The organism is Cupriavidus sp. GW823-FHT07B10 (assembly GCF_058794355.1).
The window spans coordinates 111,316-157,349 of record NZ_JBXAGS010000015.1 but is presented as its reverse complement, the minus strand read 5'-3'; the positions used below and the strand labels follow the sequence as shown (position 1 = coordinate 157,349).

The following is a 46,034-nucleotide window of genomic DNA, read 5'->3' as shown; positions in this document are numbered from 1 at the left end:
GGTTGTTTGGTTGTTAAAGAACTTCGCCGCCGGCTTTGCCGTCCAGCGCCGCTGCGTTGTCTGCAGCAGAGAAACGAAATTATGCAGAGCTTTCTTCGTTTCGTCAACCGTTTCAGCATCTTTTTTTGCTGCGGCCAGCGCTGCAAACTTCGCTGCGCCAACCATCCCGGTCGACCCCGCAACCCTTGCTGCGTCTGCTTTGCAGCGCTGCATTGTGTTGCGAGGGGGCGAATATTAAGGGACGCAGGACCGACTGGCAAGCGATTTCGCGAAATAATTCGAACCCCCCGTAAAAGCGGCGCACGAGGCTCAAATGTCGCGGTGGTGACAGCATCCAGCGGCGCCTCGGCTTAAGCTCAGACCGTGGGCGTCGGCTCAGACCGTGGGCGTCGGCCCAACCCGAGACGTCCTCTTTATATATAGACGTCGAATGCCAAGCAGAGCAGTTGAAGGAGACAAGATGACCCGACCCGTGACGCCCGGCCTCTCCGTGGTCGCCGGCAGCACCGACATCCCCCTGTCTGATGAGACGATTCCGGCATTGCTGGCGCGCACGGTCGCCGCAAACCCGGGCGCCCCGGCCGTGGTGTTCCGCGAGCATGGTGTGCGCTGGAGCTGGGCGGAGTTCAGCGACCAGGTCGATCGCCTGGCCAGCGGCCTGCTCCGGCGCGGGATCCAGCCGGGCGACCGGGTCGGCATCTGGGCGCCGAACCGGCCCGAGTGGCTGGTGACCCAGTTCGCCACCGCTCGTATCGGCGCCATCCTGGTCAATATCAATCCGGCCTACCGCCGGGCGGAGCTGGAATATGCGCTGAACAAGGCCGGCGTGCGCATGCTGATCACGGCCGCGCGTTTCAAGGCCAGCGACTACCTGGCCACCCTCCAGGCGCTGGCGCCGGAACTGGCCGAGGCCGAGCCGGGGGCGCTGCGCTCCGCCCGGCTGCCCCGGCTGCAGTGGGTGATCCGCATGGGAGGCGAGGCGACGCCCGGCATGCTCAATTACGATGCACTGCTGGCCGAACCCGATACTGTGCGCCTGGACGCGGTGACCGCGACGCTCTCCGCGCTCGACGCCATCAATATCCAGTTCACCAGCGGCACCACCGGCAACCCCAAGGGCGCCACCCTGACGCATCACAACGTGGTCAATAACGGCCGCTTTGTCGCCATAGCGATGCGACTTGGCGACAGTGACGTACTGTGCATCCCGGTGCCGCTCTATCACTGCTTCGGCATGGTGCTGTCGGTGCTGGCCTGCGTCTCGGTCGGCGCCTGCATGGTGTTCCCGGGCGAGGCCTTCGATCCGCTCGCGACCATGCAGGCGGCCAGCGAGGAACGCTGCACCGCCCTGCATGGCGTGCCGACCATGTTTATCGCCCATCTGGACCATCCGGAGTTCAGCCGCTTCGACTTCTCGGCCCTGCGCACCGGCATCATGGCCGGCGCCCCCTGCCCGATCGAGGTCATGAAACGCGTGGTGGCGGACATGCATATGTCGGAGGTCACCATTGCCTATGGCATGACCGAGACCAGCCCGGTCTCGTTCCAGAGCGCCACCGACGATCCGCTGGACAAGCGCGTCGCCACTGTCGGCCGGGTGCAGCCGCACCTGGAATGCAAGGTGGTCGACGCCCTCGGCGAGGTCGTGCCGACCGGCGCCACCGGCGAGCTTTGCACCCGCGGCTATTCCGTGATGCAAGGCTACTGGGAAGACGACGAGCGCACCCGCGAGGCCATCCGCGACGGCTGGATGCACACCGGCGACCTCGCCACCATTGACGACGAGGGCTACTGCAACATCGTCGGCCGGGTCAAGGACATGCTGATCCGCGGCGGCGAGAACATCTACCCGCGCGAGATCGAGGAATTCCTGTTCCGCCATCCCAAGGTGCAGGCGGTGCAGGTCTTTGGCGTGCCTGACCAGAAGTACGGCGAGGAGGTCTGCGCCTGGATCGTGCTCAAACCCGGCCAGAGCGCCACCGAGGAAGAGATCCGGAAGTTCTGCCGCGATCAGATCGCCCACTACAAGATTCCGCGCTATATCCGCTTTGTCTCGGAAATGCCGATGACTGTGACGGGCAAGGTGCAGAAGTTTGTCATGCGCGACACCATGATTCATGATCTGGGACTTTAGCCGGACGCACATGCGTCGGCAGACATGAGCGGGATCCCCCATGACCATCCGAATCGTAAGACTGGGCACGCCGCGCGCGGACGATGAAGGCCTGCGCATCGGCACTGTGCGCCGGCCGCCGCGGGGCGTGCCCAAATCCGAGTTTGCCAGCCGCGATTTCTACGATGTCTGGTATCCCGTGCTGTCGCCATCGCCCGAGCTGGTGGCCCAGGCGCTGCAGGCCACCGATGACAAGCAATGGCGGGCGTTCGTGCGGCACTTCCGCAAGGAAATGGCCGAGCCGGACGCCAGCCGCACGCTCGACCTGCTGGCGGCGCTGTCGCACCAGACCAATTTCTCGGTAGGCTGCTACTGCGAGAACGAAGCGCACTGCCACCGCTCGATCCTGCGCGAGCTGCTGGCCGAACGCGGGGCCGTGATCGGCTGAGCTGCACGCCGTGCCGGGAATCTCCCCGGCTTTGATTTCCCCGCTTCCCGCATTCCGATGGCCCTGAACGTTGTCTGGCTCGGTTTCTTCCTGATTTCCTTTGTCGCCGCCTGCGTCCGCCTGGCCAGCGGCGATCTCACCGTGTTCCCGGCGATGCTGGCGAGCCTGTTCGACAGCGCGCGCACGGCCTTCGAGATCGCGCTCGGCCTGGCCGGGGTGATGAGCCTGTGGCTCGGCATCATGCGCATCGGCGAGCGCGCCGGCGTGGTCGATGCCTTTGCCCGGCTGGTGAACCCGCTGCTGCGCCATTTCTTCCCCGGCGTGCCGCAGGGGCATCCGGCACAGGGGGCGATGATGATGAACGTGTCGGCCAACCTGCTCGGGCTGGACAATGCCGCCACGCCGCTCGGCCTGAATGCCATGCGCGAGCTGCAGACACTGAACCGGCGCCCAGACGTGGCCACCGATGCGCAGATCATGTTCATCGTGCTGAATACGGCCGGGCTGACGCTGATCCCGACCTCGGTGATCGCGATCCGGCAGGCCATTGCGGTCAAGCAAGGGCTGGCGGGTTTCAATGCGGCCGATATCTTCCTGCCGACGCTGCTGGCCACCGGCGGCTCATGCCTGGCCGGCCTGCTGGCGGTGGCGTGGGTGCAGCGGCTGAACCTGCTGCGCCCGGCCGTGCTGGTGGCATTCGGGCTGGTCGCTGCGCTGCTGGGCGGGATGTTCGCCTGGCTGCGGCACGCGCCGCCGGAGCAGGTCGGCAGCGTGACGGCACTGGCCGGCGCCGGCTTCATCCTGTCGCTGATCACGCTGTTCCTGCTCTGCGGCGCGCTGCGGCGGGTCAATGTCTATGAAGCCTTTATCGATGGTGCCAAGGAAGGCTTTGGCGTCGCCGTGCAGATTATTCCCTACCTGGTGGCAATCCTCGTAGCCATCGGCCTGTTCCGGGCCACCGGCTGCATGGACGTGCTGATGGGCTGGCTGACGCTGGGCTTTGCCCAGCTGGGCATGAATACGGACTTCGTGCCGGCGCTGCCGGTCGGGCTGATGAAGATCCTGTCCGGCGCCGGCGCGCGCGGGCTGATGGTGGATGTGATGACGACCTATGGCGTGGACTCGTTCCAGGGACGGCTGGCGGCGATCATCCAGGGCTCGACCGAGACCACTTTCTATGTACTGGCGGTCTACTTCGGCAGCATCAATGTGCGCAATACGCGCCACGCACTGGGTTGTGCACTGGTGGCCGATGCTGCCGGGATCATGTGTGCCGTAGGTGCCGCATATCTGTTCCGCTAGGACATGGATGCTGGAAACCGGATTTTGTCGCATCGATACAACGCCATTGTGCGCAATGTCGGACATTGACACATGACCACTTGGTGCGTCGCAACAAATCATGTATATTGGAGTCTGTCTCCTCCACCACCTCGGTGGATTCCAACCCACGCACAACCTGCGTGGGTTTTTTTTCGCCTTCGCGCCGAAGCGGTCACAACCCCTGTGCACGTTTGCGCCTGCTGGCGCAGCAATCGTGCTTGGATCCTCGCCACGGGGCTTGCTCGCGCCACCTTGGTGCGGCGACCTGATGCCGTGGCCGACAGGCCAGTTTTGTTGCAACGCAGCAAACGGTATCGTAGAGTGGTCTCACGACGGGCGCCCGACCGGGCAGGCCCGCGTGGATCCCGGCCCGCATGTTCGCCTCCGCCCTCCTTGCCCGCTACTGGCCTGACCCCGTCCTGCTCCGGCGCGGGATCATCTATGCACTGTCGTTCCTGGCCCTTGCCGGTATTGGCTGGCTGACCGGGGATGCAGGCTACCTGTGGTCGGCAACGGCCTCGATCTGGACCTTCCTGGCGGACCGGCAAGGCACGGCGTCGGCACGGCTATCCAGCCTGGGAGCGGTCGGCATTGGCGGGGCGGTAGCCAGCGCGCTGGGCGCGGCCGTCGCGCCTTCGCCCTGGCTGGCCGTACTGGTCGTGATGGCAGGAGGGCTTGCCGCAGGCCTGGCAGAGACGCGCGGCCCGGCCAGTGCGCTGGCGGCCAAGCTGCTCTATGTCGTGCTGGTGGCCGCGTGCCTGCAGCCTGCGGCCGGGCCTGAGCTCGCCGTGCAGGCCCTGCAAAGCGGGCTCGACTTCCTGCGCGGCGGCGTGTTCGCGTGCCTGGCTTGCCTGGCATTGATCCCGTCGACCCGCGACGACCGGCCACGCACCGAGATCGTGGCCGCATACGACGCGCTGGTCCGGCTCGCCACGGCACTCGCCGACACCCGCCACGGCAATGACCTCGCCACCTGCAAGCAGGACATCCGCAACCGCATCGAGGCTGCGCGCGGGGCCATCGAGGCCCGACGCAGCCTGCGCGACCCCAGCACGCTCCTGCACTATGGCTATGCCGTGGGTGTCGCCGACGCCCTGTTTGCGCTGCTGATCGTCGCGGGCGAGCTGCGCGAGCGCGCCGGCACCGCCCATGGCTTGCCGATGCAGCCGCCGTTGCGTCATATCGCACGCTGCATCGCCGACGCCCGCGAGCAAGTTGGCCAGGCCCTGGCGCGGCACGCCCCCGACCTGCCGGCATTGAGCGCGGCGCTGCGCCACGAACTGCGGCGCCTGACCGCGCCCGTGGCCAATGCCAGCGCCCCGCCCCCCTACCAGTCGGCACTATCCGCCCTGGCGCGCCATCCGGATTTCGACCGATGGCGCGCAAGCTTCCGCTGGCCGCGGCGCGGCATCGGGCACGGGCTGGCCCAGATGCTGCGCGGGCTGGCCGACCACGCCGCAGGCGATGCGCTGGCCACGCGCCACGCCCTGCGCCTGGCGCTGGCCGGCAGCCTCAGCCTGCTGCCGGCGCAGTGGTGGCGGCTGGACCATGGCTATTGGGTGGCGGTGACCGTGATCATGGTGCTCAGCCCCCAGTTGCAGACTACCCGGCAGGTTTCCGTGAAACGCTTTGCGGGCTCGCTGGCTGGCGCATTGTGCGCCTGTGTGATCGGCCTGCTCCATCCGGCGCCGGTGGTGGCGCTGGGCATCAGCGCGGCCTTCCTGGCCGGGGCCTATGCCAGCCGCCTTGCCGGGCAGCCCGGGGCGTTCGCGTTCTGCCTGACGCCGGCCGTGATCCTGTTCTCATGGGTGGGCGCGCCGGCCCTCGACAGCAGCCACTTTGCCGCGCTGCGCGGCATCGATACCGCGCTGGGCTGCCTGATCGCGCTGGCCACGTACTATGTGCTGGCACCGCGCGTGGAGATGTCGCGCGTGTTCCGCCATGCCGTCGACGCGGTGGCGGTCAACGCGGTCTACCTGCGAGCCGCCTTCGCGGCCAGCCGCGTGGCTGAGGCCGCGACGCCGCCTGCCGTGCCGCGGCTGGAAGCCTTGCGCATTGCCGCCGGACGGGCTTCCACCCGCGCCGAACTCACGCTGGCACAGACCGCCGGCGCGCTGGCGCCGGACTATACCGGGGCCTACCAGCGCGTGCATGCGAGCGCACGCCGCATGGCCGCGCTGGCCGGCGTGGTGCGAGCCGGGGTGGAGTCGGGCGTTTTCACGCTTCCCGCCGGGGCTGAAGCGCGCGCACTCCTGACGCAGCTGGAAGCCCAACTGGCCGAGCTGGCGATGCGGCCGGGCCTGGCAGACGCTGCCGGCGACACCGAGCGGCCCGCCCTGCCACCCGCTGGCGCGCTCGACGCCTTCCTGGCGGAACAGGCCGACTACGCCGCCGCGCATATCGCCGCCGCCCATGCCGCGGTGGCGGACCTGCGCACGCTGGGCGCGGCCGCGCGCAAGCCGCCGGTGCGCCGGCGGGCGCACAGCAGCTGAGAGGCATCAAGAAAGAAGCTTGCCGGCCCGGCCAGCGTACCGGCCGGGCTTTACGGAACGCGGCAATGGCCTATATTGATCTAATACGCTCGCCGCCAGCACGAGGCACGCCATGTCCGACATCACGTTCCCTCGCAGCCTCCCGACCTACTGCGCAGCCAGCCTCACGCTGTCCTGCCCCGCCACGGTCAACGGCAGTCCCACCCTGTATTCCGTCACCGCCGAGGCCCTCGAGGCCCATTTCGGCGCGCGTTCGCCGCGCGAGGAAGACCTGGTCGCAGCCTTCACCAGCAACCGCCAGCGCATCGAGCGCCTGGCCGAAAGCATGTTCGAGCTGACCGAGGCGCGCGAGATCGTGCTGCGCAGCGGCCATTTCCGCTTCGCCGGCTGAGTCCCGTCGGCTGCCCTGGCGTCCCCGATGGGGGCCACGATTTCATTCGGCCGTTCAGTCAGCCTTCGCCTCGCCGCGCACCAGCAGCACCGGCATGGTGGACTGGCGTATCACCGCCTCGGCCACGCTGCCCAGCACCAGACGGCGCACGCCGCGGCGTCCGTGCGTGCCGATCACCAGCAGGTCGGCGCCCCATTGGCACGCGGCCTCGTTGATCGAGGCCCCCATGTCGCCTGGCACCGGCGCTTCGGTCACCAGCCGGGTTTCATGCGCCACGCCGGCCGCGGCCAGCCGCTGCGAGGCGGCCTGCAGCGCGCGCTGCCCGCTTTCCTCGAACGCCTTCTGCAGCTGGCTCGGATCGTAGTACCCGGCATCGAACATGGGCGTGCCGGTGTCCACGACATAGAGCGCCAGCACGGTGGCGCCGCCCGGAGCCGCCACGCGTATGGCTTCGCCCAGCGCCAGGTCGGACGTGCTGCTGCCGTCCACCGCCACCACGATCTTGCTGTATGCCGCGCTAGTCATAGGAATTGCCTCCGTTGGAAAGGGATGGCGGCGGTAACGCCGCCTGACTTCGATACTACACGTGCGGCAGCCGCCACGAGGCGAGCGGGATCAAGCCACGGCCACGGTAGCGGCCTTCCCTTAAATTGACCGACCGGTCGGCATATATATAATAGGGCCAGCACTGCCCGCGATCCGGGCGGCATCCCGTCAGAGGAGACACCATGTACACGCAGAGTCTTGACCTGCCCGGCCAGCACGCCGATACGGCACCGGCCAGCGCGCCCCAGGACGAAGCCGCCCGCCAGGCCGCGTTCGACGCCTGCATGGCCGCCGACGGCAAGATCGAGCCGCAGGACTGGATGCCGCAGGCCTACCGCAAGACCCTGGTGCGCCAGATCTCGCAGCATGCGCACTCGGAGATCGTCGGCATGCTGCCGGAGGGCAACTGGATCAGCCGGGCCCCGTCGCTCAAGCGCAAGGCCATCCTGCTGGCCAAGGTGCAGGATGAAGGCGGCCATGGGCTCTACCTGTATTCCGCCGCCGAGACGCTCGACGCCTCGCGCGATGACCTGGTCGACGCGCTGCACAGCGGCAAGGCCAAGTATTCGTCGATCTTCAACTACCCGACGCTGACCTGGGCCGACGTGGGCGTGATCGGCTGGCTGGTCGACGGCGCGGCGATCATGAACCAGATCCCGCTGTGCCGCTGCTCGTACGGCCCGTATGCGCGCGCCATGATCCGCATCTGCAAGGAAGAGTCGTTCCACCAGCGCCAGGGCTTCGACGCGCTGCTGGCGATGATGCGCGGCACCGAGGCCCAGCGCGAGATGGTGCAGGACGCGGTCGACCGCTGGTGGTTCCCGGTGCTGATGATGTTCGGCCCGCCCGACGCGGCCTCGACCAACAGCGCCCAGACCATGGCCTGGGGCATCAAGCGCATCTCCAACGACGACCTGCGCCAGAAGTTTGTCGATGCCACGGTCGAGCAGGCCCGCGTGCTGGGCGTGACCCTGCCCGACCCCGGCCTGCAATGGAATGCCGAGCGCGCCCACTATGACTACAGCCCGCTGGACTGGGATGAGTTCTGGCGTGTGATCAACGGCGACGGCCCCTGCAACAAGGAGCGCCTGGCCACCCGCGTGAAAGCGCACGAGGACGGCGCCTGGGTGCGCGAGGCCGCGCTGGCGCACGCCGCCAAGGTGGCCGAACGCGAAGCCCGCGCCAGCCGCGCCGCGGCCTGACAATACGCCCGAGGACGGAGACAAACGATGCAACGCAAGGAATGGCCGCTGTGGGAAGTGTTCGTACGCAGCAAGCAAGGCCTGGAACACAAGCATTGCGGCAGCCTGCATGCCGCCGACGCGCAGCAGGCGCTGCACATGGCGCGCGACGTCTATACGCGGCGCCAGGAAGGCGTGTCGATCTGGGTGGTGCCGTCAGCGTCCATCACCGCGAGCGTGCCCGAGGAAAAGCCGGAGCTGTTCGACCCGATGGCCGACAAGATCTACCGGCACCCGACGTTCTACCAGCTGCCCGACGAAGTCAACCACATGTAAGGCCCGCACCATGACTGCGTCCCCACAGCCGACCGCGCCCGCCTCGCTCGACCACCTGCCGCCGGCACGCACTGCGGGCTTGCGCTACGTGCTGCGCCTGGCCGACAACGCCCTGGTCCTGGGCCAGCGCAACGCCGAATGGTGTGGCCACGGCCCGGTGCTGGAAGAAGACATCGCGCTGGCCAACATCAGCCTGGACCTGATCGGCCAGGCACGGCTGCTGTACGGCCGCGCCGGCGAACTGGAAGGCGAGCTGACCGGCCTGCCCCGCCATGAGGACGACTACACCTACTGGCGTGCCGAGCGCGACTTCCGCAACTGGACGCTGCTGGAGCTGCCGCACCGCGGCCCGCTGGCCGGCAACGCCGCAGCCGAGCGCGACTACGCCGTCACCATCATGCGCAACTTCCTGTACAGCGCGCTGATGGTCGAGCTGTGGGAAGCATTACTGGCCAGCCGCGACGACCAGCTGGCCGCGATCGCCGCCAAGTCGGTCAAGGAAGCGCGCTACCACCTGCACCACGCGGCTGGCTGGGTAGTGCGCCTGGGCGACGGCACCGAGGCATCGCACGCGCGCATGCAGCGCGCGCTGGAGCACCTTCAGCCCTATATGAACGAGTGCTTTGCCGAGGACGCGGTCGAAACCGAGGCCGCCACGCAGGGCATCGGCGTGGTCACGGCCACGCTGCGCCCGGCCTGGGACGCCACCGTCGCCGAGACACTGCAGGCCGCCACGCTGGACTTGCCCCAGGCCACGAGCTTTGTCTCGACCGGCAAGCACGGCGTGCACTCCGAACACATGAGCTACCTGCTGGGCGAGATGCAGGGGCTGGCGCGGGCCCATCCGGGCGCGCAATGGTAAGCGCCCGCTTCGGCGCAAAGGGTTGACCAACATGAACATCGCCGCCCTCCCCCTGCGCAACGACCGCGCCACCGACGGCCGCATCGCGCGTGCATGGGCGGCGCTGGGGGCGGTGCCGGACCCGGAGATCCCGGTGGTATCGATCCGCGACCTGGGCATCCTGCGAGATGTCCTGACCGCCGCCGACGGCGCGCTTGAGATCGTCATCACGCCCACCTATTCCGGCTGCCCGGCGATGTCGCAGATCGCCGAGGACATCGGCCGGGCGCTGGACGGCGCCGGGCTGGCGCCGTGGCGCATCCGCACCGTGCTGGCGCCGGCCTGGACCACCGACTGGATCACCCCGGCCGCGCGCGAGCGCCTGCGCGCCTTCGGCATAGCACCGCCGGGCCAGTGCGGCACGCCGGCCGCGGCGCAGCCGCTGCGCTTTGTGCCTCGCGCCGCCCGCGCGGGCGCGCCCGATGCCGTGGCCTGCCCGCGCTGCGGCAGCATGCATACGCAGGAAATCTCGCGCTTTGCCTCGACCGCCTGCAAGGCGCTGTACCGGTGCCTGGACTGCCGCGAGCCGTTCGACTATTTCAAACCTTACTGAGCCCCGCCGGGCCGAAGCCAGGCTGCCATGACTCCACAGTTCCATCCGCTGCGCGTGGCGCAGGTGCGCCCCGAGACCGCCGACACGATTTCGATCGCCTTCGAGGTGCCGGACGCGCTGCGCGACGCCTACCGCTTCACCCAGGGCCAGTTCCTGACGCTGAAGGCGCCGGTCGAAGGCAAGGACCTGCGCCGCTCCTACTCGATCTGCTCGGCCGTGCAGGACTACGACGCGCACGGCGAGCTGCGCGTGGCGGTCAAGCTGGTCGAGGACGGACTCTTTTCCACGCACCTGCATGATTCCATCGCCCCGGGCCAGGTGATCGACGTGATGACCCCCGACGGTCGCTTTCACGTGCCGCTCGATGCCGGCGCCGCGCGCCACTACGTGGCATTTGCCGCCGGCAGCGGCATCACGCCGGTGCTGTCGCTGATCCGCACCACGCTGCAGGCCGAGCCGCACAGCCGCTTCACGCTGGTCTATGGCAACCGCAACGTCGACAGCATCATCTTCTCCGAGGCGCTGGAAGACCTGAAGAACCAGTACCTGGCGCGTTTCACGCTCTACCACGTGCTGTCGCGCCAGCCGCAGGAGGTGGACCTGCTGCATGGCCGGCTCGACCATGCCCGCGTGACCGCCTTCCTGCAGACCCTGATCCCCGTGGAAGACATCGACGCGGCCTTTGTCTGCGGGCCGGCCTCGATGATCGACGAGTCCGAGGCGGCGCTGCGCGACGCGGGCGTCGACCCGCACCGCATCCACGCCGAGCGCTTCGGTGTGCCGCTGGCCCAGGCCAGGCGCAAGCCGGCCCCGGCGCACGCCGACCATGCCGGCACCGCCGAGCTGGTGGTGGTGCTCGACGGCAAGCAGCACAGCATGCGCCTGCCGCTGGAAGACGCCGTGCTGGACACCGCGCTGGCAGCCGGCCTGGACCTGCCTTTTGCCTGCAAGAGCGGCGTCTGTTGCACCTGCCGCGCCAAGGTGCTGGAGGGCCAGGTGGACATGGAAAAGAACTACACGCTCGAGCCGTGGGAGATGGAAAAGGGCTTCGTGCTCACCTGCCAGGCGCGGGCGCTGACGCCGCGGGTGGTAGTCAGCTACGACGAACGCTGATCCGGGCACGCCGGGGCGTGTGTATTCAGACAATTGCCGACATTGGCCAGCACCGGCCGTGACTACAATGGCGGCAGGCGGCTTCGGGCTGGCGCGATGCTTGCAGGACAGTGACCGGGCGGGCGGCGATCGCGCCTGTCGCACCGCCGCCGCGGCGGTGCCAGCGAACCGTCCACCCATATACAATCACGGCCATGCAATATATCCACGTCGTCAACGGTGATGTAGCAGGCACGACCCTGCGCCAGGCCCTGGCCCAGGCTGCGCGGCCGGACCCTGTCGTGGTGCTGCGCGACGACCTGGCGGTAGGCCCGCTGGCCGACATCGACAGCACCGGCCTGATCCGCTCCGGCTTCTGGCAGCGGGTCGCCCCGCATACCGACATCGATTTCGGCGCCGAGATGCGCCAGGCGCTGGACCAGCTCCAGGGACTGCGCCAGGACAACATGGAAGTGGCCATCTGGCACGGCCAGAGCGCGGCTGACCAGCTGATGCTGCGCCGGGTGGTGTTCCACCTGTACCAGGCGCCGCAGCGGATCAATGAAGTCGCCATGGACCTGCGCGAGCTGGAAATGCCCGCGCAGGGCAACCTGGCGGCGATCGGCATGTACACGCCCGCGCGGCTGGCGCGGCGCTTTTCCACCATCGCCCCGGTCTCGGTGCTGCGCCTGGGCCGCCTCGGCTACGAGTGGCAGCAGAACGTCAAGGAAAACGCCGACGTGCGGCTCTGGAAGGGCAACACGCTGGTGCCGGCGGCCTACCACACCATCGACGAGATCATCATGGAACGCGCCCCGTCCGAGTGGACGCCCGCGGCGCAGATGGTGGGCAGCGTGATGGGCGCGATCGAGGGTCTGCTGGCCAGCGACTGGTTCGTGTTCTGGCGCTGCCGCGAGCTGATCGCCATGGGCCAGCTGGTGCTGCGCGGCAATGCTGACTCGCTCGATACCTGCGAACTGCGCCGCCATCTCGGCAGCGGTGGCACCGGCGGCGAATAAACGAGAATATGGCCCGTACCAAGGCACCCGATTTCGAGGCGCAGCGCGAGCAGATCCTGGACCTGGCCGCCGCCGCCTTTGCCAACAGCAGCTACCCCAGCACCTCGATGGCCGACCTGGCCGCCGCCTGCGGCACCTCCAAGGCGCGGCTGTACCACTATTACGAGAGCAAGGAAGCGATCCTGTTCGACCTGCTGGACCGCTACACGCGCCGGCTGATGCTGCTCGTCACTGAAGTGGAGGCCGACGCCGAGCGCCACGCGCGCACCGACAAGGAAGCCTTCGGCAACCTGATCCGCGCCTTCCTGGCCGAGTACGAGACCTCGCAGACGCGCCATATCGCGCTGATCAACGACGTCAAGTTCCTGGCCGAGACCCAGCGCGACCTGATCCTGGGCCGCGAGCGCGACGTGGTCGCGGCGTTCTCGCGCCTGCTGCGCCGGGCCTACCCGGAGCGCGTCACGCGCGAGAACCAGACCGCGCTGACCATGACCATCTTCGGCATGATCAACTGGACCTTCACCTGGCTCAAGCCGGGCGGCCGGTTGTCCTATGCAGAGTTTGCCGAGATGGTGGTCGACCTGCTCGAAGGCGGCCTGCCCGGCCGGGCCGCGGCCGCGCGCTGACGCGGCGCTGGCCCGCCACCCTGCCGCTCACATCCACTCGGCCTCTTCGCGCTGGCGCCGCTGCTCGCGGTCCTGGCGGAACATCTCTTCCAGTTCGTCGCGCGCCTGACGCGCCAGCGAGACCAGCTTCTTCTGGTCGGTGTAGTGCGGATAGAAGCGGTCGATCGCCTGGATGTTGTGGCGCCGGAAACGCAGTGCCACGTTGCGGGCCTCGGCCGGATCGAAACCCAGCCCCTCCAGCACGCGGCGGCCCAGCATCAGCGAGCCCTCGAACATCTCGCGCTCGAACAGGTGCACGCCGCGGTCCTTGAGCTGGTAGACATGTGACACATGGCGCGCCCGGGCGTAGATCTGCAGTTCGGGAAAGCGCTGGCGCACGCGGTCGATCAGTTCCAGGCTTTCGTCCATGCCGTCGATCGCCACCACCAGGATGCGCGCGTCGGCAATGCCCGCGGCCTCCAGCAGGTCCAGCCGGGTGGCGTCGCCATAGAAGACCTTGAAGCCGTACTGGCGCAGGAACTCGATCTGGTCGGGGTCGTGGTCCAGCACCGTCACGCCCACGCCCTGGGTGTACAGCAGGCGGCCGACGATCTGGCCGAAGCGCCCGAAACCGGCGATCAGCACCGGATTGTGCTGCGGCGTGATGGCCTCGTCCGGGCGGGCCTTGCCGCTGCCCAGGCGCGGCGCCACCAGCCGGTCATAGGCCAGCAGCAGCAAGGGCGTGGCCACCATCGACAGCGCCACCACCAGCACCAGCAGGGCCTCGGTCTCGCGCGGCAGCAGGCCGGCGGTGCCGGCCACGCCGAACACCACGAAAGCGAACTCACCGCCCTGCGAGATCAGCAGCGCAAACAGCAGCCGCTGCCCGCGGGCGATGGCAAAATACCGCGCCAGCAGCGCCAGCACCGCGGTCTTGGCAACCACGAAGGCGGCCACCAGACCCAGCACCAGCCAGGGCGAGTGTGCCAGCACGGCAAAGTCGATCGACATGCCGACAGCCATGAAGAACAGGCCCAGCAGCAGGCCCTTGAATGGCTCCAGGTCGGCCTCGAGCGCATGGCGGTATTCCGAATCGGCCAGCAGCACGCCAGCCACGAAGGTGCCCAGCGCCATCGACAAGCCCACCGCGTCCATCATCAACGCAATGCCCACCACCAGCAGCAGCGCAAACGCCGTGAACATCTCGCGCATGTCGGTGCGGGCGATAAAGCGCAGCGCCGGGCGCACCAGGTAGCGGCCGCCGACCACCACCGCACCGATCACCGCCACCGCCTTGCCCGCCGCCAGCCAGCCGGCCGCGCCCGGACCCGCGCCTGCGGCGCCCTGCGTGGCCAGCAGCGGCAACAGCGCGATCATCGGGATCGCGGCGATGTCCTGGAACAGCAGGATGCCGAAGCTGGCGGCCCCCGCCGGCGTGCCGAACAGGTTGCGCTCGGTCAGTGTCGCCAGCGCGATCGCGGTGGACGACAACGCCAGTCCCAGGCCCGCCACCAGCGCCACCTGCCACGGCGCGCCCGCCAGCGCCGCGACCGCGCCGATCACCAGCGCGCACGCAGCCAGCTGCGCGCCGCCGTAGCCAAAGATGCTCCGCCGCAGCGCCCACAGCTTGCGCGGCTCCAGCTCCAGGCCGATGACGAACATCATCAGCACCACGCCGAACTCGGAGAAATGCAGGATCGATTCGACATTGGTCACCAGGCGCAACGCAAACGGCCCGATCGCCGCCCCCGCCAGCAGGTAGCCCAGCACCGCGCCCAGGCCACTGCGCCGCGCCAGCGGCACCGCCACCACCGCCGCCACCAGGAACACCAGCAGCGCAATCAGGAAGTCGTGCTGGTTCATGCCTGTCCCCCCGCCGGCGCGGCGCCGGTGCCCAGCCGCCCGCAGACGTGGGCGATATGCTCGGCCAGCGCCTGGGCATCGGCATTGTTGGCGTCGTGCAGCACCACCGGCGGGAGCCAGCTCATGCCGCACAGCAAGGCGGTCTGTTCCAGCGGCAGCAGGAAGTCCCCGATCGGGTGGCCATGGGTGCCGTCCGGCCCGTAGGAATCGGCGGTGCCGCCGGTGCTCACCACTGCCAGCAAGGACTTGCCACGCAGCGCAGTGCCGCCGGGGCCATAGGCCCAGCCTGGCTCCAGCACCTCGTCGAGCCACAGCTTGAGCAGCGCCGGCACGCTGTACCAGCGCACCGGGAACTGCAGCACGATGGTGTCGGAGACCGACAGCACGCGCTGCTCGGCGACGACATCGATGTCATAGTCGACATAGCTGCGGTAGAGATCGCGTACCTGTACCTGCGGCAGCGCGGCCAAGGCATCGGCCAGCGGACGGTTGACGCGCGAACGGCTGGGCGTGGGGTGCGCGTAGATCACAACGATTGGGGGCTCGGTCATCAAAGGCGATCGGCTGGGCAAGGGGAAGTCAGACGGACATGCGGGAGAACGCGGGATTGTGGCGTTGCACCAAATCCACATCCGGCACCACGCAACAATTCATCACATTTTCTCAAGCTTTTGATTTTATTCGATTTTTATTGATGCTGTGGTGAGACGGCGGCCTGCTGCGACGCGGGAAGCTTACGCCGAACTGACAATTCCACTACAATACTTTTGGCTGCGCATCAAGATGGTGTTTCCCCGAATTCTGCACCGAAGCAGGGAAAAGTGCCTGGAAAAACACCAACGCAGTGCTATGTTTATCTGTGATTGCACCTGGAAGGAAATAACGTGAATCCGCTCGAACTGAGCAAGGCCGTCGGCGCACTAACCGACGAAGATCTGCGCAAGGCAGCCGAAGCCGCACAGGCCACCCACCGCGCCACCGTACTGGTGCGCGAGCTGGCGGCCCACCACCGCTCGCGCCTGCTGAAGCATTTCCTCGCCCTGGGCGAGGAGGATCGCCTGCTCCGTTTTGGCCAGTCCGTGGGCGACCACGTGATCGAAGCCTATGTCGACAGCATCGACTTCGACCATGACAGCGTGTTCGGCGTCTACGACGACAAGCTCGAACTGATCGGCGTGGGCCACTTCGCCAACCTGCGCGACAACGCCCAGGGCCGCGTGGCGGAGTTCGGCGTGTCGGTGTCGGGCAGCGCCCGCGGGCGCGGCATCGGCAGCGCGCTGTTCGAGCGTGCCGCGATCCACGGCCGCAATACCAATGTGCGCACGCTGTACATGCACTGCCTGTCGCGCAACGCGGCAATGATGCACATTGCCAAGAAGGCCGGCATGAAGGTCCAGTACGCCTACGGCGAGGCCGATGCCTACCTGGAACTGCCGCCGGCCGACACCGCCAGCCGCCTGACCGAAGCGCTGGACGAGCAGCTCGCCGACCTGGACTACGCGGTGCGCCGCAACCTGCGCGACGCGCGCCGCTTCGGGCTGCGCTTCTGGCGCACCATGGTGCCGCAGAAGCACACTGCCTGAGTCCGCTGAACTCCCCCGGGCCCGCTCAATGCGGGTTCCACGCCAACGGCGCATCGCAACGATGCGCCGTTCTTGTTTGCGGCCTCAGGTTCGCCGTATCAAGCCGCGCCGCCCACCGGCAGCGCCGTGGTGTCCTTGATGCTTTCCAGCGCAAAGCTGGAGCGCACGTCGATCACCGACGGGTGCGCCAGCAACTGCTCCTGCATGAAGCGCGCGAAGTGTTCCATGTCTTCCACGTAGACCTTGAGCAGCAGGTCCATCTCGCCGGTCATGGCGTGGCACGCGGCCACCTCCGGCCAGACCGCGATCGAGGCGCGGAACAGGTCCAGCGGAGCCTTGCCCTTGGGCGCGCCGCCATGCTTTTCCAGCCGGACATTGATATAGGCCAGCAGGCCAAGTCCGATCTTGTTGGGCTCCAGCAGCGCTGCGTACTGCCGGATCACGCCGATCTCCTCCAGCCGCCGGATGCGGCGCAGGCAGGGGCTGGGCGACAGGTTGACGCGCTCGGCCACCTCCAGGTTGGTCAACCGGCCGTTGGTCTGCAGCACTTCCAGGATCTTCCGGTCGATCTTGTCCAACTCCACCTTGCTCACGATATTGTTGCTCCGCAATATGTTTATTGGCAATTTTTTTGCGCAAATTTAGCAAGCCGTGCACAAGTACGCAATTTTTTGTGAAATTACGTCCGATTCAGGGCCGATTCTGATGAGCCGGTAGCCTTATCGGTCACTCGCGCGGCAGCCGGTCGGGCTGGGCAGACCTGTGGGGTGGCGCCACCGCAAATCGCGGCCGCGCGCTCCGCCGGCCGGAAGCAGGCAAGGATGGTGCCAAGCCCGGCAAACAGGGAAGCGGCATTCTACGGGCGTTTGCGGGCGAGGTCAGATTCTTCCCAGTGCACGCACAAGGTGAACAGGCAAAGAAAAAGCGCGCGAACCCTAAGGCTCGCGCGCTTGGTGAGGCCTGGCAAGGTCCGCTGGCGCGGCCCTGCCTGGGCCGGTCAGCCGCCGCTGGTGGACGGGGCGCCCGGTGCCGCGGGCGCCGGCTGGCTGCCCGGTGCCGCCTGGCCACGCGGGCCGCGGTCGCCGCGGTGCGAATGGTCGCGGTGCATCTTTTCCATGCCGGCGCGGATTTCGTCGCGGGTCAGCTTGCCGTCGCGGTTGGCGTCGAGCTGGTCGAAGCGCTTGGCCAAGCGCGGCAGGCCGGCGTTGGCCTCAGCCTTGGTCAGCGCGCCGTCGCCGTTCTTGTCGGCAGCCTTGAACTTCTCGTCGAGCGCTGCCTGCATGCGCGCATGGCGCTCGGCCATGGTGGCCTTGCGGTGCGCGTCCATCTCGGCCTTGTCGATCTTGCCGTCGCGGTTGGTGTCGAGCTTGTTGAACCAGGCGTCGGCTTCCGCCTTGGAGATCGCGCCATCGCCGTCGGTATCGATTGCCTTCATCCACATGCCGCCACCGTGGTGGTGGTGGTGACCCATGCCGGGCTTGCCGGCTGGCGCAGCGGATGGTGCCGGGGCGCTGGCCTGGGCAAATGCGCCACCGGCGACCAGGAGGGCGGCCGATGCGGCCAGGAACTGCTTCAGGATCTGCGGCTTGTGATTGCGTTGCATGTCTTGCTCCTTTTCATCACGTTTGGCATGTACGGATTAGAACGCAGACGATGCGGGGAAGTTGGCGCTTTTAATACGATGTTACCGGGCTCACAGAAAGGCCCGCGCGCCGTAAGGGAACGCAAGCAAGCGCGAATATTTCGCGCCCGGAATCAGTCCTTCGGCGCCAGCTGGCCTTCGCCGGCCGCCTGCAGCGCCATCGCCGGCTGGTACTGGCGCGGATCGACCGGTTGCGGCTGCGGTTGGGCGGGCTGGGCCTGCTGCGCTGGCGCCTGGCCTTGCGGCTGCTGGGCCGGTGCGGCGGGCTGGCTCACCACCGGTGCCGGGGGCGGCATCGGCGTTGCCATCGGTGCCGCGGCGCCGGCGGGCGGCGTGGGCAAGGCACCGGCCGCTGCCGGTGCGCCGCGCGTGGCACCGGCCTGCAGCGGCAGCACGATTTCCTGGCGCACGCCGCTGCGCTCGATCACCACCGCACGCTGGCGGATCTCCGCCAGCCGGATCTGCGGCGACAGCTCGGCGCCGGCGCGCACCGCCTTGGGCGGGCCGCCATCGATCGACACGATTGCCGCGCCCGCGCCGCCATCCACCTCGGCCACCACGCCGATCAGCTGCACGTCGCGCGGGCCGCCCTGCGCCGAGCCGCCGAACAGCGTCGCGACCGCGCCGGTCTCGACCGCCTCGGTCTGGGCCACGCGCGCGCTCTGCGGCACCGGGATGGTACGCATCGCGCTGAAGGTCAGCACCCAGTAGGTGGCGAGCGCACACAGCGCGATAAACAGCACCAGGCTGGCCAGGCGCGGCAGCCAGGGCGCGGAGGCATCGAAGCGGAGCGAAGGCCGGAGGGACAGTTGCATGGGATCGGGACCCTGGATACCCACAAGGCGGGCAATGACGCGTGAGCGCAGACGCGCCAAGCGTACCAGAGCCCCATGACACTGTCTGCCGTGCCGGTGCCGCGCCGCCGACCCTTAGAGCAGGTCGTCGAGCAGGTCCGGCCCGAACACCTCGCGCTCGATATGCGCCACCGGCACGCCTGCGCTGACCAGCGCATGGCGCTGCGCCTGCATGAAGCCGAGCGGTCCGCACAGGTAGAAGCTGCCGTCGACAAAGCGCTGCAGGTCAGGCTGGCGCAGCAGTTCGGCCACCGGCATGGTGCCGGCGTGGTCGTAGTCGCGACCGGCGACGTCGCCCGCTTGCGGGGTTTCATAGCTGATGTGCGTGGCCAGCTGCGGCAGGCGCTCGCGCGCCCATTGCAGGTCGGCGCGATGGGCGTGGTGGCGGCCGTCGCGCGCGGCATGGGCAAACAGCACCTGGCGCTGCGAGCCTTGCGCGGCCAGCGTGCGCAACACTGACAGCATCGGCGTGATGCCGATGCCGGCCGACAGCAGCACCAGCGGACGGCGGCCGTCCAGCGCCGGCGTGAACTCGCCGAACGGCGCGCTCACCTTGAGTTCAGTGCCCTCCTGGGCATTGGCGTGCAGCCAGTTGGACACCGCGCCGGCCGGGGTGGTGCGGTCGCCGGCCTCGCGCTTGACCGAGATGCGCCAGGTCGGCAGCCCGCTTTCGGCAGACAGCGAATACTGGCGCAGCTGGCGCTGGCCGTCGTCCAGGTGCGCCTCGACGCTGATGTACTGGCCTGGGCGGAACGCACGCAGCGGCTGGCCGTCAGCGGCAGCCAGCGTCAGCGCCACCACCTGGTCGCCCTGCGCCTCGCGCCGCACCACGCGCACCGGCGTCAGCTCGCCGGCGGCCACGCCGGTGCGCTGGTACAGGCGCGCCTCGGCGGCGATCAGCTCGCCGGCCAGCAACCAGTAGGCCTCGTCCCAGGCGGCCAGCAGCGGCGGCGTGGCGGCCTCGCCCAGCACCGCGGAGATGGCGCCCAGCAGGTGGCGGCCGACGATCGGGTAGTGCGAAGGCGTCAGGCCCACGGCCGCATGCTTGTGGACGATGCGCTCGAGCACCGGCCCCAGCGCCGCCGCGTTATCGATATTGGCCGCATAGGCGAACACGGCCGAAGCCAGCGACTGCTGCTGGCTGCCGTTGGCCTGGTTGCCCATGTTGAACATCTGCGTCAGCTCGGGCCGGTCCGCGAACATCTCGCGGTAGAAATGCGTGGTGATGGCCAGGCCGTGCTCGCGCAGCACGGGGACGCTTGCATCGATATAGGGGCGGGAAGCGGCGGACAGCATCAGGAAACACTCCGTTTTAAATCATGCAAATTAAATGCATGTTTTTGCTCAAAATAAAACCGGCTCTCGCCGGCCCGCACGGACAGGATCCGCTCAGGCCGAACGCCGGTTCAGGAAATCGCGATGCAGGCGGATGATCGACTCGGCCGTCTGGCTGCCGGTGACATCGGCCAGCGTGACGTCGTCCAGGGCAAGGTAGAAAGCCTGCTCGGCCACGTCCAGCGCGCGCTTCAGGCGGCAGTTGCCGTTCAGCGCACAGGGCGGGTTGTCGCAGTCGATCACCGCCTTGTGCCCTTCCAGCTCGCGCAGGATGGTGCCGATGGTCAGCCGCTCGGCGCCGGGGCCCAGTTGCAGGCCGCCGTGGCGGCCGCGCGTGGCACTGATCCAGCCCAGCTTCGACAGCCGCGCCGCCACCTTGACGAGGTGGTTGTGCGAGATGCCGAACTGCTGCCCCACCTCGGCAATGGTGATCGGCCGGCTGCCGTCGCCACGGGCGACGTACATCAGCAGGCGCAACGCATAGTCGGAAAAGCGGGTCAGTTGCATCGTGACGCCATCTTAAAAAAGATGCATCCAGGATGCAAGTTATTTGACTGCCGGATGCCAGTTCTTAGTAACTGTGATCCGGATCAGACTTTGCCGAGGTGCCGAAGGGGCCGCCCATAAAACAGTCATGTGGCGCCGGTTATACTGACTGGCGAACCCGGCCCGACGCCCCCTCACCGGTGCGGGCCCAGCCATTCAAGCCAAGAGGTCCACCGACGATGCGCAGATTCACTCCCCAGATTGCCAGCCCCGCCCGTTCCGTGCGTGCCCGCCGTGCGCGCGGCTTCACCCTGATCGAGATCATGGTCGTGATCGTGATCCTTGGCGTGCTGGCGGCGCTGGTGGTGCCCAAGATCATGAGCCGTCCGGACGAGGCCCGCATCGTGGCCGCGCGCCAGGACATCTCGTCGGTCATGCAGGCGCTCAAGCTGTATCGCCTGGACAACAGCCGCTACCCCACCACCGAGCAGGGCCTGGCCGCGCTGGTGGCCAAGCCCACCACCGAGCCCGTGCCCAACAACTGGAAGGGCGGCGGCTACCTGGAAAAGCTGCCCAAGGATCCCTGGGGCCATCCGTACCAGTACCTGAACCCGGGCGTGCGCGGCGAGATCGACGTGTTCAGCTTCGGCGCCGACGGCCAGGCCGGCGGCAACGGCAACGACGCCGACATCGGCAACTGGGAATAAGCCCAGCCCCGCCGCCGCCCCCTGCAACCATGACCACGGCGCCGCGCCGCCGCGCGCCCGGCCCCCGGCGCCGCGGCTTTACGCTGCTCGAGCTGCTGGTGGTCATGGTGATCGCCGGCATCGTGATCTCGCTGGTGGCGGTCAACGCCTCGCCCAATGAACGGAGCCGCGTGCTCGACGATGGCCAGCGCATCGCGCGGCTGTTCGAGCTGGCGCAGGAGGAGGCGCAGCTTGGCGCCCGCCCGCTCGCCTGGGAGGGCGATGCCAGCGGCTGGCGCTTCCTGGAATCGACCCCCAACGGCTGGATCCCCATGCGTACCGACGTGTTTGCCCCGGGCCACTGGCGCCTGGCGCTGGACCAGGTCATCGTCGCCGAAGGGGGCCGCAGCACCGGCACCAGCAGCCCGCCCCGGCTGATCTTCGGGCGCGAGCTGATCGATGCCCCGCAGCGGCTGATCCTGGTGCGCGGCGATATCCGCGTGGACATTGCCGGCGACGGCAGCGGCCGCTATTTCGCCAGCACGCCATGAAACCCTGCCCTCGCGCTTTGCCCCGGCCGGCCCGGCGCGGGCGCCATGCCGGCTTCACGCTGATCGAAGTGCTGGTGGCGCTGACCATCCTGGCGGTCGCGCTGACCGCGGCGATGCGCGCGATGGGCTCGATGGTCGATGCCAGCGCGTCGCTGCAGGCGCGCATGCTGGCCGAGTGGAGCGCCGAGAACCACCTGGCCGCGCTGCGCCTGGCCAAGACCTGGCCCGAGCCCGGCGTCAGCGGCTATGCCTGCCCGCAGGGCGGCACGCCGCTGTATTGCGAGCAAGCCGTCTCGGGCACGCCCAATCCCGTTTTCCGCCGCGTCGAGATCGCGGTCTACCCGTCCGCCACGGACAAGTCCGTACGCCTGGCATGGCTGGTCACCATAGTCCCCAATGAAACCCGCAACGTGCTCTGAGCGCCGCCGCCAGCGCCAGCCCGGCGGCTTCACGCTGCTGGAGATGCTGGTCGCCATCACGCTGCTGGCGGTGATGGCGGTGATCGGCTGGCGCGCGCTGGACAGCCTGACGCGCAGCCGCGAGCGCCTCACCGACCACGATGCGCGCCTGGACGCGCTGAAGGTGCTCTACGGCCAGCTCCAGGCCGATTGCGAGCACCTGGCCAACCCCACGCTGCTGCAGGCCAGCCCGGTCGAGATCGGCCAGAACCGGCTGCTGCTGGTGCGCGACCGCCGCGACGAAGGCCAGCCGCCGACCTGGCAGGCGCTGTCGTACCAGCTCGACGGCAATACCCTGGTGCGCGTGGCCGCGCCGCCGGTGAACAGCCGCGCCGGCCTGCAGTCGGCCCTGCTGGCGCTGCGCCAGGGCGGCAGCAACACCGCGCAGGTGCGGCGCGTGCTGGCCGACGTGGACGGCATCAGCACGCGCGCATGGGTGGAGCCCGCCGGCTGGCAGGCCGACAGCGGGCGCATCCGCAACGTGCTGTTCACAGGCAACGCCGCCAGCGCCGTGGCCGCCTCCGCGCCCGGCGCCGCGCTGCCCAACACCGCGGTGCGCGCGGTGGAACTGACCATCTTCGCCCGCATGGGCGACGGCGATGCGCCGCGGCAGTTCCAGAAGATCTGCATGACCGGGCTATGAGGCAAGCCAGCCGCCCGCCTCGCCTGGCGCAGTTGCGCCGCCGCCCGCGCGGCGCGGCCGTGGTCACCGCGCTGCTGATCGTGACGCTGGCCGTGGTGGTGGTGTCCGGCATGCTGTGGCGCCAGCAGGTGCAGATCCGCGCCATCGAGAACCAGCGGCTGCTGGCCCAGGCCACCTGGATCGAGCGCGCCGCCGTGGACTGGGCGCGGCTGATCCTGCGCGACGACCAGCGCCGCACCAACGTCGACGAACTGGGCGAGCCGTGGGCGGTGCCGATCGCCGAGACACGGCTGTCGGACTTCCTCGGCGCGGCACTGCGCACCGACGTCGCGGGCGAGACCTCGTTCCTGTCGGGCCGCATCCTGGATGCGCAGGCGCGCCTGAACCTGGCCAACCTGGTGATATGGACCGCCACTGGCGGCGCAGACGGCCAGCCAGGCCGCGCGGCCTCGGTCGACCCGGCGGCGCTGGCCGCATACCGCCGCCTGCTGCAGACGGTCGGCCTGAACCCGGAGCTGGCCGAGACCACGGCGCGCTACATGCTGCAGGCCGCGCAGGGCGGCAATGCCAGCGGGCAGCCGGCGCCGCGCCCGCTGGACAGCGTGCAGGGGCTGATGGCGCTGCCCGGCTACACGCCGGAGATGGTGGCGGTGCTGGAGCCCTTTGTCACCGTGCTGCCCGAGCGCACGCCGGTCAACGCCAACACCGCCGAGGCCGAGGTGCTGGCCGCGGTCATCAACAAGCTGCCGCTGGAGCGCGCGCGCGAACTGGTGCGCCAGCGCGACCGCGCCCACTTCAACAACCTGGGCAACCTGCAGACCCAGCTGACCGCGGTGGCACCGCAGGCGGATGCCGCCAACCTCGGCAACCTGCTCGACGTGCGCACGCACTACTTCCTGGTCTATGGACTGGTGCGGCACGAGCGCGCCACCCGGCTGCAGGTGTCGCTGGTCTTCCGCGGCGAGCCGCTGGGTACGGCCAACACCACCCGCGTGGTCTGGATCCAGGATGCGGACCGGCTGCCGGACCTGCGCTAGGCGGCGCCCACCAGGCCAGGCGACAGGCCGAATTTGCACGCGCGGGCAACCGGGGAGAATGGTATTGACGCGGTTTAGTCACACAGGCAAGGTATGCTGCGGCGCTGGCGCGAGCGTGGCACCAGCCTACCCGCCGCCGTCCGGCCTTCCTGGCCGCCCGCCGGCGTCCCCGCACCCCGGCATGTTTCCGACTCCGGGGCGATCCAGGGCGCATCCCAACCGGCCATGCGCCTGCCCGAGCCGTTCCATTGACGCCAAAGCAAGGAAACCTTGAGCACCACCCTGTACGTCCGCCTGCCACACCGGCCGCATGACCAGCCGCAACCGTGGCAGTTCGGCACCCTGCCGTTCGCGCTGGTGCGCACTGCCACGGCCGATACGGCGCGGCGTGGCCAGGCCCGTGCGACGCCGGAAGTGTTGCGCGAAGGCCACGCCCGCATCGCTGACCTGCCCGCGGCCGAGCGCCTGGTGCTGATCCTCGCCGCCAGCGACGTACTGCTGACCACCGCCAGCGTGCCGCCGCTGCCGCCCGCCCGTTTGAAACAGGCGCTGCCCAACCTGGTCGAGGACGCGCTCGCGACCGAGGCGCAGCCGTGCCATATCGGCGTGGGCCCTGCCCTCGACGGCAGCGCCGCGCGCGGACCGCGCCAGCGGCTGCTGATGGTGGCCGACCGCGCCTGGCTGCGCGCCGTGCTCGACGCCTTTGCCGAGCACCGCCACCGGCGCCGCCATGTGCTGGCCGCGCAGCTGTGCGTGCCGCTGGCTTCCGCCGCTGAAGCCGGCACCGAGCCGTCACTGGCGAGCGCCGACGCGCCGCCGCCGGCGGCCGCGCTGGTGGTCGAAGCCGCCGCCAGCGCCCTCGCCCGGAGCGGCGAGTTGGGCGATGAGTTAGGCGGCGAGCTGCCCGGCACCGGCTCCAACGCCGCGCGCCAGTGGCAACTGACCGTACGCACCGGCGCACACGCCGGCTACGGGTTGCTGCTGGGCGACGATGCCCTGGCCGCGTGGCAGGCGCTTGCACCCGCCGGCACCTGGTATGCCGATGCCGACGCTGCCGCCGCGGCGCCGGTGCCCGACCTGCGCCAGGCCGCCCGCGCCAGCTGGCAGCTGTGGATCGAAGGCGCGCAGGAATGCCTGCGCGAGCCGGCGCTGGACCTGGCGCAGTTTGAATTCGCGCAGGGCCGGGCCGACCGCTGGAACCTGGTGGCATGGCGCGTGCCGCTGGCATTGCTGGCGGGCATCGTGCTGGTGCAGGTCATTGGCATGAACACGCACTGGCTGCTGTTGCGGCGCGAGCAGCAGCGGCTGGAAGCCGCGCAGCTGCAGGCGCTGCGCGGCGCCTTCCCGCAGATCCAGACCGTGCTCGACGCGCCGCTGCAGATGCGGCGGCAGGTCGAGCAGCTGCGCACCGCCAGCGGCCGCAGCACGCCGGAAGACTTCCTGCCGCTGGCCGACCGCTTTGCCCAGGCCGCGCGCAGGCTGCCGCCCGACGCGCTGCAGGCGCTGGAGTACCGCGGCCGCATGCTGGTGGTGACGCTCAAGCCGGGCACGGACACGGCCGGACTGCGCAGCGCCGCGCGCCAGGCCGGGCTGCAGATGGAAGAAGACAAGGCCGGAGGTGCCGCTGGCAGTACCAGCAGCAGCGCAGGCACCCCGGTGACGCCCGGCTCGCGCTGGACCGTCAGGCCCGGCCTGTAAGCGGGCCCACCAGCAAGCATGAATCCGATGAAAGACACAGCCCGAAGCCAGACGCCACGCACCAGCCGGCCAGGCGCGACCTCTGCGCTGCGCACGCGCCTGGCGCGGCTGCGCCCGTCCGTGCCGCAGGCGTGGCAGGAGCGCTTCAACGCCTTCTGGTCGGCGCGCAACCCGCGCGAACAGGCCATCCTGGCCGGCGGCGGCGCCCTGCTGGCGCTGGTGATCGGCTACCTGGTGCTGTGGGAACCGGCCGCCGACGGCCGCGAGCGCCTGGCGCGCAACCTGCCCAAGCTGCGCGCCGACCTGGCCGAAATGGAATCCCTGGCGCAGGAAGCCCGCGGCCTGAAGGCCACGCCGGCGCCGGCGCTGCGCGGCGACGCGCTCACGCAGGCGCTGCAGGACAGCCTGGGCCAGCACGGCCTGAAGGCGACCCGGCTGGCCGCCGGCGCCGACAACAGCGTGCAGGTGCAGCTGGACAAGGTGCCGTTCGGCGCGGTCAGCGGCTGGCTGCAGGACGTGCGCCAGCAGCAGCGCATGAAGGTGATCGACGCCCGTATCGTCTATGTCGGCGCCACGGCGCTGGTGAACGTCAGCGCGACCCTGCAGGGTCCGGGCGGCCGCAGCTGATGGTACGGCTGGAAACGCTGCGCCTGCCGCGCCGCAAGCTGCGCCAGCCGGCCGCAGGGCGGCGCCTGCGCTGGCTGGGGCTTGGCCTGGCGAGCGCCGCGGTGACCGTGGTGGCGATGCTGCCGGCGGCATGGATCGCCGCGCGCGTGGCCACGCAGACGCAGGGACGGGTACTGCTGGCCGATGCCAGCGGCTCGCTCTGGCATGGCAGCGCCACGCTGGCGCTGTCGGCCGGCGCCGGCAGCCAGACCGCGACCGTGCTGCCGGGCCGACTGCAATGGACGCTGGCGTTCTGGCCGCTGCTGGGCGGCAGCGCGCGCCTGGTGGTGAGCCACTCCGAGGCCATGGCCGCGCCGGTCGCCATCACCGTGACACCCGGCGGCTGGAGCGCACAGGCAGGCGCCATGCGGCTGCCCGCGGCGCTGCTCGAAGGCATCGGCGCGCCGTTCAATACGCTGCGCCCGGACGGCCTGATGCGCGTGGACTGGTCCACGCTGCAGGGCCGCTTTTCGGGCCAGGGCATGAGCGGCCATATGACGCTGCGCATCGAACAGGTGTCGTCGGCCGTGAGCCGGCTGCGCCCGCTGGGCAGCTACCGCGCCGAGCTCGACTGGACCGGCGAGGGCGGCGGCAAGCTGCAGCTGAGCACCATCGCCGGGCCGCTGCACCTGGAGGGCAGCGGCACGCTGGGGCGGCAGGCGCGCTTCGAGGGCACCGCGCACGCCGAGCCCGAAGCGGCAACCCAACTGACCAGCCTGCTGAGCCTGCTGGGACGACGAGACAACCATGTGACAAGGCTGCGCTTCTGATGCCAGGCCAATCCAGGAGCGCCCGGAAATGACTATGAAAACCCACGCCATCCGACCTGTTTTCCATACCGCCTGCGCCCGCGCCGTGGCCCTGCTGTGCGGGCTCTCGCTGCTGGCGCCCGCGCCGCTGTGGGCCCAGTCCGGCGCGCGCACCGGCACCCCGCCCGCGCCACCCGACATCACGCCGTCCAACCGCGACCAGGTGGTGCTGAACTTCGTCAACGCCGACCTGGATTCGGTGATCAAGGCGGTCGGCCAGGCCACCGGCAAGAACTTCGTGATCGACCCGCGCGTGAAGGGCACGGTCAACCTGGTCACCGAGCAGCCGGTCTCGCGCGCGCAGGCGCTGCAGACGCTGGGTTCGGTGCTGCGCATGCAGGGCTATGCCATGGTCGAGAGCAACGGCTTCACCAAGGTCGTGCCCGAGGCCGACGCCAAGCTGCAGGGCTCGCCCACCGTGATCGGCGCCAGCCCCAGCCGCGGCGACCAGGTGGTGACGCAGGTATTCCGGCTGAACTATGAATCGGCCAACAACCTGGTGCCGGTGCTGCGGCCGATGATCGCGCCCAACAACACCATCACCGCCTACCCGGCCAACAACACGCTGGTCATCACCGACTACGCCGACAACCTGCGCCGGCTGGCGCGCATCATCGCCGCGGTCGATGCGCCGGCCTCGGGCGAGGTCGAGCTGGTGCCGCTCAAGCACGCGCTGGCCAGCGATACCGCGGCGGTGCTGCAGAAGCTGCTCGACCCCGCCGCCGCGGGCGCCGCCGGCGGCGGCGCACCGGGAGCCGATGCCAGCCTGCGCACCTCGGTGGTGGCGGAGCCGCGCAGCAATTCGCTGATGATCCGCGCCACCAGCCGCGCGCGCCTGCAGCAGGCGCGCCACCTGATCGAGAAGCTCGACCAGCCCTATGCACGCCCGGGCAATATCTGGGTAGTGCCGCTGAAGAACGCCGATGCGGTCAAGCTGGCGGCCACGCTGCGCGCCATCGTCGCCGCCGACAGCAGCTTCGCCAGCGCCACCCAGCCCGGCGGGCAGGCCGGCGGCATCGGCGGCGCGGCGGGCATGACCAATGTCTCGACGCCTGCCGGCGGGCAGTTCACCGGCGGCGCCACCGGCACCCAGGCCGGCATGCGCGGCGGCACCGGCGCGTCCGGAGGCACGGGCGGCGCCTATGGCAACTCGGCCTTCGCCGCGTCGTTCGGCACCAGCACCCAGCCGACCACCGGCGGCATCATCCAGGCCGACCCGTCCACCAACTCGCTCATCATCACCGCCAGCGAACCGGTCTACCGCAACCTGCGCGGCGTCATCGACGACCTCGACGCGCGCCGCGCGCAGGTCTACATCGAATCGATGATCGTCGAGGTGACCTCCACGCAGGCGAGCGAGCTTGGCATCCAGTGGCAGGGCCTGATCAGCTCGCCGGGCGGCAACAACAACGTCTTTGCCGGCACCAACTTCGGCACCGGCGGACAGAACATCCTGAACCTGACCCTGGCCGGGGCGCTGGCCGACAGCAACCGCACCGCCGGCATCGCCGCGGCGCAGGGGCTGGTGCAAGACATCGGCGGCCTCAACCTGGGCATCGTCAACAAGGCCATGGGGCTGGGCGCGCTGTTGCGCGCGCTGGGTTCCAACGGCAGCGTCAACCTGCTGTCCACGCCGAACCTGATCACGCTGGAGAACGAGGAAGCCAAGATCCTGATCGGCCAGAACATCCCGATCACCACCGGCTCCTATGCCCAGACCGGCGGCGCGGCCTCGGTCACGCCGTTCCAGACCTTCGACCGCAAGGACGTGGGCATCACGCTGCGGGTGAAGCCGCAGATCACCGACGGCGGGCTGGTGAAGATGCAGATCTTCCAGGAGTCGTCGAACGTGGTGCAGGCAACCGCCAACCTGATCCAGGGCCCGACCACCAATGTGCGCTCGATCGAGACCAATGTGCTGGTCGACGACGGCCAGATCATCGTGCTGGGCGGCCTGATCGAGGACTCGTACGGCGACGGCGTGCAGAAGGTGCCGCTGCTGGGCGACATCCCATGGATCGGCGGCCTGTTCCGCTACGAGAACAAGAACCGCGCCAAGACCAACCTGCTGGTGTTCCTGCGCCCCTATGTGATGCGCACGGCCGGCGCCGCCGACCGCCTGACGCAGGACCGCTACGACTATATGCGCGCGCAGCAGCAGGGCTTTGTTTCGCCTAACATCATGGTGCGTGATACCAACACGCCGTTGCTGCCGCCGGCCGACGCCCCGTCCACGCCGTTCGTCGATCCGCGTGCAAACGGTCCGCTTGCCGCCCCGCTGCCGCTGCAGCAGACCCTTCCGCAGAATGCCCCGCAGCCCGGCGTGCCGGGCCAGCCACAGCCCATGCAGCCGGCACCGCAGCAGCTGCCGCAACCACCGGCGAACGCATCCCAGCCGCTGAACCCGCGCGGCGAGTCTGCGCTCCAGAACTAAGCCCCGACATGGCCAGCGAAGTCCAAACTGCCCTGCCCGCCGGCACCAGCGCGCCGGCCGAGACCCTGGAGCCGCCCTCGCCGATGGCGGCGCGGCTGGTCTCGTACGGCTTTGCGCGCGAGGCGCCGCTGCTGGTCGCGCACCAGCGCCCTGACGGACTGGAAGTCTGGGTGACCCGCGCCACCTCTCCGACCGCGCTGGCCGAGGTCGCGCGCGTGCATGGCGCGCTGCGCCTGCGCGTGCTGGAGCCCGACGCGCTGGAGCGCGCCATGGCCGATGCCTACAACCGCCAGGACGCCGGCAGCGCCGCACAGGTGGTGGGCGAGGTCGAAGGCGAAGTCGACCTGTCGCGCCTGATGCAGGACATCCCGGCGGTGGAGGACCTGCTTGAATCCGAGGACGACGCGCCGATCATCCGCATGATCAATGCGCTGCTGACACAGGCCGCGCGCGAAGGCGCCTCGGATATCCATATCGAGCCGTTCGAGTCGTCGTCGGTGGTGCGCTTCCGCGTCGACGGCACGCTGCGCGACGTGGTGCGGCCGAAAAAGGCGCTGCACGGCGCGCTGATCTCGCGCATCAAGATCATGGCGCAGCTCGACATCGCCGAGAAACGCCTGCCGCAGGACGGCCGCATCACGCTGCGCGTGGGCGGGCGCCCGGTCGACGTGCGGGTCTCGACCCTGCCCACCGGCCATGGCGAGCGCGCGGTGCTGCGCCTGCTGGACAAGGAAGCAGGCCGGCTCGACCTGGCCAAGCTGGGCATGGCGCCCGGCACGCTGCGCGGCTTCGACCACCTGATCCGCCAGCCGCACGGCATCGTGCTGGTGACCGGGCCGACCGGCTCGGGCAAGACCACCACGCTGTATGCGGCGCTGTCGCGGCTGGATGCGCGCACCACCAACATCATGACGGTCGAAGACCCGATCGAGTACGACCTGGACGGCATCGGCCAGACCCAGGTCAACGCGCGCATCGACATGACCTTCGGCAAGGCTCTGCGCGCGATCCTGCGCCAGGACCCGGACGTGGTCATGATCGGCGAAATCCGCGACCTGGAAACCGCGCAGATCGCGGTGCAGGCCTCGCTGACCGGCCACCTGGTGCTGGCCACGCTGCACACCAACGACTCGGCCTCGGCGGTGACGCGGCTGGTCGACATGGGGATCGAGCCGTTCCTGCTGTCGTCGTCGCTGCTGGGCGTGCTGGCGCAGCGGCTGGTACGCCGCCTGTGCCAGCACTGCAAGCGCGAGGAAGTGATCGAGGTCACTGCCGCCGAGGCCGAGGTGCTGCACGCGCAGGGCAAGCCGCTGCAGACCGTGTGGCATCCGGTGGGCTGCGACAAGTGCGGCCAGTCCGGGTACCAGGGGCGCATGGGCGTCTATGAGCTGCTGACCGTCGGTGACGAGATCCGCACCATGATCCACCGGCAGGCGCCGGAGTCCGAGATCAAGCAGGTGGCGCTGGCGCACGGCATGCACACCATGCGCGGCGACGCGCAGCGCTGGATCGACAGCGGCGCGACCTCGCTTGAGGAAGTGCTGCGCGTGACGCGCGACTAAAGCGGAGCCGCCCGGATGCCAGCCTTCCGCTATGAAGCCGCCGACGCCGCCGGCAAGACCGACCGCGGCGTGATCGAGGCCGACAGCCCGCGCCAGGCGCGTTCGCAGCTGCGCGCGCGCGGGCTGACACCGCTGACCGTCGACCCGCTCGCCGGTGCCGGCCTGGCGCCGCGCAGCGGCAGCCAGCTGTTTGCGCGCAAGCTGTCGACGCAGGAACAGGCGCTGTTCACGCGCCAGCTGGCCAGCCTGATCGTGGCCGGGCTGCCGCTGGACGAGGCGCTGGGGGCACTGGCCGACCAGGCCGAGCGCGCCTATGTGCACGAGCTGCTGGCCGGCATCCGCGCCGAGGTGATGGGCGGCAGCTCGCTGTCGGTGGCGCTGGCCCAGCATCCGCGCGACTTCCCCGACATCTACCGTGCGCTGGTCTCGGCCGGCGAGCACTCCGGCCACCTGGGACTGGTGCTGGAGCGGCTGGCGGGCTATATCGAGTCGCGCAACACCCTGACCTCCAAGATCCGGCTGGCCTTCACCTACCCCGCCATCGTCACGGTGGTGGCATTCGCCATCGTGATCTTCCTGCTGTCGTACGTGGTGCCGCAGGTGGTGAGCGTGTTCGCCAATACCAAGCAGAAGCTGCCGATGCTGACCATCATCATGCTGGCGCTGTCGGACTTCGTCCGGAACTGGTGGTGGGCAGCGCTGGCGGTGCTGGCGGCGGCAGCGTTCACAATCCGCAGCGTGCTGAAGCAGCCCGCGGTGCGGCTGGAATGGCACCGCTGGCTGCTGACCGCGCCGCTGCTGGGCAAGCTGATCCGCGGCTACAACACCGCGCGGTTCGCCGGCACGCTGGCGATCCTGGTGTCGGCCGGCGTGCCGATCCTGCGCAGCCTGCAGGCGGCGGGCGAGACGCTGACCAACGAGGCGCTGCGCGCCAACGTGGAAGACGCCAACACGCGCGTGCGCGAAGGCGCCTCGCTGGCGCGCGCGCTGGCGGCGCAGAACCAGTTCCCGCCAGTGCTGGTGCACCTGATCCGCTCCGGCGAGGCCACCGGCAATCTGCCGGTGATGCTGGACCGCGCCGCGCAGGGCGAGGCGCAGGAACTGGAACGCCGCACGCTGTTCCTGACCAGCCTGCTGGAGCCGCTGCTGATCCTGACCATGGGCGTGGTGGTGCTGCTGATCGTGCTGGCGGTGCTGATGCCGATCATCGAGATCAACCAGCTGGTGCGGTAAGGACCTCTGCCAAAGAAAACGCCGGCGCGAAGCCGGCGTTTTCTTTGGCGGGCAGGGCCGGCATGGCGCCGGCCGGCCACATCACTCCGCTTTCTTGGCCGGGCGCTTGCGCGTCTTCCTGGCCGGTGCCCGGGCGGGCGCCGCCTCGGCAGTGGCTGCCTCGGGCTGGTGCTGGGCCTCTGGCTGCGCTTCAACCTGCGCCGACAGCACTGTCGTGCCCGGCGCGGCAAAGATCGACTGGTCGATCGGCCACGGGGTTTCGCTCAGCGTCACGTCGGGTCGGCGCGTGGCGCGCTTGCGTGCGGGGCGGGCCTTGGACTCAGCCTGCGGCGCTGCCTCCGCCACTGGCTCGGCCATCGGTTCCGGCTCGACCACTTCGGCGGCGACGACGGAAAGCTCGATCTCGGGTTCGCGCACTGGCACCGGCTCGGACGCCGCCTCTGGCTGGGCCACGACGGGCGCAGGCGGATCCGCGGACACGGGCGCCGGTGCCGGCTGGCGGCGTGCTTCAGGCTGCGCCGGACGCTGCTGCTGTTGCTGTTGCTGTTGCGGCTGGTGCTGCGACTGCTGCTGGCCGCGGCCATCGCCCTCGCCACCGCCCTTGGCGCGCTTCTTCAGGCGCACCCAGATGGTCTTGTTGTTGCCGCCGTTGCGGGTCTCGACCTCGAACAGGCCGGTGGCCTGCACCAGCTCCGAAAGCTTGCCGTACCCGTAGTTGCGCGAGTCGAATTCCGGCGCCTGCTTGGCGATGTGGTTGCCCATGCTGCCCAGCGTCAGCCAGCCGTCCTCGTCCGACACCGCCTGCGCCGCACTCTGCAGCAGGCGCACCAGGCGCGAGTCCTGGCGCAGCTCGCCGGTGCTGCGCTTGCGCGTCGGCGCGGCAGCCCCGTCGACGCCTTCGGTCCCTTCCGTATCCGCATCGGCGCGCAGGACGTCGGAGTAGATGAACTTGTCGCAGGCGGTGACAAAGGGCTTGGGGGTCTTGCGCTCGCCAAAGCCATACACGGTCAGCCCCTGCTCGCGAATGCGCGAGGCCAGCCGGGTGAAGTCGCTGTCGCTGGAAACAATGCAGAAGCCGTCGAAGCGCCCGGTGTACAGCAGGTCCATGGCGTCGATGATCATGGCGCTGTCGGTAGCGTTCTTGCCCACGGTGTAGCGGAACTGCTGGATCGGCTGGATCGAGTGCGACAACAGCCGCTCCTTCCATCCGGCCAGGTTGGGCCGGGTCCAGTCGCCGTAGATGCGCTTGACGGCGGCCACGCCGTACTTGGCGACCTCGGCCAGCAGGCCTTCGACGATGGCGGGCGCCGCGTTGTCGGCATCGATCAGCACGGCCAGGGTCGCGGTGCCCTGGCGGGGGGAATTGGTCATGTTCAGGTAGTCACTGGTTTGCCCGTCCCATGCGTGCATCAGGACGGCAATCGGAAATCAGGTTGCGCCAGGCTGGCTGTGCAGAGGTGGCGCATCGCAGGCAGCCCGGCAGCGGCACGGGCCATCTCGATGCAACGCAGTGTACACGCGAACCCCTGTCCATACGGGAAATCACGGGCACGGCGGGCACGCTTTGTGCTGCATTGCAAGGTACCGCCGATTTTGTGGCGGTGCTACCATGCCGCGCAGAGACACGACCGTCCAACACCTTCACAAGAGGTCATGAGGCGGTCGCCCACAACTGTAGGTGTCGGTGATCCCGACAGCACGCCCATAGAGGAGCACCTATGAATGCCCCCCTGACCTCCCCGGTCAGCGACGCCATCCGCCGCGCGCTCGAAAACGTTTCCCTCGAAGACAAATACACGCTGGAGCGTGGCCGCATCTATATCAGCGGCACGCAGGCCCTGGTACGCCTGCCGATGCTGCAGCAGGAGCGCGACCGCGCCGCCGGGCTGAACACCGCCGGCTTTATCTCCGGCTACCGGGGCTCGCCGCTGGGCGCGCTCGACCTGTCGCTGTGGAAGGCCAAGAAGCACCTTGCCGCGCACAACATCGTGTTCCAGGCTGGCCTCAACGAGGACCTGGCCGCGACTTCGGTATGGGGGTCGCAGCAGGTGAACATGTATCCGGACGCCAAGTTCGATGGCGTGTTCGGCATGTGGTACGGCAAGGGGCCGGGCGTGGACCGCACCGGTGACGTGTTCAAGCACGCGAACTCGGCGGGATCGTCGAAGCACGGCGGCGTGCTGGTGCTGGCCGGTGACGACCACTCGGCCAAGTCCTCGACGCTGGCGCACCAGTCCGAGCACATCTTCAAGGCCTGTGGCCTGCCGGTGCTGTACCCGTCCAACGTGCAGGAATACCTGGACTACGGCCTGCACGGCTGGGCCATGAGCCGCTACTCCGGCCTGTGGGTGGCGATGAAGTGCGTGACCGACGTGGTGGAATCGTCGGCCTCGGTGGAGCTGGATCCGCACCGCGTGCAGATCGTGCTGCCGGACGACTTCATCATGCCGCCGGGCGGCCTGAACATCCGCTGGCCGGACCCGCCGCTGGAACAGGAAGCGCGCCTGCTCGACTACAAGTGGTACGCGGGTCTGGCCTATGTGCGGGCCAACAAGATCGACCGCATCGAAATCGATTCGCCGCACGCGCGCTTCGGCATCATGACCGGCGGCAAGGCTTACCTGGACACGCGCCAGGCGCTGGCCGACCTGGGCCTGGACGATGCCACCTGCTCGCAGATCGGCATCCGCCTGTACAAGGTCGGCTGCGTGTGGCCGCTGGAGGCGCATGGGGCGCGCGCCTTTGCCGAAGGCCTGCAGGAAATCCTGGTGGTCGAAGAGAAGCGCCAGATCATGGAGTACGCGCTAAAGGAAGAGCTGTACAACTGGCGCGACGACGTGCGCCCCAAGGTCTACGGCAAGTTCGACGAAAAGGACAACGCGGGCGGCGAATGGTCGATCCCGCAAAGCAACTGGCTGCTGCCGGCGCACTATGAGCTGTCGCCGGCGATCATCGCCAAGGCCATCGCCACCCGGCTGGACAAGTTCGAGCTGCCGATCGACGTGCGCGCGCGCATCACCGCGCGCCTGGCCATCATCGAGGCCAAGGAAAAGGCGCTGGCCACGCCGCGCGTGACGGCGGAGCGCAAGCCGTGGTTCTGCTCGGGCTGCCCGCACAACACCTCGACCAATGTGCCCGAAGGCTCGCGCGCGCTGGCTGGCATCGGCTGCCACTACATGACGGTGTGGATGGACCGCAATACCAGCACCTTCAGCCAGATGGGCGGCGAAGGCGTGGCGTGGATCGGCCAGGCGCCGTTCGCTGGCGACAAGCATGTGTTCGCCAACCTGGGCGACGGCACCTACTTCCACTCCGGTCTATTGGCGATCCGCGCGTCGATCGCGGCCAACGTCAACATCACCTACAAGATCCTGTACAACGATGCGGTGGCGATGACCGGCGGCCAGCCGGTGGACGGCCAGTTGTCGGTGCGGGACATCGCCTGGCAGGTGCATAGCGAAGGCGCGAAGAAGATCGTCATCGTCAGCGACCAGCCGGAGAAGTACAACGGCGCGATCAAGCTGCCCGAAGGCATCGCCATCCATCACCGCGATCAGCTCGACAGCGTGCAGCGTGAGCTGCGTGAGGTGCCGGGCTGCTCCATCCTGATCTACGACCAGACCTGCGCCACCGAGAAGCGCCGCCGCCGCAAGCGCGGCACGATGGAGGATCCGCAACGCCGCGCCTTTATCAACGACGCGGTGTGCGAAGGCTGCGGCGACTGCTCGGTCAAGTCCAACTGCCTGTCGGTGGAACCGCTGGAAACGGATTTCGGCACCAAGCGCCAGATCAACCAGTCGTCGTGCAACAAGGACTTCTCGTGCGTGAACGGCTTCTGTCCGAGCTTTGTCACGGCCGAAGGCGCGCAGGTGCGCAAGCCCGAGCAGCACGGCGTGTCGATGAACACCCTGCCCGCGCTGCCAGAGCCTGAGCTGCCGCCGATCCGCCGCGCCTACGGCATCCTGGTGACCGGCGTGGGCGGCACCGGCGTAGTGACCATCGGCGGCCTGCTCGGCATGGCCGCGCACCTGGAGAACAAGGGCGTCACCGTGCTCGACATGGCGGGCCTGGCGCAAAAAGGCGGCGCGGTGCTGTCGCACGTGCAGCTGGCCGCGCGCCCGGACGACCTGCATGCCACGCGCATCGCAATGGGCGAGGCGGACCTGGTGATCGGCTGCGATGCGATCGTGTCGGCCACCGACGAAGTCATCTCCAAGACCCAGGCCGGCCGCACCCGCGCCGTGGTCAACACCGCGCAGACGCCGACCGCCGACTTCATCAAGAACCCGAAGTGGCAGTTCCCCGGCCTGTCGGCCGAGCAGGATGTGCGCACCGCGGTGGGCGAGAAGTGCGAGTTCATCAACGCCTCGGGTCTCGCCGTGGCGCTGCTGGGCGACGCGATCTACACCAACCCGCTGGTGCTCGGCTATGCCTGGCAGAAGGGCTGGATCCCGCTGACGCTGCAGGCGCTGGAGCGCGCCATCGAACTCAACGGCGTCGCTGTCGAGAAGAACAAGGCCGCGTTCGACTGGGGCCGGCATATGGCGCACGACCCCGAGCACGTGCTGTCGCTGACCGGCAAGCTGAAGAACACCGCCGAAGGCGCGGAAGTGGTCAAGCTGCCGACCTCGAGCGGCGCGATGCTGGAGAAGCTGGTCGCCCGGCGCATGGAACACCTGACCGCCTACCAGGATGCCGCCTACGCGCGCACCTACCGCGAAGCCATCGACCGCGTGCGCGTGGCCGAAAGCACGCTGGCTGGCAGCGGCAAGGCCCTGCCGCTGACCGAGGCTGCGGCGCGCAACCTGGCCAAGCTGATGGCGTACAAGGACGAGTACGAAGTGGCGCGGCTCTACACCGACCCTGTCTTCCTGGACAAGCTGCGCGCCCAGTTTGAAGGCGAGCCGGGCCGCGACTACCAGCTCAACTTCTGGCTGGCGCCGCCGATTAACGCCAAGCGCGATGACAAGGGCCACCTGATCAAGCGCAAGTTCGGTCCGTCGACGATGAAGCTGTTCCGCGTGCTGGCCAAGCTGAAGGGCCTGCGCGGCGGTGCCTTCGACATCTTCGGCAAGACCGCGGAGCGCCGCACCGAGCGCGCGCTGATCGGCGAGTACCGGGCCTTGCTGGATGAACTTGTGGCGGGCCTCAATGCCGCCAACTACGACACCGCGGTCACGCTGGCGAACCTGCCGGACGATATCCGCGGCTTCGGGCATGTGAAGGAAAACAACCTGAAGGCGGTACGCGGGCGCTGGGCGAAGCTGCTGGAGCAGTTCCGGCATCCGGAGACGGCGCAGCGCGCGGCCTGACTGGCCATGGCATGACACAACGGCCTCGCTTCGCATGAAGCGAGGCCGTTGTGCTTTCAGGGCTGTGCCAGCGTCGCTTCTCCCGGCTTCACATACATCGAGTTGCGCGGCTGCGCCAGCACGCGCCGCACCATCGGCTCGAAGAACGACAGCGGCAGCGTGTCGTAGTCCGTCATGAAGGCGGCACCGTCGTACTTGCGGCAGAACTCCGCGGTGCGCTCGAACAGTTCGGGCTGGCTGCGGTACTGCTCGCGCAGGTTGCGATCCAGGCCGAGGTGATGGAAGAAGTAGTAGCCCTGGAACACGCCGTGCTTTTCCACCATCCACAGGTTCTCGGGGCTGACGAATGGCTTGAGGATGGCGGCGGCAATGTCTGGATGATTGAAGCTGCCGAGCGTATCGCCGATATCGTGCAGCAGCGCGCAAACCACGTATTCCTCGTCCTGGCCGTCGCGGTGCGCCAGTGTCGCGGTCTGTAGAGAATGCGTGAGCCGGTCCACGGGGAAGCCGCCGCAATCGCCATCCAGCAGGCGCAGGTGCGCCAGCACGCGATCCGGCAGCGCCCGCGCGAACGGCATGAACTCGGCGGAGATGGCGGCCCAGTCCTCGCGGGTGCCGTGTTCCATATGGCTGAAGGTGGCGCGTGCAGGCGCGTGGGTGTCGCTCATGCGGGTCTCCTTTGGTGGCAGCGTGCGCGATGGCCGCGCATCGTCTCGTCATGTCTTGCAGGCATTGTGGCACCCGCAGCGGCGCTACACTGTCAAAAAGCTAACAATGTGCCGGCATATTGCGGCGCACCAACAAGCATGCTGATCCGTCCTTTCCGCCCGGAAGACCAATCCTGCGTCATTGCCTTGTGGCAGGCCTGCGGCCTGACCCGTCCGTGGAACGACCCGCAGCGCGATATCGCGCGCAAGCTGACCGAGCAGCCTGAACTGTTTCTGGTCGGCGACATCGACGGCCGACCCGTCGCCACTGCCATGGTGGGGTTCGACGGGCATCGCGGCTGGGTCTACTATCTGGCGGTACAGCCCGACCTGCAGGCCAAAGGGTACGGGCGCATGCTGATGGCGCATGCCGAGCAGTTGCTGATCGAGCGGGGCTGCCCCAAGATCAACTTGCTGGTACGCGCAGGCAACCGCGCCGTGATCGATTTCTACGACAAGCTGGGCTATGCGCCCGATGAAGTGGTCAGCCTGGGCAAACGACTGATTCCAGATATTTAGTGGGCACGCCGGACCGACCTCAAGGAGACGACATGACTTTCCACGGAAGCTGCCACTGCGGCGCCATTGCCTTCGAAGTGGAGGCCGACGGCATCCCCAGCGTGATCCGCTGCAACTGCTCGATCTGCCGCCGGCGTGGCCACCTGCTGTGGTTCGTGCCGCGCGCGACGTTCAAGCTGGAAACGCCGGAGAGCAATGCCTCCACCTACCGCTTCAACACCATGAAGATCGCGCACCGCTTCTGCCCGGTGTGCGGCTGCGGTCCGTATGCGGACGGGCAGGACAAGGACGGCAAGCCGATGGCCGCAGTCAATGTGCGCTGCCTGGACAATGTCGACCTGGACAGCCTGAAGGTCATCGACTACGACGGACTGCACCACTGAGGCCGCCATGTTCCGCATCCTGGGCATCGACCACCTGGTGTTGCGCAGCGCCGACGTGGACGCGCTGCGGCGCTTCTATGTCGAGGTGCTCGGCTGCAGCGTTGAGCGCGAGCAAACCGAGCTGGGCCTGACGCAGCTGCGCGCGGGCAGCGGGCTGATCGACCTGGTCGCGCTCGACGGCCCGCTCGGCCGCGCCGGCGGCGCCGGACCGGGAGCGCAGGGCCGCAACCTGGACCATTTCTGCCTGCGCATCGACCCGTTCGATGCCGACGCGGTGCGGGCGCACCTGGCGCGGCATGGCGTGGACGCCGGCGAGGTGGCGCAGCGCTTCGGCGCCGAAGGCAAGGGACCGTCGCTCTATGTGAGCGATCCGGACGGCAACGTGGTCGAGCTCAAGGGACCGCCCGCGCCGGTGACCGCACAGTAACGCGCGTGCCCCGTGCGCGCAGTGCGCGCGGGATCGCTACAATTTCCGACTGGCCCAACGCGCCGCCGTCCATGGCGACTACCCCCGCCGGGCCCGCCATGACAACAATAGAAGCCAGCTCCGACGCGGACGCCGCCAGCACCGACTCAGACGCCAGCCCGGCACGCACCGGACCCGCGCACCCCGCCACGCCGCCGCGCCGGCTGGTCTGGATCCTCGGCCTGACCGAGACCATCTCCTGGGGCACGCTGTTCTTCGCCTTCACCGTTTTCATCGACCCCATGATCCGCAGCCTGGGCTGGTCCAAGCCCTTCCTGGCGGGCGGCTATTCGCTGGGGCTGCTGGTATGGGCGCTGTGCTCGTTCGCGGTGGGGCGGCTGCTGGACCGCGCGCCGGCGCGCAAGGTGATGGGCGCGGGCTCGGTGCTGGCCGGGCTGGGCCTGCTGCTGTGGGCATGGACGCCGTCGCAGCCGGTGTTCCTGCTGATGTGGGTGCCGATCGGGCTGGCCATGGCGACCACGCTGTACGAGCCCGCCTTCGTGGTGCTGCGCCAGGCCTATGGCGACCAGTACCAGAAGCCGATCGTGGTGGTCACGCTGATGGCCGGCTTTGCCAGCACGATCTTCGTGCCACTGGCGCAATGGCTGGTGATCCATCTGGGCTGGCGCCCGACGCTGATCGGCTTCGCCGCGCTCAACCTGCTGGTCTGCGCGCCGCTGCACGCGCGCATGCGCTACGCGCTGCATCCCACCTATTCCGGAATGACCCCCGCCGACGGCCAGGCCGGCAGCCGCGACATTGCCTGCGCCACGCTGCGCCAGCCGGTGTTCTGGGCGGTGGTGCTGGCCTTTACCGCGACCGCGGTGGTGGCCTCGCTGCTGGGCGCGCACCTGATCCCGATGCTGACGGAGAAGGGCATGCCAGTGGCGCAGCAACTGGTAGTGGCGGCGCTGATCGGCCCGGCCCAGGTAGCGGGCCGCATGCTGATGATGCGCGCGGGGGTGCGCCACCCGGTGCGGCTGTCGCTGCCGGTCTATGCGCTGATGGGCGCCGGGCTGCTGTGCCTTGCGCTGGGGCACGGCGCCTGGCTGATGGTGGCCGCGGTGCTGTACGGCTGCGCCAACGGCGTCAACACCATGCTGCGCGCGATGGCCATGCCGGAACTGATCTCGCGCCATCACTACGCCACGCTCAACGGCCTGATGATGACGCCGGTGTTGCTGATGCAGGCCGCCGCGCCGTGGCTGGGCGCGCTGCTGTGGCGTGCCGCCGGCGGCTACTGGCTGATGCTGTGGGTGATGGTGGCGCTGGCGCTGGGCGCGCTGCTGGCCTTCGGCTACGCGCTGCACCGGCGCGGACTGCTGCGCGTGGATGGCGCCGGCCGGTAGCACGGCGTTGTCATACCCGCCTCACGCCGATGCGGGACAATGACGGCTTTTGCAGGGCCACCGCTGCCCCGCCTGCCGCACCCTCCCATGCCTGATCCGCACTCCCCGACGGCTTCCGCGCCCTTGCCGGCCGCGGTGTCGCGCGCCACGCGCGGCACCATGGCGCTGTTCTTCGTCAATGGCGCCACCTTTGCCACGTGGGGCGTGCATATTCCCACCATCAAGGCACGCTTCGGCCTGTCCGACGCGATGCTGTCGCTGGCGATGCTGGCCGTGGCCGGCGGCGCCATCCTGGCGATGGGCCCGGTCGGGCGCTGGGTGGCGCGCGCGGGCAGCGCACGGGCGTCGATGACGGGCGGGCTGCTGTTTGCGCTGGCCACGGTGGCGATCCTGGCGATGCCGTCGTTCTGGCTGCTGCTGCCCGCGCTGGTGGCGTTCGGCATGGCCAATGCGGCCTTCGATGTCGCCATGAACGCACAGGCCGCCACGGTCGAGTCCAGCCGCACGCGGCCGGTGATGTCGGCGCTGCACGGCATGTTCAGCCTGGGCGGCATGGCCGGTGCGGGCGCGGGCGGCCTGATGCTGTCGCTGGACGTGGCGCCGCTGGCACATGCGGCGATGATGGCAGGCGTGACCGCGGCGGTGGCGCTGGGTACGCTGCCCGGGCTGCTGTCGGACCATCCGGTGCTGCCATCGGCGGCCCACCACCGCGACCACGCGGTGCGCGCGCTGTGGCTGCTGGGCCTGCTGGCGTTCCTGGGCCTGGTCGGCGAAGGCGCGATGTACGACTGGACCAGCGTCTATATGCGCGACGTGGCGCAGGCGCCCGATGGCTGGATCGGCCTGGGCTACGCTGCGTTCTCGGGCGGGATGGCGTGCGGACGCTTCGGCGGCGACCGCCTGCGCGCGCGCCTGGGCGACGGCGCCACGCTGACTGGCAGTGCCTGGCTGGGCTTTGGCGGCATTGCGCTGGCGCTGCTGGTGCCGCTGCCGCTAGCCGCGCTGGCGGGCTTTACGCTGATGGGGCTGGGCGCGGCCAATATGGTGCCGATCTTCTTCGTTGCCGCGTCGCGGCTGCCGGGCGTGGCGCCGGCCGAAGCAATTTCGCGCGTGGCGCGCTTTGCCTACCTGGGGCTGCTGCTGGGGCCGGTGCTGATCGGCGGGGTCGCGCACCTGTCCAACCTGCGCATCGGGCTGGCGCTGGTGGCGCTGACCATGGGCTGGATCGCGCTTGCGGGCGCGCGCTCGGCACGGCGCTACCTGCCGGCGCGCGCCGGCACGCCGGCGGCACACGCCCCGGCCGAACGGTAAGGCGCGTCAGGCCGCCGCGCGCAGCGGCGCGCCGGCGCCCAGGCCCTCGAACACGAAGCTGTCCATGGCGAGCACGCCATAGGTCACCTCATCGGCAACCCGCGATACGCTGGCCGGCGCCGGCCCTGCGCCACTGGCAGCCTGCGGCCCCAAGGCCGCGCCCAGCGCCACGAAGAACGGCAGCAGGTGCTCGTCGGTCGGGTGCGCGCGGCGCGCATACGGCGCCTGGGCGCGGTAGTCGGCAATGCGGCTGGTATCGCCGCTGGCCAGGGCCTCGTCGAGGGCTTCCGCCATCCAGCCGCGGAAGGCTTCCACATACGGCTCGGCCTGCGGCCCATGCTGGTCGCGCCGGCCGCCGCCAAACACTTCCTGCAGGTTGTGCGTGAAGCTGCCGGAGGCCAGCACCAGCACGCCCTCGTCGCGCAGCGGGGCCAGCGCGCGGCCGATCTCGATCTGCGTTGCGGGCGACAGGTAGGGGTTCAGCGCCAGCTGCACCACCGGCACGTCGGCATCCGGGAAGAAGTGGCGCATCGGCATCCAGGCACCGTGGTCCAGCGGGCGTTCGTCGTCCTGGCCGACAAACCCGGCACCGGGGACCGCTGCCGCCTCGACCAGGGCCTTGACCCGCCCGGCCAGCGCCGGCGAACCCGGGGCGTCGTAGCGCAGTGCGTACAGCTCGCGCGGGAAGCCGCCGAAATCGTGCCAGGCTTCCTGGCGCTCGCGGCTGGAGACAGCCAGCGTGCTGTAGATCCAGTGCGCCGAGATCACCAGCACCGCGCGCGGGCGCCGGGTGCGCAGTTGCCCGCCCAGCGCATCGAAGGCGGCGCCGGTGGGGCCGGGATCGATGGCGAGCATCGGGGAACCGTGGGAGATGTAGAGCGAGGGAAGCATGGCAGGACCACCTTCAAACTGTTTGTGTACCTGCAACCAGTTTGGCAAAGATCCGCGCTAGGCACGGGCGCCATTTGCGGACACGTCGTGCAAAAAAGTTGAACGGCCGGGCCCAGCGTGGCGTGGCGCACACAGCGCCTCGGTCACCGGCAACGCAGCCAGGGGCGATCGGCCTATGATGCAACCGTGAGCCCCCGGCGGTGTCGTCCGGCGGGGCTCCTGCAACGCCTTGATGCCACCGGCACGCCCCGCGCGCCATGCGTGGCCGGAGACTTCGGTGGTACCGCGCATCCCGCGCCGCCCCGGGCGGCACCCTCCCTTCCTGGCCCACTGGTGGCAACCGGGCGTCTACGGCAGCGTGCCCGCCGTCGCCCTGTGGATCCTGGCGCGCCTGCCGGCCGGCTTGCTGGCATCGCTGGCCGGCACGCCCGCTGCGGCAACCTGGCTGAACCATGCCGGCGACACCGTGTTCGTGACCGGCTGGGCCGCCAGTGCGCTGCTGCTGTGGCTCACGCGCCGCCGGCCGGCGCCCACCCATCCGGCCATGCCGGCTACGCCGCCCTCCCCGCCCTCCGGACCGTCGACCCGGCGCCATCCGGCCGCATGACCGGCCGCATGACCGGCGCCGCGCCGATTTAAGGCGGCAGCAGTCCGATCTGAAAGATTTCGCGCGACGCTCCCTCACAATCCTGCGCCGCTAGAATGCGCGGGAGATTGCCGCACGGCAGCGCGCTGCGGCACTGACTGCACAGAGATTGTCCATGTCCGCACGCCAGCGACACCGCCGGTTCCACCCCGCGCCTAGCCGCCGCTCGCGGCCCCTTTGGCGGGCGGCCCTGGCCGCCATGGGCGCGGCGGCGCTGCTGGCCGCCGGCGCGGCACATGCCCAGAGCGCGCCCGGACTGCGCCTGGCCGGGGCCAATGTGCAGCGGCACGCCAACGCGGTGCTGTCGCTGATGGCGTACTCGGTGGTGCCGGACCTTACCTCCAGCTCGCTGTCGATCAACAACACCAGCACCGACGATCCCGGCATCGTCATGTCGCAGCTGGGCGGCGGCTTCACCATCAGCAAGTCGTTCCCGCTCTACCTGGAAGGCGCCATCGCCTACAGCCGCTACGATCCCACCTTCATTGCCACCAATGGCGCCGAATCCCGCGCCATCCCGACCCGCTGGAACACCTTTTCCGGCACCATCGGCGTGGGCTGGGACTTTCCGCTGACGGCCAACAAGGAACTGGTGTTCCGGCCGATCTTCAACGCCTCGCTGGGCAATGTCTCCAGCGACCTGTCAATCGGCAAGTTCGCGGTCGAGCAGGTCACCGACCGCCAGCTCAACTTCCTCGACGGCGGCAGCCTGAATGCCTACGGGCTGGGCGGGTCGGTGATGCTGGACTGGGAGCACTACCGCGAGAACTACGAGATCGACGTGGAACTGCGCTACACCAATATCCACCTGCAGAGCTTCGGCGGCACGTCCAGCGCGGTCACGGGCACGGCCACGGCGCAGACCGCCAACCTGTGGGCGCGCTGGCGGGCCCCGACCGGGATGCATGCGTTCGACCGGCCGGTACGATACGTGCTTGAGCTATCACATTCGCACTATCTTGGCAGCCAGGCCGGCATCCTCGGCTTCAACTACCTGACCACGCTCGGCACCGGGCTGGAACTGGACACCAGCGCGCACGAGGTCTTTGTCACGCGGATCCGGGCAGTGTTGCGCTATGTGTTCGGCAACAACGTGTCGGGCGTCTCGCTGGGGCTGGCGGTCAGCTTCTGAGCCTGGCCTGGCCTTATTGGGTTGGCGCCGAACCAAACAGTGCGCGCGGACAACCCAACCTAGCTCGCCTCGTGCTCGTCCCGGTGGATATTGATCACATGCCGAGCCTCGAAGCACAGCGGCATGCCCGGGTTCATCTCCTCGGTGCAATACGGCTGGTTATCGAGCTCGCCGGTATAAAGGCTGCCCTCGCGCCCGGTGACGATCACCCACATCCGCTCCACGTGAACCTCTTCGCTGCCCGTCTCGTCCGCGACCAGGATGCGGAAGATCAGCTTGACCAGCTGGCCGGGTGCGAGTGCATCACGCTCCTCGCGCGGCGGCATCCAGAAGGTCTCGGGATGGGCGGCGGCGATGGGCTCGGCGTCGTCGAGCTCCCATCCGTCTTCGTCCAGGGTTGTCAATCGCATGTCCATTTTCAGCCTTCCGCAATCTCTCAGGTGCGGGCATGATCGCAGCAAATGCGCCGGTCGGCGAGAGCCTGGCCGGCGTGCGGGACTTTCAACAGGGAACATGTACCCATGACAAGCAAGAAGGAAGCAGCGGTGCGCTGCGGCTGGTGCGGCACGCTGGAGGACTATTGCCACTACCACGACACCGAGTGGGGCTTTCCGGTCGCCGACGACCGCCGGCTGTTCGAGAAGCTGTGCCTGGAAGGCTTCCAGTCCGGCCTGAGCTGGCTGACCATCCTGCGCAAGCGCGAGGCCTTCCGCAAGGCATTTGCCAATTTCGACATCGAAAAGGTGGCGCGCTTCGGCGAGCGCGATATTGCGCGCCT

At 69.0% G+C, this 46,034-nt stretch carries 46 protein-coding genes (1 of these 46 running past the window's edge); 33 read left to right on the top strand and 13 right to left on the bottom strand.

Annotated elements, in window-relative coordinates; translation table 11 throughout:
• Nucleotides 1-213, bottom strand: a 213-nt coding sequence (locus AC1Q6V_RS26165) for a hypothetical protein (protein ID WP_492344501.1), incomplete at its 3' end; no start/stop codon positions are given.
• A 247-nt stretch (nucleotides 214-460) separates the two neighbouring features.
• Between AC1Q6V_RS26165 and AC1Q6V_RS26160 the strand changes: the two genes are divergently transcribed.
• From AC1Q6V_RS26160 to AC1Q6V_RS26140, 5 genes are all read left to right on the top strand, one after another.
• The gene (locus tag AC1Q6V_RS26160; protein ID WP_454749974.1) at nucleotides 461-2,134 is read left to right on the top strand and encodes an AMP-binding protein; all 1,674 of its coding nucleotides are present in this window, start codon (nucleotides 461-463) and stop codon (nucleotides 2,132-2,134) included.
• A gap of 40 nt (nucleotides 2,135-2,174) precedes the next feature.
• On the top strand, nucleotides 2,175-2,561 hold the full coding sequence (locus AC1Q6V_RS26155) for a DUF488 domain-containing protein (protein ID WP_010813475.1): 387 nt from the start codon (nucleotides 2,175-2,177) through the stop codon (nucleotides 2,559-2,561).
• Between the two features lie 57 nt (nucleotides 2,562-2,618).
• Complete coding sequence (locus tag AC1Q6V_RS26150; RefSeq protein WP_011616166.1) at nucleotides 2,619-3,863, top strand: nucleoside recognition domain-containing protein; 1,245 nt, start codon at nucleotides 2,619-2,621, stop codon at nucleotides 3,861-3,863.
• A gap of 395 nt (nucleotides 3,864-4,258) precedes the next feature.
• Nucleotides 4,259-6,376, top strand: a complete 2,118-nt coding sequence (locus AC1Q6V_RS26145; protein WP_454749975.1) for an FUSC family protein — start codon at nucleotides 4,259-4,261, stop codon at nucleotides 6,374-6,376.
• A gap of 112 nt (nucleotides 6,377-6,488) precedes the next feature.
• On the top strand, nucleotides 6,489-6,767 hold the full coding sequence (locus tag AC1Q6V_RS26140; RefSeq protein WP_010813472.1) for a DUF1488 family protein: 279 nt from the start codon (nucleotides 6,489-6,491) through the stop codon (nucleotides 6,765-6,767).
• Nucleotides 6,768-6,821: 54 nt separating this feature from the next.
• On the opposite strand, the gene AC1Q6V_RS26135 is transcribed toward AC1Q6V_RS26140, so the two are convergent.
• A complete protein-coding gene (locus tag AC1Q6V_RS26135) occupies nucleotides 6,822-7,292 on the bottom strand; it encodes a universal stress protein (RefSeq protein WP_454749976.1) in 471 nt (156 codons plus the stop codon).
• 203 nt (nucleotides 7,293-7,495) lie between these two features.
• Here AC1Q6V_RS26135 and paaA point away from each other — a divergent pair, with 203 nt between their 5' ends.
• The 7 genes from paaA (at nucleotide 7,496) to AC1Q6V_RS26100 (ending at nucleotide 13,021) form a co-directional block, all read left to right on the top strand.
• Complete coding sequence (gene paaA / locus AC1Q6V_RS26130) at nucleotides 7,496-8,515, top strand: 1,2-phenylacetyl-CoA epoxidase subunit PaaA (RefSeq protein WP_010813470.1); 1,020 nt, start codon at nucleotides 7,496-7,498, stop codon at nucleotides 8,513-8,515.
• 27 nt (nucleotides 8,516-8,542) lie between these two features.
• Nucleotides 8,543-8,830 carry a 1,2-phenylacetyl-CoA epoxidase subunit PaaB gene (gene paaB / locus AC1Q6V_RS26125; RefSeq protein WP_010813469.1) on the top strand — a complete coding sequence of 96 codons (288 nt, stop codon included), beginning with the start codon at nucleotides 8,543-8,545 and terminating at the stop codon, nucleotides 8,828-8,830.
• A gap of 10 nt (nucleotides 8,831-8,840) precedes the next feature.
• Nucleotides 8,841-9,692 carry a 1,2-phenylacetyl-CoA epoxidase subunit PaaC gene (gene paaC, locus AC1Q6V_RS26120; protein WP_454749977.1) on the top strand — a complete coding sequence of 284 codons (852 nt, stop codon included), beginning with the start codon at nucleotides 8,841-8,843 and terminating at the stop codon, nucleotides 9,690-9,692.
• A 31-nt stretch (nucleotides 9,693-9,723) separates the two neighbouring features.
• Nucleotides 9,724-10,284, top strand: coding sequence for a 1,2-phenylacetyl-CoA epoxidase subunit PaaD (gene paaD, locus AC1Q6V_RS26115; RefSeq protein ID WP_011616170.1), 561 nt, complete (start codon nucleotides 9,724-9,726; stop codon nucleotides 10,282-10,284).
• Between the two features lie 27 nt (nucleotides 10,285-10,311).
• On the top strand, nucleotides 10,312-11,397 hold the full coding sequence (paaE, locus tag AC1Q6V_RS26110; protein WP_011616171.1) for a 1,2-phenylacetyl-CoA epoxidase subunit PaaE: 1,086 nt from the start codon (nucleotides 10,312-10,314) through the stop codon (nucleotides 11,395-11,397).
• A gap of 194 nt (nucleotides 11,398-11,591) precedes the next feature.
• Complete coding sequence (locus AC1Q6V_RS26105; protein WP_010813465.1) at nucleotides 11,592-12,395, top strand: DUF1835 domain-containing protein; 804 nt, start codon at nucleotides 11,592-11,594, stop codon at nucleotides 12,393-12,395.
• Nucleotides 12,396-12,403: 8 nt separating this feature from the next.
• The gene (locus AC1Q6V_RS26100; RefSeq protein ID WP_010813464.1) at nucleotides 12,404-13,021 is read left to right on the top strand and encodes a TetR/AcrR family transcriptional regulator; all 618 of its coding nucleotides are present in this window, start codon (nucleotides 12,404-12,406) and stop codon (nucleotides 13,019-13,021) included.
• Nucleotides 13,022-13,048: 27 nt separating this feature from the next.
• On the opposite strand, the gene kefC is transcribed toward AC1Q6V_RS26100, so the two are convergent.
• Nucleotides 13,049-14,863 (bottom strand): glutathione-regulated potassium-efflux system protein KefC, encoded by a 1,815-nt coding sequence (kefC, locus tag AC1Q6V_RS26095; protein ID WP_010813463.1) that lies wholly within the window; start codon nucleotides 14,861-14,863, stop codon nucleotides 13,049-13,051.
• The gene (kefF, locus tag AC1Q6V_RS26090) at nucleotides 14,860-15,414 is read right to left on the bottom strand and encodes a glutathione-regulated potassium-efflux system oxidoreductase KefF (protein ID WP_010813462.1); all 555 of its coding nucleotides are present in this window, start codon (nucleotides 15,412-15,414) and stop codon (nucleotides 14,860-14,862) included. The genes kefC and kefF overlap by 4 nt, the downstream gene beginning before the upstream one ends.
• Before the next feature lie 333 nt (nucleotides 15,415-15,747).
• On the opposite strand from kefF, the gene AC1Q6V_RS26085 reads away from it, so the two are divergent.
• Complete coding sequence (locus AC1Q6V_RS26085) at nucleotides 15,748-16,446, top strand: GNAT family N-acetyltransferase (protein WP_010813461.1); 699 nt, start codon at nucleotides 15,748-15,750, stop codon at nucleotides 16,444-16,446.
• 98 nt (nucleotides 16,447-16,544) lie between these two features.
• On the opposite strand, the gene AC1Q6V_RS26080 is transcribed toward AC1Q6V_RS26085, so the two are convergent.
• The 5 genes from AC1Q6V_RS26080 to AC1Q6V_RS26060 all read right to left on the bottom strand — a co-directional run bounded on the left by AC1Q6V_RS26080 (nucleotide 16,545) and on the right by AC1Q6V_RS26060 (nucleotide 20,784).
• Nucleotides 16,545-17,039, bottom strand: a complete 495-nt coding sequence (locus AC1Q6V_RS26080; RefSeq protein WP_010813460.1) for an Lrp/AsnC family transcriptional regulator — start codon at nucleotides 17,037-17,039, stop codon at nucleotides 16,545-16,547.
• 404 nt (nucleotides 17,040-17,443) lie between these two features.
• On the bottom strand, nucleotides 17,444-18,049 hold the full coding sequence (locus AC1Q6V_RS26075; RefSeq protein ID WP_454749978.1) for an EF-hand domain-containing protein: 606 nt from the start codon (nucleotides 18,047-18,049) through the stop codon (nucleotides 17,444-17,446).
• A 152-nt stretch (nucleotides 18,050-18,201) separates the two neighbouring features.
• Nucleotides 18,202-18,903 (bottom strand): type II secretion system protein N, encoded by a 702-nt coding sequence (locus tag AC1Q6V_RS26070; protein ID WP_454749979.1) that lies wholly within the window; start codon nucleotides 18,901-18,903, stop codon nucleotides 18,202-18,204.
• A gap of 114 nt (nucleotides 18,904-19,017) precedes the next feature.
• The gene (locus tag AC1Q6V_RS26065) at nucleotides 19,018-20,238 is read right to left on the bottom strand and encodes a globin domain-containing protein (protein ID WP_058698120.1); all 1,221 of its coding nucleotides are present in this window, start codon (nucleotides 20,236-20,238) and stop codon (nucleotides 19,018-19,020) included.
• A 93-nt stretch (nucleotides 20,239-20,331) separates the two neighbouring features.
• The gene (locus AC1Q6V_RS26060; protein ID WP_011616177.1) at nucleotides 20,332-20,784 is read right to left on the bottom strand and encodes an RrF2 family transcriptional regulator; all 453 of its coding nucleotides are present in this window, start codon (nucleotides 20,782-20,784) and stop codon (nucleotides 20,332-20,334) included.
• Between the two features lie 218 nt (nucleotides 20,785-21,002).
• Between AC1Q6V_RS26060 and gspG the strand changes: the two genes are divergently transcribed.
• The 11 genes from gspG to gspF all read left to right on the top strand — a co-directional run bounded on the left by gspG (nucleotide 21,003) and on the right by gspF (nucleotide 32,540).
• Nucleotides 21,003-21,470 (top strand): type II secretion system major pseudopilin GspG, encoded by a 468-nt coding sequence (gene gspG / locus AC1Q6V_RS26055; RefSeq protein ID WP_010813455.1) that lies wholly within the window; start codon nucleotides 21,003-21,005, stop codon nucleotides 21,468-21,470.
• 29 nt (nucleotides 21,471-21,499) lie between these two features.
• On the top strand, nucleotides 21,500-22,000 hold the full coding sequence (locus AC1Q6V_RS26050; protein WP_010813454.1) for a GspH/FimT family pseudopilin: 501 nt from the start codon (nucleotides 21,500-21,502) through the stop codon (nucleotides 21,998-22,000).
• Nucleotides 21,997-22,419: a type II secretion system minor pseudopilin GspI gene (gene gspI, locus AC1Q6V_RS26045; RefSeq protein ID WP_011616178.1), complete on the top strand. Its 423-nt coding sequence runs from the start codon at nucleotides 21,997-21,999 to the stop codon at nucleotides 22,417-22,419. The genes AC1Q6V_RS26050 and gspI overlap by 4 nt, the downstream gene beginning before the upstream one ends.
• Nucleotides 22,397-23,101, top strand: coding sequence for a PulJ/GspJ family protein (locus AC1Q6V_RS26040; RefSeq protein WP_011616179.1), 705 nt, complete (start codon nucleotides 22,397-22,399; stop codon nucleotides 23,099-23,101). Before gspI ends, AC1Q6V_RS26040 begins: the two co-directional genes overlap by 23 nt.
• A complete protein-coding gene (gene gspK / locus AC1Q6V_RS26035) occupies nucleotides 23,098-24,138 on the top strand; it encodes a type II secretion system minor pseudopilin GspK (RefSeq protein ID WP_454749980.1) in 1,041 nt (346 codons plus the stop codon). Before AC1Q6V_RS26040 ends, gspK begins: the two co-directional genes overlap by 4 nt.
• Before the next feature lie 270 nt (nucleotides 24,139-24,408).
• Entirely contained in the window at nucleotides 24,409-25,836 is a 1,428-nt protein-coding gene (gene gspL, locus AC1Q6V_RS26030) for a type II secretion system protein GspL (RefSeq protein ID WP_454749981.1), read from the top strand.
• A gap of 18 nt (nucleotides 25,837-25,854) precedes the next feature.
• Entirely contained in the window at nucleotides 25,855-26,463 is a 609-nt protein-coding gene (locus AC1Q6V_RS26025; RefSeq protein ID WP_011616182.1) for a type II secretion system protein M, read from the top strand.
• Complete coding sequence (locus tag AC1Q6V_RS26020) at nucleotides 26,463-27,272, top strand: type II secretion system protein N (RefSeq protein ID WP_010813448.1); 810 nt, start codon at nucleotides 26,463-26,465, stop codon at nucleotides 27,270-27,272. The genes AC1Q6V_RS26025 and AC1Q6V_RS26020 overlap by 1 nt, the downstream gene beginning before the upstream one ends.
• 34 nt (nucleotides 27,273-27,306) lie before the next feature.
• Complete coding sequence (gene gspD / locus AC1Q6V_RS26015) at nucleotides 27,307-29,745, top strand: type II secretion system secretin GspD (protein ID WP_011616183.1); 2,439 nt, start codon at nucleotides 27,307-27,309, stop codon at nucleotides 29,743-29,745.
• A gap of 8 nt (nucleotides 29,746-29,753) precedes the next feature.
• Entirely contained in the window at nucleotides 29,754-31,307 is a 1,554-nt protein-coding gene (gene gspE, locus AC1Q6V_RS26010) for a type II secretion system ATPase GspE (protein ID WP_011616184.1), read from the top strand.
• A gap of 15 nt (nucleotides 31,308-31,322) precedes the next feature.
• Nucleotides 31,323-32,540, top strand: coding sequence for a type II secretion system inner membrane protein GspF (gene gspF / locus AC1Q6V_RS26005; RefSeq protein ID WP_010813445.1), 1,218 nt, complete (start codon nucleotides 31,323-31,325; stop codon nucleotides 32,538-32,540).
• Nucleotides 32,541-32,621: 81 nt separating this feature from the next.
• Here gspF and AC1Q6V_RS26000 read toward each other — a convergent pair whose 3' ends face one another.
• Nucleotides 32,622-33,911, bottom strand: coding sequence for an NYN domain-containing protein (locus tag AC1Q6V_RS26000; protein ID WP_454749982.1), 1,290 nt, complete (start codon nucleotides 33,909-33,911; stop codon nucleotides 32,622-32,624).
• Between the two features lie 347 nt (nucleotides 33,912-34,258).
• Here AC1Q6V_RS26000 and AC1Q6V_RS25995 point away from each other — a divergent pair, with 347 nt between their 5' ends.
• Entirely contained in the window at nucleotides 34,259-37,852 is a 3,594-nt protein-coding gene (locus AC1Q6V_RS25995) for an indolepyruvate ferredoxin oxidoreductase family protein (protein ID WP_454749983.1), read from the top strand.
• A gap of 56 nt (nucleotides 37,853-37,908) precedes the next feature.
• Here AC1Q6V_RS25995 and AC1Q6V_RS25990 read toward each other — a convergent pair whose 3' ends face one another.
• Complete coding sequence (locus AC1Q6V_RS25990; protein ID WP_010813442.1) at nucleotides 37,909-38,520, bottom strand: HD domain-containing protein; 612 nt, start codon at nucleotides 38,518-38,520, stop codon at nucleotides 37,909-37,911.
• A gap of 138 nt (nucleotides 38,521-38,658) precedes the next feature.
• Here AC1Q6V_RS25990 and AC1Q6V_RS25985 point away from each other — a divergent pair, with 138 nt between their 5' ends.
• The 5 genes from AC1Q6V_RS25985 to AC1Q6V_RS25965 all read left to right on the top strand — a co-directional run bounded on the left by AC1Q6V_RS25985 (nucleotide 38,659) and on the right by AC1Q6V_RS25965 (nucleotide 42,587).
• Nucleotides 38,659-39,078, top strand: a complete 420-nt coding sequence (locus tag AC1Q6V_RS25985; RefSeq protein WP_010813441.1) for a GNAT family acetyltransferase — start codon at nucleotides 38,659-38,661, stop codon at nucleotides 39,076-39,078.
• Between the two features lie 32 nt (nucleotides 39,079-39,110).
• The gene (locus AC1Q6V_RS25980; RefSeq protein ID WP_010813440.1) at nucleotides 39,111-39,461 is read left to right on the top strand and encodes a GFA family protein; all 351 of its coding nucleotides are present in this window, start codon (nucleotides 39,111-39,113) and stop codon (nucleotides 39,459-39,461) included.
• Between the two features lie 7 nt (nucleotides 39,462-39,468).
• Nucleotides 39,469-39,888, top strand: a complete 420-nt coding sequence (locus tag AC1Q6V_RS25975; protein ID WP_010813439.1) for a VOC family protein — start codon at nucleotides 39,469-39,471, stop codon at nucleotides 39,886-39,888.
• A 98-nt stretch (nucleotides 39,889-39,986) separates the two neighbouring features.
• Nucleotides 39,987-41,276 (top strand): MFS transporter, encoded by a 1,290-nt coding sequence (locus tag AC1Q6V_RS25970; protein WP_454749984.1) that lies wholly within the window; start codon nucleotides 39,987-39,989, stop codon nucleotides 41,274-41,276.
• Nucleotides 41,277-41,363: 87 nt separating this feature from the next.
• On the top strand, nucleotides 41,364-42,587 hold the full coding sequence (locus AC1Q6V_RS25965) for an MFS transporter (protein WP_439668345.1): 1,224 nt from the start codon (nucleotides 41,364-41,366) through the stop codon (nucleotides 42,585-42,587).
• A 6-nt stretch (nucleotides 42,588-42,593) separates the two neighbouring features.
• On the opposite strand, the gene AC1Q6V_RS25960 is transcribed toward AC1Q6V_RS25965, so the two are convergent.
• Nucleotides 42,594-43,478 carry a DODA-type extradiol aromatic ring-opening family dioxygenase gene (locus tag AC1Q6V_RS25960; protein WP_010813436.1) on the bottom strand — a complete coding sequence of 295 codons (885 nt, stop codon included), beginning with the start codon at nucleotides 43,476-43,478 and terminating at the stop codon, nucleotides 42,594-42,596.
• Nucleotides 43,479-43,710: 232 nt separating this feature from the next.
• On the opposite strand from AC1Q6V_RS25960, the gene AC1Q6V_RS25955 reads away from it, so the two are divergent.
• On the top strand, nucleotides 43,711-44,085 hold the full coding sequence (locus tag AC1Q6V_RS25955; protein WP_011616191.1) for a hypothetical protein: 375 nt from the start codon (nucleotides 43,711-43,713) through the stop codon (nucleotides 44,083-44,085).
• Nucleotides 44,086-44,239: 154 nt separating this feature from the next.
• Complete coding sequence (locus AC1Q6V_RS25950; RefSeq protein WP_371258348.1) at nucleotides 44,240-45,256, top strand: hypothetical protein; 1,017 nt, start codon at nucleotides 44,240-44,242, stop codon at nucleotides 45,254-45,256.
• A 59-nt stretch (nucleotides 45,257-45,315) separates the two neighbouring features.
• Here the strand turns inward: AC1Q6V_RS25950 and AC1Q6V_RS25945 are convergent, their stop codons facing one another.
• Nucleotides 45,316-45,672: a hypothetical protein gene (locus AC1Q6V_RS25945; protein WP_010813433.1), complete on the bottom strand. Its 357-nt coding sequence runs from the start codon at nucleotides 45,670-45,672 to the stop codon at nucleotides 45,316-45,318.
• Nucleotides 45,673-45,777: 105 nt separating this feature from the next.
• Here AC1Q6V_RS25945 and AC1Q6V_RS25940 point away from each other — a divergent pair, with 105 nt between their 5' ends.
• A protein-coding gene (locus AC1Q6V_RS25940) for a DNA-3-methyladenine glycosylase I (protein WP_010813432.1) crosses the window boundary here: on the top strand, nucleotides 45,778-46,034 show its 5' portion. It continues 361 nt past the right edge of the window; only the first 257 of its 618 coding nucleotides appear in the window; the start codon lies at nucleotides 45,778-45,780; the stop codon falls past the right edge of the window.

Bases quoted from the DNA above. Each gene is read 5' to 3' on its own strand.
- AC1Q6V_RS26040 (WP_011616179.1), top strand. From the start codon at position 22,397: ATGAAACCCGCAACGTGCTCTGAGCGCCGCCGCCAGCGCCAGCCCGGC.
- AC1Q6V_RS26135 (WP_454749976.1), bottom strand. From the start codon at position 7,292: ATGACTAGCGCGGCATACAGCAAGATCGTGGTGGCGGTGGACGGCAGC.
- paaC (WP_454749977.1), top strand. From the start codon at position 8,841: ATGACTGCGTCCCCACAGCCGACCGCGCCCGCCTCGCTCGACCACCTG.
- gspF (WP_010813445.1), top strand. From the start codon at position 31,323: ATGCCAGCCTTCCGCTATGAAGCCGCCGACGCCGCCGGCAAGACCGAC.
- gspK (WP_454749980.1), top strand. From the start codon at position 23,098: ATGAGGCAAGCCAGCCGCCCGCCTCGCCTGGCGCAGTTGCGCCGCCGC.
- kefF (WP_010813462.1), bottom strand. From the start codon at position 15,414: ATGACCGAGCCCCCAATCGTTGTGATCTACGCGCACCCCACGCCCAGC.
- AC1Q6V_RS26150 (WP_011616166.1), top strand. From the start codon at position 2,619: ATGGCCCTGAACGTTGTCTGGCTCGGTTTCTTCCTGATTTCCTTTGTC.
- AC1Q6V_RS26070 (WP_454749979.1), bottom strand. From the start codon at position 18,903: ATGCAACTGTCCCTCCGGCCTTCGCTCCGCTTCGATGCCTCCGCGCCC.
- AC1Q6V_RS25990 (WP_010813442.1), bottom strand. From the start codon at position 38,520: ATGAGCGACACCCACGCGCCTGCACGCGCCACCTTCAGCCATATGGAA.
- AC1Q6V_RS26025 (WP_011616182.1), top strand. From the start codon at position 25,855: ATGAATCCGATGAAAGACACAGCCCGAAGCCAGACGCCACGCACCAGC.
- paaA (WP_010813470.1), top strand. From the start codon at position 7,496: ATGTACACGCAGAGTCTTGACCTGCCCGGCCAGCACGCCGATACGGCA.
- AC1Q6V_RS25975 (WP_010813439.1), top strand. From the start codon at position 39,469: ATGTTCCGCATCCTGGGCATCGACCACCTGGTGTTGCGCAGCGCCGAC.
- AC1Q6V_RS25955 (WP_011616191.1), top strand. From the start codon at position 43,711: ATGCCACCGGCACGCCCCGCGCGCCATGCGTGGCCGGAGACTTCGGTG.
- AC1Q6V_RS26050 (WP_010813454.1), top strand. From the start codon at position 21,500: ATGACCACGGCGCCGCGCCGCCGCGCGCCCGGCCCCCGGCGCCGCGGC.
- AC1Q6V_RS25950 (WP_371258348.1), top strand. From the start codon at position 44,240: ATGTCCGCACGCCAGCGACACCGCCGGTTCCACCCCGCGCCTAGCCGC.
- AC1Q6V_RS25985 (WP_010813441.1), top strand. From the start codon at position 38,659: ATGCTGATCCGTCCTTTCCGCCCGGAAGACCAATCCTGCGTCATTGCC.
- paaD (WP_011616170.1), top strand. From the start codon at position 9,724: ATGAACATCGCCGCCCTCCCCCTGCGCAACGACCGCGCCACCGACGGC.
- AC1Q6V_RS26100 (WP_010813464.1), top strand. From the start codon at position 12,404: ATGGCCCGTACCAAGGCACCCGATTTCGAGGCGCAGCGCGAGCAGATC.
- gspE (WP_011616184.1), top strand. From the start codon at position 29,754: ATGGCCAGCGAAGTCCAAACTGCCCTGCCCGCCGGCACCAGCGCGCCG.
- AC1Q6V_RS26020 (WP_010813448.1), top strand. From the start codon at position 26,463: ATGGTACGGCTGGAAACGCTGCGCCTGCCGCGCCGCAAGCTGCGCCAG.
- AC1Q6V_RS25980 (WP_010813440.1), top strand. From the start codon at position 39,111: ATGACTTTCCACGGAAGCTGCCACTGCGGCGCCATTGCCTTCGAAGTG.
- AC1Q6V_RS26065 (WP_058698120.1), bottom strand. From the start codon at position 20,238: ATGCTGTCCGCCGCTTCCCGCCCCTATATCGATGCAAGCGTCCCCGTG.
- AC1Q6V_RS26155 (WP_010813475.1), top strand. From the start codon at position 2,175: ATGACCATCCGAATCGTAAGACTGGGCACGCCGCGCGCGGACGATGAA.
- AC1Q6V_RS26160 (WP_454749974.1), top strand. From the start codon at position 461: ATGACCCGACCCGTGACGCCCGGCCTCTCCGTGGTCGCCGGCAGCACC.
- AC1Q6V_RS25960 (WP_010813436.1), bottom strand. From the start codon at position 43,478: ATGCTTCCCTCGCTCTACATCTCCCACGGTTCCCCGATGCTCGCCATC.
- gspD (WP_011616183.1), top strand. From the start codon at position 27,307: ATGAAAACCCACGCCATCCGACCTGTTTTCCATACCGCCTGCGCCCGC.
- paaB (WP_010813469.1), top strand. From the start codon at position 8,543: ATGCAACGCAAGGAATGGCCGCTGTGGGAAGTGTTCGTACGCAGCAAG.
- AC1Q6V_RS26000 (WP_454749982.1), bottom strand. From the start codon at position 33,911: ATGACCAATTCCCCCCGCCAGGGCACCGCGACCCTGGCCGTGCTGATC.
- AC1Q6V_RS26060 (WP_011616177.1), bottom strand. From the start codon at position 20,784: ATGCAACTGACCCGCTTTTCCGACTATGCGTTGCGCCTGCTGATGTAC.
- gspG (WP_010813455.1), top strand. From the start codon at position 21,003: ATGCGCAGATTCACTCCCCAGATTGCCAGCCCCGCCCGTTCCGTGCGT.
- kefC (WP_010813463.1), bottom strand. From the start codon at position 14,863: ATGAACCAGCACGACTTCCTGATTGCGCTGCTGGTGTTCCTGGTGGCG.
- AC1Q6V_RS26105 (WP_010813465.1), top strand. From the start codon at position 11,592: ATGCAATATATCCACGTCGTCAACGGTGATGTAGCAGGCACGACCCTG.
- gspI (WP_011616178.1), top strand. From the start codon at position 21,997: ATGAAACCCTGCCCTCGCGCTTTGCCCCGGCCGGCCCGGCGCGGGCGC.
- AC1Q6V_RS26140 (WP_010813472.1), top strand. From the start codon at position 6,489: ATGTCCGACATCACGTTCCCTCGCAGCCTCCCGACCTACTGCGCAGCC.
- AC1Q6V_RS26075 (WP_454749978.1), bottom strand. From the start codon at position 18,049: ATGCAACGCAATCACAAGCCGCAGATCCTGAAGCAGTTCCTGGCCGCA.
- AC1Q6V_RS25945 (WP_010813433.1), bottom strand. From the start codon at position 45,672: ATGGACATGCGATTGACAACCCTGGACGAAGACGGATGGGAGCTCGAC.
- AC1Q6V_RS25970 (WP_454749984.1), top strand. From the start codon at position 39,987: ATGACAACAATAGAAGCCAGCTCCGACGCGGACGCCGCCAGCACCGAC.
- paaE (WP_011616171.1), top strand. From the start codon at position 10,312: ATGACTCCACAGTTCCATCCGCTGCGCGTGGCGCAGGTGCGCCCCGAG.
- AC1Q6V_RS26145 (WP_454749975.1), top strand. From the start codon at position 4,259: ATGTTCGCCTCCGCCCTCCTTGCCCGCTACTGGCCTGACCCCGTCCTG.
- AC1Q6V_RS25965 (WP_439668345.1), top strand. From the start codon at position 41,364: ATGCCTGATCCGCACTCCCCGACGGCTTCCGCGCCCTTGCCGGCCGCG.
- AC1Q6V_RS25995 (WP_454749983.1), top strand. From the start codon at position 34,259: ATGAATGCCCCCCTGACCTCCCCGGTCAGCGACGCCATCCGCCGCGCG.